The organism is Streptomyces sp. NBC_00667 (genome assembly GCF_036226825.1).
Classification (GTDB): domain Bacteria; phylum Actinomycetota; class Actinomycetes; order Streptomycetales; family Streptomycetaceae; genus Streptomyces.
In genome coordinates this window covers 340,374-394,534 of sequence record NZ_CP109022.1, presented here as the reverse complement: position 1 = coordinate 394,534, position 54,161 = coordinate 340,374, and the positions used below count along the sequence as shown (strand labels likewise).

Sequence of the window (54,161 nt, the reverse complement as noted above, 5' to 3'; positions counted from 1 at the left end):
CGGCCCGGTAGTGGGTGCCGGCGTTGTCGGTGAGGTGGATCTGGTAGTGAGGGGTATCGCTGGATCCCTCCCGGCGCCGGTCTACGGCGCGGGCGGCCAGGACACCGTAGCCTTTTAGCGGCATGGGCCATCCTCTGGATTCCGGTGGGAGCGGCACGGCCGGGGTGCGGACGTGTCGAGGGAACGGACGGGGCGCGGGCCGTCCGGGACGCAGGCCCGGCCGGCCGGTGCCGACGGGGCGTCGACCTCGTGCATCCCGAGGACGTCGCGGGTGGAGCCGGTGGTGGTGCCGGCCGGGTCCTTCGCCGTGTACGTTGCCCGGCCCTCGGGCCCGAAGCAGCCGACGGGCCGGTGATGGTTCGCCCGCTTCCAGGCACCGGTGACCGCCATGTCTCACCCTCGTCGCACGCCGGGGCAGCCCTGCCGGCTGCCGACCCTCCTCGCCGTTATCCCCCGGCCGCGCCCCGAAAGGATGCCGCATCGCCCAATGTTCACCCGCCTTGCCCTGCGCACGGCGCTGACCGCGGGCGCGCGGGGGTGGGGCTCGGGCCCCGGCCGCCGCCGCTCGGGGCGGGCGGGCCGCCTCGCCGGCAGCGCTCGTCCCAGCACTGCGGCGCCCCGTTGACAAGCGTAGATTTGATGGTGCGCCCGGCTGGAGGGAGACGATCCCATGGACACAGCCATCCGCATCGAGGTACTGCCTGCGCGACTGGGCGACTGTTTGCTCGTGGAGTGTGTGCGGGGGAGCGGGCCGCCTTGGCGCATGCTCGTCGACGGCGGCCCTCCGGGCACCTGGCCCCGGCTCGAAAAGAGGCTGGGCCGGCTCGAACCCGACGAGCGGCACATCGATGTAGCCGTGGTGACCCACATCGACAGTGATCACATAGGCGGCATGCTCTCGTTCCTGCGGAGCGAGTATGCCGAAGACGTCGGTGATTACTGGTTCAACGGCCCTCCGCACCTGCCGTCCAGGGGCCGGGTGGAGGGCAGCGTCGCGGAGGGGCAGAGCCTGATAGCGGCGCTGCTCGGGGAGTCCGCCGGTCCCGTGCTGCCGTGGAACCGGGCATTCGGCGGCGGGCCCATCGACACCGGGGACGAGTCCGGGTTCATCGAGGTGCCGGTCCCGGACGGGCCGCAGATCACCGTGCTTTCACCGACCAACGAACGCCTGGTGATGCTGCAGCACGAGTGGGCCGAAGCCGTCGACCAGGCCAGGCGCGGCTGGCAGGGCGTGAGGCCCGAGCCCGACCTCGTGAGGTCCGACGTCCTGGAACCCCTCGGGGATCTGGCCGCCCTTGCCGCTCGCAAGACGGCCGACGACACGACCGCTCCGAACGGGAGCAGCATCGCGCTGCTGATAGAACACCGCGGTGCCCGCGCCGTGCTCGGGGCGGACGCGTTCGGCCCCGTGCTCGGGGCCGGTCTGCGCGGGGTAGCCGCCCACCGCGGCCTGCCGGCCCTGGAGCTGGACGCTTTCAAACTTCCGCACCATGCCAGTCGGCGGAACGTGACCGAGGCCCTGCTCGAAGCCGCCCCCGCCCGGCACTACCTCGTGTCCACCAACGGGGACACCTACCACCACCCCGATGACGAGGCGCTGGCCCGCGTCATCCTGAACGCCCCGGACGGCCTGACGCTGTGGTTCAACTACCGCACGCTGCGCACCGCCCGGTGGGAGGATCCTCAGCTGTACGAGCGATACGGCTACTCCGCGCGCTTCCCCGAGGCACCGGAGACGGGCACGGTCCTCGAACTGCCGGCGACGGCGTGACCCGCACAGGACCCGGGACCTCAATTCCGGGGGCCCGGCGGTATTCCTTCGCCGAAGTCGAACCTTGCCCGCTCCACGCTCGGCTTCGACCACCGGCCCGCCCGCATCCTCCGGCGGCGACATGCGTAATCCGCCGGGCAGAGCCGATTGGTGATCCGGCTGTCTGACGGTGAGGTCCTATGCTACGGAGATGATCAATGCCATTGAACTCGTCATATTCGACTGCGACGGCGTGCTGGTGGACAGCGAGCGCATCGCCGCGCGTGTGCAGGTAGCGCTGGGTGCCGAGTTGGGCTGGCCGCTGACCGAGGACGAGGTCGTGGACCGGTTCATCGGCCGCTCACATGCGGCCATCCGTGCACAGATCGCGGCGCAACTCGGCGAGGACACAGCCACTACCTGGTCGGAGAGGTTCGAGCGACTTCACAGTGAGGCCGTAGACGCCGAGCTCAGCCCGGTCGAAGGCCTGCCCGAAGCCCTCGACGCGCTCACCCTGCCGACCTGCGTCGCCTCCAGCGGCTCCCACGACAAAATGCGGCACACCCTCGGCCGCACCGGACTCTACGAACACTTCACCGGCCGCATCTTCAGCGCCACTGAGGTCGCCCGGGGCAAACCCGCCCCGGACCTGTTCCTGCACGCGGCCCGGCACATGGGCGTCGATCCGGCCGCCTGCGTGGTGGTCGAGGACAGCCGGCCCGGTGTTCGCGCTGCCCGCGCCGCCGGCATGCAGTGTTTCGGCTATGCCGGCGGGCTCACCCCGGCTGAACGACTCGAAGGCCCCGACACCACCGTCTTCCACGACATGCGCGACCTGCCGACGCTCATCGCGGAACGGCAGAACGGTAGCCACCTGCACCGGCCCCTTCACGCGAGTTGACAGGTGCTTCGCTGCGCGAACCGTGGGTCAGCGGCCCGGTGATGTGTGAACGGCGCCGCGACGGCCGATGACACCCCCGCCCGAGCCGCTGGAACCCGCGCGGGGCTACGCCGTCACCGGCTCCAGCCGCAGCTGCCGGATCGGCCAGGGTAGTGGCTCGGCCGGACCGAACCAGACCCGGACGTCCTCCCCGGTCCGCACGGGCAGGCGCGGGTAGTCGTTTTCGACGTGTGCGGTGCGGTGCAGCGCATGGCCCGGATCCAGGTGCCGGGCTGCGTACGCGTCGAAGGCGGCTGCTCCGGACGGCCGGCAGACGGTCGCGATCACCTCGCGGATGCCCGAGTGCGGTGTGAAGCCCGGGCCGTGCAGGAGCAGGACGTCGTCGCTGTCGATCATGGTGGCATTGGCCGCGTCGCGGTTCTCCTGCCAGACCGGGCCGGTGTAGAACGCCTCCAGCGAGCGCCGACGGTGCCGCATGTCGGGGAAGGCGCGCAGCCAGACGAAGCGGTCCGGGTCGTCAAGGTCGCGGAACCTGCCGCCGACCGCGATGCCGACCGCTTCCTGACCGGTCACGAACTCGCGCTCGAACAGCTCGATCAGTGTTTCCCGGGTGCCGGGGCGCAGCGTGTACTGCCGGAGTTCGACGATGCTCATGCGCCGGCCGCCGCGGTGCGCGTGAAGTCCATGATCCAGTTGAGTTCCCAGGTGAGGCCGTCGTCGCCGGAGAACTCCTGCTCCCAGCGGGCGGCGTCCGGGCCGAGGCGGTACCAGGTGAAGTGCACCCGGATCGGGCGGCCGTCGTAGGTGTCCTCGCCGTGGAAGTCGCCGCGGTCACCCGTGAAGCCACCGACCACCGGCGGATCCAGCCGGCCGGTCCGGCTGTCGGACCAGTGGATCGACCAGCGCTCCAGCTCGCGGTCGAACAGTCGTAGGGTCACGCCCTGGCGGGCGAGGGTGGGGAGGCTGAGCTCGTCGATGTTGCCGGCCCCGCCGAACAGCGACCGTACGACGGCATGGCCGGGAAATTCCACCCAGGTGGCCGGGCCTGAGCCGAGAGGTGCGGTGAGACGGCGGTTGGCCACGTCCCAGCAGCCGTGAAGGAAGTCGAAGTCGTCCATGCACCGCAGGCTAGGGACGTTCCCCTGACATCCACTGTCAGTGGATACTGAGCGGCATGCGCGCGAGCCGACTGGTCACCCTGCTGCTGCTCCTCCAGACCCGGGGCCGGATGACGGCCCAGCAGCTGGCCGAGGAACTGGAGGTCTCCGTGCGTACGGTCTACCGGGACGTCGCGGCGCTCGGCGCCGCCGGTATCCCGCTGTACGGCGACGCCGGCCACCTGGGCGGCTACCGGCTGCTGGAGGGCTACCGGACCCGTCTCACCGGACTGACCGCCGACGAGGCGCAGGCCGCGTTCCTCGCCGCGCTCCCGGGCACCGCCGCCGAGCTCGGCCTCGGTGAAGCGCTCGCCACCGCCCAACTCAAGCTGCGGGCAGCCCTTCCGGCGGAGCTGCGCGAGCACGCCGGGCGGATCCAGGAACGCTTCCTGCTCGACGCTCCCGGCTGGTACGGCGGCGCAGACAGTACGCCGCACCTTGCCGCGGTCGCCGCCGCGGTGTGGGCGCGACGGGCGGTGGTCCTGCGGTACCGGCGCTGGCGGGCGCCGGAGGAGATCGAGCGGCGGGTGGAGCCGTACGGGCTCGTACTCAAGGCGGGCCGCTGGTACGTGGTCGCGGGCGGGCCGTTCGGGATCCGTACCTACCGCGTCGACCAGATCGACGAACTACGGCCCCTGGAAGAAGAGTGCGCCGTCCCGGACGGGTTCGACCTGGCCGCGTACTGGAACGGCTATCTGATCGACTTCCAAGACCGGCTCCACACCGGGGAGGCTCTGGTACGGCTCACCCCGGAGGGCGCCCGCCGTCTCGGCGTGACACCCGACGGCCGCGGGTGGACGGAGGCCCGGGTGCCCATCGAATCGATCGACCACGCCCATGGGGAGTTCTTGCGGCTGGGCAGCGACATCGAGGTCATGGCTCCGGCCGAACTCCGCGACCGCGTCGCCGAGACCGTACGGACCTTGGCCGTCCGCTACCAAGGGTGCCCCCTACGGACCGGTTCGTTCGCGCAATAGGCTGGAGGCAGCAAGGTCGGCCGCTGCCCCCACCCCAGGCCGGAAGGAGCCCGTATGGCCCGCACGGACCGGAATCCTGACGGCCTGCGCCGGCAGCCTTCCGCCTCGCCCCCGCCCTGCTCCTGGGCGGTGTCACCCGACGGCGGGCGCCCGCAGGGGCGTACCTGTTCCCATGGGGCGGCGCTGCCCGCCTCCCCGGAGACGCCGCACGACGTCTGCACGCACTGTCGCGCCCTCGGCTGGACCTGGACCGGGCTGAGATGGTGTGCGGCCTGCGGGCACGTCGGATGCTGCGACAGCTCCCGTGGCCGGCACGCCTACGCCCACCATGCGCAGACGGGACACCCCGTGGTCATGTCCTTGGACCCCGACGAGCCCTGGGCCTGGTGTTTCGTCGACGAGGTCTTCCTCGTTCGCCACCACTGACGGGTGGGATCCCTGACGGGTGGGATCCCTGTCGGGCGGGATCCCTGACGGTTTGGGGCGCGTACGCCCCGCTGAGCCAGGGCTGACCGCCACGCGGCCCGCCACGCCTTCGCGTGCTGCATCCGCTCGCGCCGGAAACGGGGAAGGGCAGGTGGAGGTCAAAGCGTGGACGGTCGCTGCTGACGAGCGGCGCGGGCCGCACCGGCGGGTAGGAGAGGTGATCGTGTGTCCACAACTTTGGACGCGACGGACGTGCTGGTCGTCGGGGCCGGCCTGGCCGGGCTCGCGTGCGCCCGGGACCTGCTGGCGGCAGGTGTCGGCGTCCGGGTGGTGGAGGCCGGCGATGCGGTCGGCGGCAGAATGCGTTCCGACCGGGTCGCCGGCTTCGTGGTGGACCGCGGGTTCCAGGTGTTCAACACCTCCTACCCCCAGGTCCGTCGCCGGCTCGTCCTGAAGGATCTCCGGCTGCGGCCCTTCACCCCGGGCGCACTCGTCCACGGTCCCTCCGGCCGGCTCCGCTTCTGTGACCCCACCCGCCGCGCGCGCACGCTGCCCGGCCTGGTCGGGGGCGGCCTCGCCGGTCCCCGCGACCTGGTCGCCCTCGGCCTGCTGTCCGCCCGTGACGCACTCTTGCCCCCCGGCCGGATCAAACGGCTCGCGGACACCACCACCCGCACCGCACTCGCGGACGCCGGCATCTCCGAAGCGTTCGTAGAGGGGTTCTTCCGCCCCTTCCTGTCGGGCGTCTTCCTGGAGGACGAGCTGGTGACCTCCGCACGGATGTTCCACCTGGTCTGGCGGAGCATGATCCGCGGCACGCTGTGCCTGCCCACCGACGGCATCGGGGCGGTCCCGCAGGCCCTCGCGGCCGCCCTCCCCGGCAATACCGTACGGCTGGAGCACGCCGTGGCGGAGCTCACGGACGACGGCGCACTGACCACGGCGGGCCAGGAGATCCCGGCGCGCGCAGTCGTGGTGGCCACCGGCCCCGGGGGCGTGCGGGCGTTGCTGCCCGAGGTCGCCCTGCCCGCCTACCGGATCGTGACGACGTACTACCACGTCGCGCCCCGGTCTCCGCTGGGCGAGCCGACGCTGCTGGTGGACACCCGTCGGCGCTTCCTCAACACATGTGTCCTCAGCGACGTCGTCCCCGCCTACGCCCCGCCCGGCCACGCCCTGATCGCCACATCGGTCCTGGGCCGGGACGTGCCCGGGCGTGAGGGCCGGCTCCGCGCAGCGCTGGGCGAGGCGTACGGAACGGACACGGACGGCTGGGACCTGCTGACCGTCCGCACCATCGAGGACGCGCTGCCCGCGATGACGCCGCCGCAGCCGCTCACCCGGACCACGCGCACGGCGCCTGGCCGGTACGTGTGCGGCGACCACCGCGCCACCGGCTCGGTCCAGGGCGCGCTCGCCTCCGGCGCGCGCGCCGCCCGGGTGGTACTGCGCGACCTGGGGCGCCGGGGCGGGTCGGCGGGAGATCTTCCCCTCCCGGCGTGCCAGGATGCCGGGAGGGGACCGTGAGGACGTAGAGCGGACAGGGGCGAGCCATGATCAACGGTGTACACGTCATCCTCTACAGCCACGACGCCGAGGCGGACCGCGCCTTCATCCGTGACGTCCTCGGCTTCCCCGGTGTCGACGCGGGCGGCGGCTGGCTCATCTTCGAGACGCCCCCGTCCGAAGTGGCCGTGCACCCGACCGAGGGCCCACCTCGGCACGAGTTCTACCTGATGTGCGACGACCTCGAATCCCAGCTCGGTGAGTTCCGGGCCAAGGGCGTGGAGATCACCCGCCCCGTCAACGAACAGCGCTGGGGCAGACTGACCGCGGTCCGTCTTCCCAGTGGCGCCGAACTTGCGCTGTACGAACCGCTGCACCCCGTCGCCCGAGGCTTGTGATCCCGCAGCGCGCGGCTCACGGACACACGGGGCCGACCGATCGGCCCCGCAGGTACGCCAGCCGTCGCGGCGTCGGAATGTCCGAGCAGTGTGGTGCGGGTCTTGCCCGTCGCCGCGTCCCAGAGGCGGACCGTGCACTCGAAACTGCCGGTGGCGACGGTGCGTCCGTCCGGGCTGAGGGCCATGGACGTCACCCGGTCGGTGAACTCACCGGACCGGACTTCGACGGCTTCGGACAGATGGCCGAGGGATTGGCCAAGCTCCGCTTCTCGGCTCAGCGACTGATCGTCGGACTGGGCTTCACCGCCGTCGCAGTCACAGCCAGGTATCAGCTCCCCGTCACCTCTGTGCCCCGGTTGGTGCGATCGTGGCTGTCCCCGGCCACCTCACCCTCAGGTGGCAGCCGGCCCGACCCTTGGCGATTTCGAGCCGTCTCGCCTCAATGACGCCACCAGGCTTCACCGCGGGGTCCCGCCCCGCATCCCGGGTCGGCCGTACGCGTGAGCGCTGTACCTGGCGTGTCCCGCGGCGCGGCTTACCAGGCGCGCGACGCACCGCCGACCACGGGGCCCGGTGGAACCGGCTGCCCGCGCCGGTATGGGGGACGAGGCCGCAGCGGAGGGGGAGGCGTCCGGGTACGAGCCGGTGAGGAGGTCGAGGGCCACTCCGGTGATCCCGCGCTACTCCGCGTTCCCCCTGCGCTCCCGCGTCTGCTGGCCGGTGGGGTGTGGTCTGCGGCGCGGGCCGGGTCGCGATGTCTCCTTCGTCGCGGACCGCCACCGCTGGGCTCGGCGCCACGCCGACCAGCGGGACCACGGTGAACTCCGCGGGCATGCCCCGTCCGAGCGGGGCCAAGCCGACCGCGTCCGGCGCGCAGTCCGACCACGTCGGGTCGGTCAAACCGGTGTCGCGGGCGTGGATGCCGGTGCCGGTGCCGGTGCCGGTGCCGGTGCGGGTTCGGCGGTAGGCGGCGGCCGTTCTGGCCGTTCCCGGGTCGGTGCCGTTGCCCGGGATGCCGACGGTGAGGGTCCGTGCGCCGGTTGCTGCGATCCCGCGTATCCGGACGCGGTCGGCGTGGTCGAGCAGGGTTCGCGCCTCGTAGGGCAGCACCGTGCGCACCGGAGCGAGCCCGCGAGGGGCTGCGCCCTTGGAGCGCGAGGTCGGCGGGCGCGGCAAGCCTGCCCGCTGGGCGTTCCCGGAGCGTGCGTGAGCCCCCCGTAGCCCGCGCTGGAGCGGGTAGGGTCGGCTGCTCAGCCGATCACGGGGGGAACCCATGCTCAACCCATTGCTGCGCCGTGCCGCGGTCGCGGTCCTGGCCGCGGTCTGTGTGTCCTGCACGACGGTCCCGAAGGACGACAAGCCCGCCGGCGCTCCCGGCGCAGCCGTGGCCGGGGCCGGCACGGCCGCACCGCCCTCGGCGTCCTCGGAGGCTTCCGCGGGCCCCGCGTCGTCGGCGGGCCCCGCGCCGTCCGAGGGCCCCGGGACCCCGGGGCCCGAGAAGGTCCGCGACGCGTTCGCCGGGCTCCAGGCGACCCTGGGTGAAGCGTGCACCCCGGGCAACTGCGCCTACTTCCTGGGGCGGGTCCATGACGAACTCCACCGCATGGACCGCGCCATGAAGGCGGACCCGAAGGGCCCCGGCCACTTCCCCGAGCCGGTCGCGCTGATCGAAAAGCTCGACGCGACGCTCGGCGGCGACCGGTCCTTCGACAACCTCAAGAAGCACCAGACCGAGCTGATCGCCACCCGCGACGAGATCAACACCTGGATGCAGGGCCACCCCGACGACTACCGCTGACGCGGCACGCCCCGCCGCCGGCGGCGGGCCGGGTCAGATGTCGATCACCCGGTAGGCGATCGTGTACACGCCGCCGGAACCCTCCAGCGACCGGTACTGCACCTCGCCGTTCGCCTCGCTGCCGGTGACCAGGGTCGCACCCAGCTTGTCGTCCGAGCTGGTCGAGTCGTAGTCCCACAGCGTGAGCGTGCGTGCCTGCTGCTTGCCCAGGACGAGTGCCGCGTTGCCGTTCGCGTCGCTCAGCGACCGCAGGTAATTGGTACCCATGGTCTGGTACTTGGCGCTGCCGGGCCAGACCTTGACCTGGTTGCCGTTCGCGTCGGTGATCTTGATGTACGCCTCGTCGTGGTCGCCCTCGCTCTGCTGGTGGCAGGTCAGCTCCAGCAACTCGATCCGGACGTAATCGATCGGCTCGGCCTGAGCGGTCCCGGCGAAGCCGGCGAGGCTGCCGAGCGCGAGCAGGCCGGCGGCTGCGAAGCGTACGGTGTTGCGGCTCATGGTGTACCCCCGTGTGTCGTGTCACCTTTGCGGTGACCCCGGTGTGCCGGCCCCCCGGCACATCCCCACTGTGCGCCGTCAACCCGCCCCGGATCTACGCGCGTTCCGCTGAGTGGAACGCGTGAGCCGCGGTACGAAGGGGAGGCGCGCCGGCCACGGGGAGGCGCCGGCCGGGCCTGCGGTGTCAGCGCAGCAGGCCCGGCGGGAGAGCGGACGGGCGCTGCGGAGCGCGGGCGAGGCGCCTGGTGATGGCGGCGCCGGCCTGGGCCACGCCCTGCGCCAGGCGGTCCAACGGCTGCCCCGCCGGGGCGGATCCGGCCGGGCCGGGCGCGGGGACCAACGCGGCGAGCGCCGCCACCACCGAGCCGTCGGGGGCCCGCACGGGAAGCGCGGCGCAGCACACCCCTGCCCGGACCTCCTCCCGGTCGAGGACCGGGCCAGGCCGGGAGGGGCCGCGCAGGGCGCGCCCCGCGGCCGTGTCCAGCGGGAAACCGCTGCCGTTGCGCACCGGGAGCACCGGCTCCAGCGCCCCCGGCACCGAACTCACCGTCAGCGCGAGGTCCTCGTGCAGCACGGTGAGCACGACGCTCGCCCCCGTCGCCGCCCGCAGCCGGTGCAACGGGAGACGGGCGGCCTCCCGCAGCCCCGGGTGGGGCTGCCAGGCCTGCCCGATCCGGTACAGCCGGGCCCCCAACCGGTAGCGGGCGCCGTAACGTTCGACGGCGCCCAGGGAGATGAGCTGGTCGAGGAGGCGGTGGACGGAGGCTTTGGGTACCCCGCAGACGAGGGCCAGTTCGGTCACCCCCGCTCCGTCCTCCCGCCGGCGGAGGGCTTCCAGCAGGGCGAAGGCCCCTTCGAGCACGCCGCGCCCCCGGACCGGCCCCGAAGGGCCCACGGCGGAGCCGGCGCCGGACCCGGTTCCCGCTCCGGCGCCGGACCCGGAACCGCTCCCGGCAGCGGCCGCCCCCGCGGCCGTGCCCCCGGAGACCCTTGCGGTGCCGGCCACTGCCGGCTGGTGCGGTGCGTGCGAGCGCGCGGACGCGGACACGGTTCCCCCCGGAACTTCTCCACCCGGCCGTGGTCCCCCGATGGCACGACCCGGGCACCGCCCATGATGACGCGGACGGTGCCCGGGATGAAGCGTTTCGCGGCGTGCCGCCGCTCGCGGTGCCGGGACCAGGCGCGACGGGCCGGACGGAAACGGTGCCGGCAGCTCCTTGGAGGGAGGCGCGAGCAGCCCCGCCGCGCTTCACCCGGCTGCACGCCGGCTCCGCCGCCGAGGGGAACGCACTTGTGCCGCCGCGTACCTTGCCGCCTACGTCAGTCGGGCGTGGCGGCCCGGTGCTCTCGACGGGTCATGCCCGCAGGTACGTGAGGACGGCCAGGACCCTGCGGTGGGTCTTGTCCGTCGGAGGTAGGTCCAGCTTGGTGAGGATGTTGCCTATGTGCTTGCCGATCGCCGCTTCGGAGACCACCAGCTGCTTGGCGATCGCGCCGTTGGACCTGCCTTCGGCGATGAGTGCCAGCACCTCTCGTTCGCGCGGGGTGAGCTGTTCCAACGGGTCGCGGCGGCGGCGCAGCAACTGGCGCACCACTTCGGGGTCGACCACCGTCCCGCCGTCCGCCACCTCGTGCAGCGCTTCGACGAAGTCCTCGACCTGGCCGACCCGGTCCTTGAGCAGGTAGTCGACGCCTGATCCGTCGCCCGAGTCGAGGAGTTCGGCGGCGTACGCCCGATGCACGTACTGACTGAGGACCAGGACCGGGAGTGCGGGGCGCTGCTCGCGCAGCCGCACTGCCGCGTGCAGCCCCTCGTCCTGGAAGCCGGGCGGCATGCGTACATCCGTCACCACGATGTCGGGTGCCTGCTGTTCGACCGCTGCGACCAGTGCTTGCGCGTCCCCGACGGCCGACACCACCTCGTGGCCGCAGCGGCTGAGCAGGCCGATGAGCCCCTCCCGCAGCAGCACGCTGTCTTCGGCGAGAACTACGCGGAGCGGTCGGCCGCCATGGTCAACTCGCAAGGAAACTCCACACGCAACAGAGTAGGTCCACCCGGCGGACTGGTCAGGGCAAGTCTGCCATCCAGGACGGACACCCGGTCCGCGAGACCGGTGAGGCCGCTGCCTGCCGAGGCGTCTGCGCCGCCGCAGCCGTCATCGCGTACCTCAAGGAACAGGCGTCCGGCGCGATGACCTCCGCCCACCTGCGCGCAGTCGGCCCCGCTGTGCTTGGCGACGTTTGCCAGCGCCTCGCGGACCACGAAATACGCTGCGGACTCGACAGCCCGGGGTGGCCGGCCCGACAGTTCGAGGGCGACGTCGACGGGGACCACGCAGCGGTCGGCAGCGTCGGCGACCGCAGCGGGAAGGCCGTAGTCCGTGAGGACCTTGGGATGGATGCCGTGGATGAGCTCGCGCAGTTCGGCGAGCACCTTGCCCGCCTCCTCCTGGGCCCTGGTGAGCTGGTCGGCGAGCGGGCCGGGCGGGGCGTCGAGGCGGGCCAGCCCGAGGGCCATCGTCAGTGCCACGAGGCGCTGTTGGGCGCCGTCGTGCAGATCGCGCTCGATACGGCGCCGCTCGGCCTCGAAGGCTTCGACCAACCGGACGCGGGAGCGACCCAGTTCGACCACCTCGGCGTCGAGCTCGCCCTCGCGGGAGGCGATCAGCAGCCGGGCCAGCTCGGCGCGGGCGCCCGCCGTGACGCCGAGCACGTAAGCGCCCAGACCCGTCAGGAGCAGGCCCAGTACGGCGACGCCGAACGCGGTTGGCCAGGTGGTGACCGTCCACAGCTTGAGCACCTTCGCCTCGTGACCGTCGCCGACCGTGGCCATCAGCAGCGGGGTGGCAACCACGGACAGGGGGAAGAGCAGGGCGACCGTGAGGGCCAGGGCGTCGATCGGCCACAGCAGCCCGGCGAACAGCACGGCGTACCCGAGCTCCCGCCAGGTCCCCGGTTCGCGAATCCGGGTGGTCAGCCAGGCCCACAGTCCCGGTGTGGCGGGCACTTGGTGCCGGCCGGCCACCGGATCGCGGTGGACCAGGCGCAGTCTGCGCCGCTCCACCTCGGCCACCGGGATGCCGATGAGGCAGACCAGGACGAGCAGTGGCAGCCCCACCAAGACGATGGCGAGCGCACCACAGAGCGTGCCCAGCGTCACGATCACCAGCAGGGCGGCGACGCCGGTGATCGCGCCGGTCAGCAGATACGCGGCGGAGCGCCAAGGCCAGGCCGACAGCAGGAAGTTCGGCCGGGACATGGCCTGCCACACATTCCGAGGGTGCATGTGCATGACCGTAAGTGGCCCCACCGGTCCGGTGCCATCGGTCCAGGGTCCCTATCGGGGGTAGGCCTGGCACTACCCCAAGTCTCGTTCGGGCCGTACTGCGCTACCCGGGGCTTCCGCGGTTTCGTGGAGGAAGCAACGAGCCCGGGAGAAGGCACTGGTGGGGAACAGATGACCAAGGAAGCAATCCGAACCAATGACGCGATCCGATTGCACTCGGTAACGCGGCGGTACGGCACGGGCGGTGCGTCCGTCACCGCCCTGAACGAGGTAACGCTGGCCTTCCAGAGGGGGACCTTCACCGCCGTGATGGGCCCGTCGGGGTCCGGCAAGTCGACCCTGCTGCAGTGCGCCGCAGGCCTGGACCGGCCCACGTCGGGCTCGGTCACCTTGGGTGACACCGAGCTGACCAGGCTGAACGAGACCAAGCTGACCCTGCTGCGCCGTGAGCGCATCGGCTTCGTGTTCCAGGCGTTCAACCTGCTGCCCTCGCTGACCGCCGAGCAGAACGTGGCCCTGCCGCTGCGGCTGGCCGGCCGCCGTCCGAAGAAGCGCCAGGTGCGTGAGGTGCTCGAACAGGTCGGACTCGGCGACCGGGCGCGGCACCGGCCGACGGAGATGTCCGGTGGTCAGCAGCAACGGGTCGCTCTGGCCCGCGCCCTGATCACCCGCCCCGAAGTGCTGTTCGGCGACGAGCCGACCGGCGCGCTCGACTCGCAGACCAGCGGTGAGGTGCTGACCCTGCTGCGCGGCATGGTCGACCGGGACGGCCAGACGATCATCATGGTCACCCACGACCCCGTGGCCGCCTCCTACGCCGACCGCGTGGTCTTCCTCGTCGACGGCCGTGTCAACGACGAGTTGATCGGCGTCTCCGCCGAGGACATCGCGGCTCGCATGACCACGCTGGAGGCGGTGTCGTGCTGAGCACCACCCTGCACACCCTACGCACCCGCTGGGTGACCTTCGTGGCCAGTTTCGTTGCTCTTTCCCTGGGCGTGGCGCTGATCGCCGTCATGGGGCTGGCCCTGGCGTCCTCGCTGGACGCTCCCGACCGAGGGCCGGAGCGGTTCGCCGCCGCGCCGGTCGTCGTCAAGGGCCAGGACAGCCTCGAGGTTTCCACCTCGATCGGCGACCGCACCCACAAGCTCGCGCAGCCGCGAGCCGTGCCCGACGACGCCGTCGCGAAGCTGCGCGCCCTCGGGACCGTCGTCGAGGACCGGTCGTTCGCCGTGCGGGCCGAGGGTGGGCCCGCCGATCTGGTGGGCCACCCCTGGTCCACCGCGGCCTTCGCGCCGTACGGGCTCACCGCGGGACGCGGGCCCCGGGCCGCGGACGAGGTCGTCGTCAGCGGTGACTGGGCCCGTCCGGGCGCCCGGGTGCGGACCGACGGCGGCACGCTGCGCGTCGTCGGCACCGCGGCCGGGCTCGGCTTCGAGAACGCCGTGTTCTACACCGATACCCGCGCTGCCGAACTGTCGCCGCGCAGCCTCCAGCTCGTGGTCGACGCCGATGCGGCGGCCGTGCGCGAGGCGGTGCGCGGCAGCGAAGGCGTCCAGGTCCTCACCGGGGGCGCGCGCCGGTATGCCGATGCCGACCCCGACCGGGACAGCGAGGCCCTCACCGCGATGAACGCCATGTTCGGCACGGCCGGCGGCGTCACCGGGTTCGTGTCGGTGTTCGTGGTGTCCTCGACCTTCGCGTTCGCAGTGGCCCAGCGGCGCCGCGAGTTCGGGCTGCTGCGCACCGCCGGGGCGACCCCGGGCCAGATCCGGCGCATGGTCGTCTCCGAGGCGCTCGCGGTCGGTGCGCTCGCCTCGGCCGCCGGCTGTGTGCTCGGTTCCTACGGGGCTCCCGCGCTCGCCGCGTGGGCGGTCCACGAGAGTCTTGCGCCCCGCTGGTTCACCATCGGCGACTACACCTGGCCGTACCACATGGCGTTCTGGACGGGCCTGCTCGTGGCCTTGTGCGGCGTGCTGGCCGCATCCTGGCGGGCGGGGCGCACCGGCCCCGCCGAGTCACTGCGCGAGGCGTCGGTCGACACCCGGCCCATGACACGGGGCCGCTGGCTGTTCGGCGCGGCCCTGCTGATCACCGCCGCGGTGACGCTGGTACTGGCCCTGGTGACGCAACCGGGCGACCTGCTGCAGCGCAAGACCTACGTGAGCCGGCCGATGCTGCTGATCACAGCCGTCGCGCTGCTCGCGCCGGTGCTGGCAGGGCCACTGGCCCGGCTGATCGCCTGGGCCCCCGCCCAACTGCCGGGGGCGACCGGGATGCTGGTACGGGAGAACGCCGCTGCCGGGGTGCGCCGCACCGCAGCCGTCGCGGCGCCGGTGTTGGTCACGGTCGCGCTGGCGGGCTCACTGCTGGGCGCCACCGCGACCCTCAACGAGGCGAAGGCCGCTGAGGTGCGCGAGCGGACTGCCGCCGACTTCGTGGTCACTCCGGCGGGCAGAGCCGGCTTCGACGAGGCGACGCTGCGGCGGCTTCGGGCCGTGTCCGGTGCCGAGGTCTCGGCGAGCTCGTCGAGCGCCGTGTACACCCTGGAGGACGGTGTGTCGCTCATCAGGTCCGAGGCCAGAGCCGTCGAGCCGGAACCGCTCGCGGCAACGGCTCGTCTCCCGCTCGCCGCGGGGAAGGCGGGCGATCTGGACGACGACTCGATCATCGTCAACGAGGAGTGGGAGAAGCACACCGTGGGAGAGCGGGTGGACGTGTGGCTCGGCGACGGCACGAGGAAGTCCCTGAAGATCGCTGCGGTCATGACCATCGGCACCGGCAACAACGGCGTCTACGTCACCCCGCGCAACGCCGCCGAGGCGGTCGTCGACCGGGTCGATGTACGCCTCGCGGACGGCGCCGGTACGGCCACCGTCGCCGCCGGTCTGCGTCAGGCGGTACGTGCCTCGGGCGGGGAAGTGCTCACCAGGGACGCCTGGGTGCGGGCGACGTACCCCGAGACCAACCGGACGACCCGGATGGGCTTCTTCCTGGTCCTCGGGATCGCGCTCTTCTACGCCGGCATCTCGCTGGCCAACACGATGGTCATGGCGACCTCCGACCGGGTCCGCGAGCTGGCCGTGCTGCGGCTGGCCGGCGCCACCCGGTGGCAGGTGCTGTGGCTGGTGGGCGCCGAGGCGCTGATGGTGGTCATCGTCGGCGGTTTGCTGGGAGCGCTGGTCGCCGGGCTCAACTTGATGGGCATGTGGAGCGCCCTGGGCCTGCTCTCGGTGCGGACGCCCATCGAGATCCCGTGGGCGACGCTCGCGGCGGCCCTGGGCGCCTGCGCGGTCCTAGCCGTGATCTCGGCGGTCGCTCCGGCCGGCCTCTTCCTGCGTCACAAGGCGGTGCAGCTGGCCGGAGTGCGCGAGTGACGTCTGCTCCGGCGCCGGCTCGCCCGGATGCACACCTCGTGGATCACAGGCCCAGGGATCCTTCCCGTTGGCGGGAGGGAGCATCGGACCCCGTCCCGACCGGATGATCACGTGACCTCTGACGGATGGCGCTCCTGGTGAGGGCCGGCCTGCGCGGCGCTCGGGTGGGACGGGTTCCAGAGACGGTCGGCTTCGCCACGGACGAGGTGGTCCTCGTAGATCCGCACTTTGTACCGCATCACGTCCAACGCTTCCTGCAACTCCTGGATCTGCGCCTCCACGTGGTTGACGTGCCGGCGCAGCAACTCCAGCCGATCGCGTTCGGTGCCCGGTCCCTGGCGGGCCAGTTCGACGTACTGACGGATCGTCGCCAGCGGCATACCGGAAGAGCGCAGCTTCGTGCAGATCCCCAGCCACTCCACGTCTTTCACCGATGCTCAGGTCCATGAGCGACTCCCCTCGTGCAGTTGATCTAGACCCGACTCTAGGTTCTAACGTCGAGCTGTTGCCCAACCGGGTGATCAGGAAAGGGAGAACATGAGCGTGTGGTTTGTCACCGGTGCATCGCGCGGGCTCGGCGCGGAGATCACCCGCGAGGCGCTGGACCGAGGGCACAGCGTCATCGCCACGGCGAGGGATGTGTCGTCGGTTCTCGATGCGTACCCGAACAAGCCGGCCGGACTGTTGGCCTTGAGCGCGGACGTGACCGACGAGAGCCGGCTGACCGCTGCGGTGCGAGCCGGCCTGGCGGAGTTCGGTCGGATCGACATCGTGGTGAACAACGCCGGTTACGGCCTCGTGGGCGCCGTCGAGGAGGTCTCCGATCAGGCAGCCCGGGCTCTCTTCGACGTCAACGTGTTCGGTGTGCTGAACACGCTGCGCGCCACCCTGCCGACGCTTCGCGCCCAGCGATCCGGACATGTCCTGAACATCGGCTCTGTGGGCGGCTTCGCCACCGCTCCGGGCGTGGGTCTCTACGGCGCGTCGAAATTCGCCCTCGAGGGCATCTCCGAGGCGCTTCACGGCGAGCTCGCACCGCTCGGCGTCCGCGTCACGATCGTGGAGCCGGGCGGCTTTCGTACCGACTTCCTCAACAGCGCGAGCCTGCAGGTCGAACCGGCCTCGATCGCCGACTACGTCACCGGCGCGGGACCGGTGCGCGAGGCCTTGGCCCGGAACGACGGCCGCCAGCCGGGAGATCCGGCGAAGGCAGCGAAGGCCATCGTGGACGTCACCGAGGCCGCGGAGCCGCCGCTGCGCCTGCAGTTGGGCGCGGATGCGGTCGACCGCGTCGAGGCGAAGCTGGACCTCGTGCGACGTGAACTCGACGGATGGCGCCCCGTAGCGCTGTCCACCGGCATCTGAGCCATCGCAGCCGGCGAACCGCATTGCGAGGTGAACGACGTTCACCTACCGTGGTGAACGTCATTCACCTTCAAGGGGGTTTCGCGGTGTCCACTGATTCGCCGTCCCCATCCCCGTCCGCGTCCCCATCCCCGACCGCCGCTCGCCGCGTCATGGCCGTTCTGGCAGCAGGGGGCATCGTCACCACGCTGGTGCAGACCGCCGTCGTGCCGCTGCTGCCGCAGTTGCCCCGCCTGACCGGCGCGGCGCCGGTCGATGTCGGGTGGGTGGTCACGCTCACGTTGCTGACCGGGGCGGTCGCGACGCCGTTGCTGGGCCGGGCCGGGGACATGTACGGCAAGCGGCGGATGTTGTTGGTCGCGCTCGGTGCCCTCGCCGTCGGGTCGCTGGTGTGCTCGTTCGCCTCCACCCTCCCTTGGCTTTTGGCCGGCCGTGGGCTGCAGGGGGTGGGGGCCGCGGTGGTGCCGCTGTCGATCAGCTTCCTGCGGGCCGTGCTGCCGCCGCATCGGACGGGTTCGTCGGTTGCGCTGATGAGTTCGACGGTGGGGATCGGTGCTGCTCTCGGTCTGCCACTGGCCGCGCTGCTGGTGCAGTTCGCGGACTGGCATGCGATGTTCTGGGCGATGACCGTGCTCTCGGCGGCGGTGCTCGTGCCGGCGTGGTGGGTGCTGCGGGAGGAGCCGGTTCGGTCGCCGGGGCGGTTCGACCTGGTCGGGGCGTGCGGGCTGAGTGCGGGGCTGGTGCTTGTGCTGCTGGCGTTGTCCAAGGCGGGTGAGTGGGGGTGGGGCAGTCGGCGGGTTCTGGGTCTGTCGGGGGCGGCGCTGCTGATCCTGGCGGGGTGGACCGTCCAGCAGCGCCGGGTGGCGCGGCCGCTGGTGGACGTGCGGCTCGCGATGCGTCCGGCGGTTCTGCTGCCGCATGTGGCCGCGTTGTTGGCCGGGTTCGCGTTCTACGCCAACTCCCTCGTCACCGCGCAGCTGATCCAGACCCCTCGGGTCACCGGGTACGGTCTGGGTCTCTCGGTGGTGGCGGCGGGTGCGTGCCTGCTGCCCAGCGGTGTGATCATGGTGCTGTGCGCTTCCTTGTCCGCCCGACTGTCCGCCGCCCGTGGGGCCAAGGCCACGCTGACCCTGGGCACGGTGGTCATCGCGGCCGGGTATGGGCTGCGCTTCGCCGACAGTCGGCAGCTGTGGACGGTCATCGCCGGTGCGGCCGTGGTATCGGTCGGCACGGCGCTCGCCTACTCCGCGCTGCCCATGCTGATCATGCGGGCGGTGCCGCTGGAGCAGACCGCCGCGGCGAACGGCCTCAACGTCCTCATGCGCACCATCGGCCAGGCCCTGTGCAGCGCGGTGGTCGCCACCGTGCTGGCGCAGCACACCCGCGTGTTCGCCGGCGCGCCGGGCGTGGCCGTGGCGGCGCCTACCCTGGGCGGGTACCGCGTGGCCTTCGCCGTGGCGGGGGCGGTCGCGTTGCTGGCCTGTGCGGCCGCCCGCCTCATCCCGCGCCAGCCGCGACCCGCGCCGTCCCCCCTCCAGGAGGCTGAACACGATGCCCGGCCCGAGCTCCGCCTCCCGCCGCAGCGGCCGCCCGCGAACGACGTCCAAGAACCCGCCGGCACCGGTGCCGGTGCCGCCGACGCCCGGCCCGGCACCGGACCGGGCGCCACGACCGCGTGACGCCGACGCGCGGCGGGCGGAGATCCTCGCCGCCGCCCGGCGTGCGTTCGCGCGCCATGCCTACGCCGACACGACCATCGCCGCCATCGCCGATGACGCGGGCGTCAGCCCGGCGCTCGTGATGAAGTACTACGGCTCCAAGGAGCAGCTGTTCAACGAGGTCTTCACCTTTGACGCCGACGCCACCGCCCTGTTCGACGCCCCCTTGGACGGCCTCGCCCGGCACATGGTCCTGCACCTGCTCGCCACCCAGCGCGGCCAGACCCGCGACCCGATCCTGCGCATCGCCTTCTCACGTCACCACCTGGAACTCGGCGGACAGGCCCGGGCCAACTTCCGCACGCAGGTCATCGACGCCCTCGCCGCCCGACTCCCCGGGCCGGACGCCGCGCTGCGAGCGGAACTGGCCATCGGCGTGCTGCTCGGCCTCGGGGCCCTGTACGCGACCGTCCAGGCCGACCGGTTGACGAGCCTTGCCCCCGACGAAGTGGCCGATCTGTACGTCCCACTCCTGCAACCCCTGCTCGACGGCGAGGCTCCGGCGCGTCGCTGAGCAGTACTGGTCGAGGTCGACAGCTTCGAACAGGCCGTCGCAGCTCACGCGAGTGAGGCCTACCACCAGGCGCTGCTCGTCCTGTCCGACGGCGTCGAGCGCGACTTCCGCATCGTCGAAGGCGTTGAGGGCGTCGCGGTCTGCCGGCGATGACAACAGACCGCGGTGCGCCCTCGGGCAGTCTCAGTCATCAGCTCCGGCTGCGAGCACGGCTGCTGCGCTGACCTGCCGGTGGCCCTCCTCGCCCCGGAACCAGATCCATGCCTGACGTTCGCGCGGGAACTCCCTGCTCACGCCGGCGAACTCCATGACGGCGACGGCATCGGACATCCGCCAGCTCAGCATGGGGCCTGACGCTTCGGCGACCTCGCCGAGGCCGTCCAGTTGCCGGGCGACAGCGGGGCCGCGGCCGCCGATCGGCCACGGATCCCAGGCAGAGACCTCGTCCATGAGGGCGTGGGACTCGATTCGGTGGATCATGGATGCCTCCGTCTCCTGGAAGACTCCGTCGCCGGCGGTAGTCTCGGCTCCCACGCGCCCGTCGGTGTGGACGAGGTAGCGGACCGGGTGGGCGGCACGCGGTCCGTCCCAGTCGAAGAACCAGCCCCTAACGGGATCGGGCCACACGTGTGCGCCCAGCTCGTGGCTCCACTCAAGGCTGTACTCCGAGCGCCCGCCGTTCGCGTCCGCGAGACTTCGGCGCACGGTGTAGCGCAGTCCTCCGTACCTCTGGGCGAAGCCCTCGCGCCGGATCACCAGGTCCATCGGGGCGGGGATCAGTCGACCCTTGCGGTCGCGGACCCGCAGCAGTTCCGTGGGCAGCCGGGGCTCCGTCGGCTCCTGCCGGGATCCGGTGCGGTGGAGTAGGCATCGGGCGCGCGGCGAGAGGCCCGAGGGGTCTTCCAGGATGTGCATGTACTTCTTTTTTCGACGTGAAGACTGCGACTGCATCGGCATACGCACCGTACTTGGCTCACCCCGGCCGCGTGAAGCCGGCTTCGTCCGCCCGGCCGTGGCGAACAGCGCGGTCCGGTAGCGCAGCACGTCAAGGGCGGTGACGACGGACCGCCCGGCCGGCGGGTCGGGTCGACCCCGAGCTGACCGGGCCGTCCGTCGCCCCACGTGACCGAGAGGCCCGCGGCAGTGTCACCGAGACCGGGCCGAGCCGGGCTCACGCCCGCGGCCGGGCCGTTCTCAGGAGTGCGAAGCGACCTGCGCCGGCGCAAGCCGGGACGGGACGGTCTCCGCGGCGGAGGGCGGCCCGGGCGGGGTGCCGTCGCCGAAGGGACGCCCGCCCAGGGCGGCGCGGCCGTGCGGTGCGAGCCAGCCCGACGGGTCGGGGCCGAGGGGAACGAGCCCGGACGGGTTGATGTGGCTGTGGACGAGGTAGAAGTGCTGCTTGATGTGGTCGAAGTGGACCGTGTCCCCGAAGCCGGGCGTCTGGAACAGGTCCCTCATGTACGCCCAGAGCACCGGCATCTCCGAAAGCTTCTGCCGGTTGCACTTGAAGTGGCCGTGATAGACGGCGTCGAAGCGGACAAGTGTGGTGAACAGCCGTATGTCCGCTTCGGTGATGGTGTCGCCGACGAGGTAGCGGGAGCGCTCCAGCCGCTCGGAAAGCAGGTCGAGGCGGGTGAAGAGACGCCCGTACGCCTCGTCGTACGCCTCCTGGGAGCCGGCGAAACCGGTGCGGTAGACGCCGTTGTTGACGTCGGTGTAGACCTCCTCGTTCACCGCGTCGATCTCCGCTCGCAGATGGGGCGGGTAGAGCGCGGGCGCCCCGGCCCGGTGGTGGGCGGTCCACTCCAAAGACATGTCGAGGGTCATCTGCGCGTAGTCGTTGGTCACCACCTCGCCGGTCGGCACGTCCACGATCGCGGGCACGGTGATGCCCTTGTCGTAGCCGGGGTCGCGGGCGAAGTAGGCCTCCTGGAGGCGCTCGATGCCGAGGACCGGGTCCCGGCCGCCGGGGTCGAGGTCGAAGGTCCAGCTACGGACGTCGTGCGTGGGACCGGCGACGGCCATGGGCAGGGCCTCCTCCAGTCCGAGGAGCCGTCGTACGATCACCGCGCGGTGGGCCCAGGGGCAGGCCAGGCTCACCACGAGACGGTAGCGGCCGGGCTCCACCGGGAACCCGTCGCGCCCGTCGGCGGTGATCCGTGTGGTGATGTAACGGCTGTCGCGGGAGTACCCCTTGCCGGGGTTCACAGAGCTCATCCCGGAGCCCTACCCAGGAACCGCCGACCCGAGCAGCCGCTCCAGCCCGGCTCTGCCGCCCCTCGTCCCGGCCTCCACTTTCCGGACCGGGGCACCGGTCGGTTGCGGTGAACCGGACTACACCCCTCCGCCCCCGACACGGAACCGGACGGCCCGGGCGGCCGGCCGTACACGGGTAGGCGCCCGCGGTCAGGCCGCCACGCTCGCGTTGCCGGCCCTTCACTCGGAGGGGGAGACTGAACCCGGAGGTGGCGACCGAAGAGGAACCGAAGAGGAACAGCGGCACGAGGGAGGCCTGGGTCATGGGCGCATACGTCCCGCTACCGGGCGTGCAGACGTGGTACGAGGTGGAAGGCGACGGCGAACCCCTGCTCCTGCTCCACGGCGGCCTGTGCACGAACGAGACCTGGGGCGGCCAGCGGGCCGATCTGGCGGCGCGGTACCGCGTGTTCCTGCCGGAGCGTCGTGGACACGGGCACACGCCCGACGTCGAGGGGCCGCTTTCGTATCAGGACATGGCCGACGACACCGTCTCCTTCCTCGAAAAGACCGTCGGCGGCTCCGCCCATCTCGTGGGGTGGAGCGACGGCGGAATCGTCGCCCTGCTCGTCGCCATCGCCCGTCCCGACCTGGTCCGGAAGGTCGTGGCCATAGGAGCCAACTTCCTCCCCTGCCCGCAGAGCATCGCGGAACCGAGCTCGCTGGACCACATGTCGGCCGACGCTCCCGACATGGCGCTGTTCCGCGAGCTGTACGAGGCCACCTCGCCGGACGGAGCCGCCCATTGGCCGGTCGTGGTGGGCAAGGTGATCGAGATGATCCGCACCCAGCCCGACATCCCCACCGAGGACCTCGCTCGTATCAGCGCGCCCACCCTGGTCGTCGTCGGCGACGACGACCTGGTGACGCTCGAGCACACGATCGCCCTCTACCGCGCCGTCCCAGACTCCCAACTGGCCGTCGTCCCGGGAGCCTCGCACGCCGTTCCGGTGGAGAAGCCGGAAGCAGTCAACCGGCTCATCCTCGACTTCCTCACCATGGACCCGAGCCCGACCATCTTTCCCATCCGGCGCGCCACGGCGCCACCTGCGGGCAGTGCCCAGGCCTGACCTCTTGCACGCGCCCGCTGCCCGGCGTCTCACCGCCCGGCGTCTCGCTGCCGGCACGGCGGGGGAGGGGCGCGGCCGGTCGGTGGACGGAACGGGTCCCCGTGCCTGCTACCCGGGGAGGCGGAAGCCGTTGAAGAGGTCGTCCATGCCGCGCAGGGCCAGGCGGGCGGGGGTGGCACGGACCGCGAGGTCACGGGCGACCACCGCGAGCGGGTTGCGGAGGGCACCCAGGCGGCCGACCCGGCGGGCGCGGACGCGCACGGCGTCGGTGCGGTCGCGGCGTGCGGCGGTGTAGGCGGCGAGGGCGGCCGCGACGGAGCCGGTGCTGTCCCCGCTGTCCTGGCTGTCTCCGGCGGGGAGCAGCTGGGCGAGGATCACCGCGTCCTCGATGGCCTGGCAGCCGCCTTGGCCGAGGTTCGGGGCCATGGCGTGCGCGGCGTCGCCGACCCAGGCGATGCGGCCGCGGTGCAGGCTGGGCAGCGGAGCGGCCAGGTCGTAGAGGTCGTTCTGGAGGACCTGGTCCGGGTCGAGGCGCTCGACGCGGTCCAGCAGGGCCGGAATCGGGTGGTGCCACGAGCCGAAGCGGTGCCGCAGTTCGGCGCGGGGGTCGGACGACCGGGTGCCGGCCGGGACGATCGCGGTGGCGTACAGGTAGAAGCGACCGTCGGAGAGCGGGGTCACGCCGAAGCGCTCGCCCCGCCCCCAGGTCTCGCTCATCGCCGGTATCCGCAGGTCCGGCGCGTGCACGATGGTCCGCCAGGCCGTCTCGCCGATGTAGTGGAGGCCGGGGTGGGCGGGGAAGTGCGTGCGGCGCAGCGGGCTGTGGATGCCGTCGGCGGCAACCACCAGATCGGCGGGAAGGTCAGGGCCGGCTGCCGTACGTACGGTTGGACGGCCCCCGGCGTCCTCGACGGCGGTCACGGTGGTGCCGTAGCGAAGGGACTCCGGCGGGAGTTCGGCGGCCAGGGCCGCGGTGAAGGCCGGGCGCGGGACGGCGATCGGGGGCGTGCCGTAGCGCGCCGCCATGTCCGCGGTCGCGGTCCGGGTGAGCCACCGGCCGTCGGAGCGGCGCACACCCATCACCGTGGGTACGGCGCTCCCGGCGGCGCGGGCGGCGTCCGTGCCGATGGCGTCGAGTGCGCGCAATGCGTTGGGAGCCAGGCCGATGCCGGCGCCGGTGCAGGGGAGTTCGGGCGCGCGCTCGCAGACGGTGACGCGCCAGCCGCGGCGGTGGAGTGCGAGAGCGGCCGTGAGGCCTCCGATACCGGCCCCGGCCACCACCGCATGACGTTTCGGCATGGAACACATCTCCGTTCGGTTCGGGCGTTCATGCACCCTCTACAGATGTAGAGCCCTCACTCTACAGCTGTAGAGTGAGGGTATGTCCAGCCCCGACCGCCGCACCCTCATCGCGGACACAGCGATCGCCACCGTGGCCACGGCCGGCCTGCGCGGGCTCACGCACCGCGCGATCGATACCGCGGCGGAGCTGCCCGCGGGCAGTACCTCCTACTACTTCCGTACGCGTACGGCGCTGATCAGCGCCTGCTATGCGCGCATCGCGGAACTGGACCTGGACGACTTCGACTCGGGGCAGCCGGTTCCCTCCGACGCCGGGCGGTCGGTTTCGCGGGAGGAAGCCGCCGCCGCGATCGGGGCGCTGCTGCACCGCTGGTTGACCACGGGCCGCGAGCGGCAGCTGGCGCGCTACGAGCTCAGCCTGGAGGCCGCCCGCACCCCGGAACTGGGGGCGGCCCTTCACCAGGCGGGCCTGGCCGCTCGCGCCCGTGCAGCCGCCGCTCTTGCGGCACTGGGCGCCGCCCGGCCTGAGGAGGCCGCCGAGTTGCTGGTCGCCTGGACCGAAGGGGTGCTCTTCGACGGTCTCGTGGGTGCGATGGCCCGCACCCGGCCCGCGCCCGACCGGGCGGAGCTCACGGCAGTCGCTCGCCGGATGCTCGACGCTGCGCTGGCCGGTGACTCGCCAGGGGGATAGGTGCGGGCGAGGATGGGAGACGAACCCCGGCGCGGGCCGCCGCCACTTTGGCGGCGGCCCGCGCTGTCGTGTGTCCCGGACGGTCCGCAGTCGCGCAGGGGGATTTTCGTCCTCGCATCCGCGTACGCGTAAGCGGCTCGTGCGGAGTCTGCCGATGTTCGCTCTTTAGCGGCACCTGCGTTTGCGCTCCACGCTTGCGCGCCAAGATCAGCCCGACGGCACGAGCCGTCAGGACCCCCTGAGGTGGACATGAGCGATCGACAGACCGGAACCGTGAAGTGGTTCAACGACGAGAAGGGCTTCGGCTTCATCACGCCGGAGAGTGGCGATGACCTCTTCGTGCACTTCAAGTCCATCCAGTCGAACGGATTCAAGTCCCTGAAGGAGGGCCAGCAGGTCACGTTCATCGTTACCAGCGGGCAGAAAGGCATGCAGGCGGAGGACGTGCAGGTCATCTGACGACCCACGTGAAGCGTGACATGTTACTGAGCGCGCCAATCGGCCGAACCGGCCAACTGGCGCGCTCAGTCACAGTCGGACGCATGGCGGTTGAGGTGCTGGTGTCCGTACCGGATCGGACACCGCCTCCGGCGGGTCAGCGGGAGCGGTGGACTGCCTGGAGGGCCGCCCACTCCGGGGCGGGAAACTCGTGGCCCCAGCGCCTCCGGTACCCATCCGTCCCGTGCTCGGAGAGAAGCTGCTCGATCATGGCCATGAAGGCTCCTACGAACGCCTCTGCCGGTACCCGGCCTGCCCAGACCAGTCTCGCGTCCGACCACCAGGACGACGGCTCGTTCAAGTCCGCGAACTCCACGATCTGAACGAAGACCTCCTTTTCCGCTCGGTTGAAGAAGACTCTCGTCCCGCTCGGCTCGTTGAAGAACGTCACGAAGGTCGCACTGCACTCAAGCAGCAGATCCCGGACGGCGTTCATGAAGCAGGCCAGGACCTCGGGTCCTACGTAGGAGGCGCGCACCGTCTGTTCCGCAGCGTCCACCGACCACGACCAGGTGGCCGATCCGAACCCACCGAGCTTCCAGTGCATGCGCTGGCCATGGGTCGAAGAAACGTCGAATGGGCTGTGAACCATGCCTTCCCCCTGCGCCAGGTGGTGCTGGCCCTGGAAATCGCCGAGTCAACCGGGACTCGCTCACGAGCACGACGATGCCACAGACGGGATCTCAGAGGCAGGCTGCAGCAGCCGCATCATCGATGTATAGAAATCTTGACATCGTGTCGGGATTATTTGACACTCCATGGTGTCGGGTCCTATTCGCATGGGGAGCCCTTGTGGCATTCGAAGAGAAACGGGCCTGGATCCTGGCCCTGGTCACGATCACGTCGTACGCGGCGTACCTGGCGGTCGTCCTCGGTCAGGGCGGACATGCGCCCCTCGCACACACGCCTTACGTGGCAGCGCTGTTGTGGACGGTCGGCGCCTCCATCGCCGCGTCCATCGTGCTGCACGTCATCGTGTCCACGGTGTCGCGCGAGGGGGCGAACCTCAAGGACCAGCGCGACGGGGAGATCCACCGCTTCGGCTCGTACGTCGGCCAGTCGTTCCTGGTCATCGGCGGCGTAGCCGGGCTCGTCCTGGCCATGGCCCGCGTCGACCAGTTCTGGATCGCCAATGCGATCTACCTGGCGTTCGTCCTGTCCGCGCTCCTCGCATCGGGGGCGAAGATCGTGGCCTACCGGTTCGGCCTCCACCCGTGGTGAGGCCGACCAGGGTCACCAACGCGATCCGGGCCTTGCGGTTCGCCCACGGCGAGATGACCCAGGCCGAACTCGCCCGCCGCATCGGGGTGACCCGCCAGACCGTCATCGCCATCGAGCAGGGCCGCTACTCGCCCTCGCTGGAGATGGCCTTCCAGATCGCCCGGGTGTTCGCCGTTCCGCTCCAAGACGTCTTCCAGTACCCCGAATCCGAGGTAGAGGCTCCATGAAGGCAGTCGTCCACAACAGCTACGGACCACCCGAGGTCCTGCGCCTCGAGGAGGTCGCCGAGCCGGCGAAGCCGGGCAGCGGCGAGGTGCTGCTGCGCGTCCACGCCTCCGCGGTCGATCCGGGAGTGTGGCACGTCACGGCCGGGCTGCCGTACCTGATCCGCGCCACGCCCTACGGCCTGCGCGGGTCGAAGCCCCGCGTGCGGGGCATGGACGTGGCAGGTGTCGTCGAGGCCGTCGGCCCGGGGGTGAGCCGCTTCCGGCCCGGCGACGAGGTGTACGGCACCTGCGACGGAGCATTCGCCGAGTACGCGTGCGCCAAGCAGGACCGGCTCGCGCCGAAGCCGTCCGGCCTGGACTTCGCGGCGGTGGCTGCCATACCCGTGTCCGGATGTACCGCCCTGCAGGCCCTGCGGGACGCCGGACGCGTGCGGGCCGAGCAGCGCGTCCTCGTCATCGGCGCGTCCGGCGGGGTGGGCGGCTTCGCCGTCCAGCTCGCCAAGGCCTTCGGCGCGCACGTCACCGGCGTCTGCAGTGCGGCCGGTGCGGACCTGGTTCGCTCCCTCGGCGCGGACGAGGTCATCGACTACACCCGCGAGGACCCGACGGACGGCACCCGCCGCTACGACCTCGTCCTCGATATCGCCGGAAACCGGCCGCTGCACCGGCTCCGCCGCGCCCTCACCCCGCGTGGAACCCTCGTCATCGTCGGCGGGGAGGGCGGTGGCAGGTGGACCGGCGGCATGGGCCGCACACTGCGGGCACTGATGCTGTCGCCGTTCGTCGGCCAACGGCTCGTAGGGCTGGTCTCCTCACAGAAGCACGACGATCTCCGGCTTCTCGCGGACCTGGTCGAGGCCGGCACCGTGAAACCCGTCGTCCACCGGACGTACCCGCTGGCCGAGGTCCCCGAAGCCATTCGGTACCTGAGAGGCAATCAGACCCTCGGCAAGATCACCATCCGCCTGCGAAGGTCCGGCGGGCCCGGCGCGGCGGCGATCGGACGGCCGCCTGATCTCGAAACCCTGTGCCTGCGGCACGCCGAACCGCCACACCGCGACGCGCCCGCCGGACCTTCGCAGGGGTCCGGCCGTCTGCTCTCCGCGTTGCGATCAACCGGGTGGCAAGGCGGCTATTGCTCCTCGGCGGAGGTCCGTCGTACCTCGAAGTGGAAGCATCCGTATTCCAGTGCCCTGACGTGCACGAGCACCACGTCCGGGTCGTCGAACGCATCGTCGAAGGCCGCATCGAAGCCGGCGGTGGCGTCGGCCGGAATCTCCAGAAGGCGGCCACCTGCGATGTGACCCCGGGCGTCGTAGCGGCGCACGGTACGCAGAGCGCCCGGTCGAGCGAAGGGGTAGTGCTCGCCAGGGGTGAACCCGCCGCAGTCATCGGCGTGGATGAAGACGGGGCCCTGTTCGTCGTAAGCGCCCGGATCTGCCCCCGTCGCGGCGGCCCAGCGGCGCAACGGGGCGTAGGAAACAAGGGCGATCCGCTCGCCGAGCGTGATGGGGAGCAGGCAGCAGCGCAGGGGGGAGCCCGCGTCGACGCGGGTCGCGTGGTAGGGGGCGCAGGGACGGCCCGCGTCGTCGGCGACTCGAAGTTCCTTGAGGGCGGCTGTGTCCACAGGGAACACGGTGTATTTGGTCATGCGCCCATGCTGGATCGGTGCACGGTTATGCGCTGGCAGGAAACCGACGTCGCGTGGGTGCGTGCACACCGGAAGGCTCACCGGAAACGCCACTCCCGCTGAGCCGGAGGATCAGCGAGAAGGCGGAGGGTCCGGACCGGGTCGTCGAGCTGTCGGTCAGGTGGTGGCGGTGAACGCGGGCAGGTGCTCGCGAAGGAAGGCGTGGAGCGTCCTGGCGGGGCGGCCGAGGAGGGTCTCGATGGTGTCGTTGGGGGATTCCGGACGCTCCGTGGCCAGTCGCTGGATCTCGACGACGTGGCTCGCGAGCCAGGGTGGCATGTGTGCGGTCGACAGCAGATGGCTGTGGAACTCGTGTGGTGGCAGGTCGATGTGACGGACGGGGCGACCGGTCAGCTCGCCGAGTAGGCGGGCGAGTTCGGAATGGCTGAAGGCCTGCGGGCCGGTCAGGGTGTACGTGGCACCGGCGAGGCCGGGAACGAGAAGGGTCTCGGCGGCCACGTCGGCGATGTCCCGGACGTCGACGTAGTTGCAGGGCGCGTCGCGCATCGCCCCGATGAGCACGCCCTGGGCGACCGACGGGGCGTTCAGGAGCAGCTTGTGCATGAAGGCGTACGGTCGGAGCAACGTAGCCGTCATGCCGGTCGCCGCCAGGTGTTCCTCAACTCGCACGTGTCCGCGCGAGATGGCCACTGGTGAGGCGGGCTCGGCAGCCGGAGCGGAGAGTTTGACTACGTGCTGTACCCCGCACAGGGCCGCGGCGTCCACGGCGTTGGTCTCCAGCTCGACTTGACGCGGGCTGTTGGCCATGGCGAGGAACAGCTGCGTGGATCCTTGGAGGGCGGCGCGGAGCGTACGGGGATCTGCGGCGTCCGCCCCGACGATCTCGACCGAGGTTCTTGCGCCAGTGGCGTCGCGCAGTGCGTCGGGAGTACGGCTGATGGCCCGGCAGGGGACGTCGAGTTCGGTCAGCCGGCGGAGCAGCGCGCCGCCGGTGGCGCCGGTTGCGCCCATGATGGTGATCACAGTGAGCCCTTCACGGTCGAGAGGTCTGTCGGACGGGTGGGGAGGGCCGGGTCACGTCTGTTGCCGGGAGGTCGCACCGTGCCACCGCCAGGTGACGATGGTGGCGGCCAGTGCGGCCGAGAGCGGCAGGTCGATCCGCAAGCGCTCCAGCCATCCGGCGTCGGGCACCGGCGTGTGCGACGGCAGCCACTGGGAAGTGAACCACCCGAGCAGGCCGGCGACTGCGGCCGCCGCAACGGCGAGTCCGAGGGCGAGCGCCAGTCGCGGTGCCGAGGTCGTCCAGCGGCGTGGCCGGCCACGCCGGTGCAGCCACGCGCCGACGACGCACGCCACGAGGGCGGACGTGGCCCCGATGGAGGTGACGGCGGCCATGGTGAGTTCGGGCTGCCCGGTGAGGACTCCGCCGAGCCCGGCGGTGAGGGCGGGGGCCAGGTAGGCGGCTGCGACTTCCTTCCGGAGGGCGAAGGGGCGCGTGGCGGAACCAGGTACAGAGATTCCATGGGGAGGGCTCACAAGTCTCCTCGAGATAATTAGGTGGCTAACTATTTGGGTGCGGCTGAGTGCGTCACTTGGCCACGGCGACTGTTTCTTGCGGAAAGCCGGGGTCCTAGTCGGCGGTCAGTGCACCGATCCGCCGGGTAATCCGCTCCAGGAGGTCCAGGAACAGCCCCCGCTCGTCGACGCTCAATCCGTCGACCAGTGCCTCAAGTCGAGCGAAGTGGTCCGCGGCCATGTCGCGCAGCCGCTGGGCGCCGCGCGCGGTGAGGACCACCACCGCGCCCCGCCCGTCCTCGGTGGAGGCGCGCCGAGCCACCAGGCCCTCGCGCTCCAGTCCGCTGACAAGGCCGGTCACCGTAGCGCGCGAGACGCCAAGGCTCCTCGCGAGGTGCGACGGCGACTTCTCTCCGTCGTTGTCCTCCAGGTCCACCAGCAGGCGGTAGCGCCCGGTCGACAGCCCGGAACGTGAGAAGTGCACTTCTGACGCCCGGTCCAGGCGCGCCCCGGCCGCCATCAGGCGCACGGCGACGAGTACCGCCTGCGGATCGGCGTCCAGCCCGTACCGCGCGATCTGCTTCCGTGCCTGATCGAGCGTGGGTGTAGCGCCGGCCGTCGCGTCCTCGTCACTCATGAGATTTAATATGGCAGCTAACTATTGGCCGGTCAAGATGCACTGGGCAGATCCTCGCCCTCCGGCTCAGGCCGTGGCGGCTACTCGGCTGGGGGCGTCGGGTGGGGGCAGGGTCTTGAGGGGGTCCTCGGCGAGGTGGGCGACGTGCGTGAGCGCGTTCTCGTAGACGGGTCGGGGGAAGGCGAACGGCCCGATGGCGAGTTCTCCCCAGGCCGGGCGGTGGGGTTGGTGGAATGCGGACCACGTGACGGTCTCGGGCGTGGCGGTGATGCGGGTGAACAGGGGCCAGCAGTCCCAGATACCGCAGGGACAGCCCAGCACCGCGGTGGCGTCCGTCGGTGCGTGGCGGAGCCCCGGGGTGGCGTTGCCGAGGAAGTGGGATGCGGCGTCACCCAGGTCGGACTCTGCCAATCCGGCGTACTGGCGGAGCAGGAAGTCCTCCGCGTCCTCGGGCGTCCTCCTGTAGGCGCTCTTCTCCTACAGCCACAGTGGCCGCGTGGCATCGGCGGCGTGGACGCGGAGGTCGGAGCCGTCGATGCGGATGCCCCACAGGCGGGCGGAGGTGTAGGTGAAGAACTCGATGTGCTGCACGGAGTCATTGTCCGGGGTCAGGGCCGGCCGCTGATGCGCCGGCCGGACAGACGGATCCGTGCCCCCGGATCCCTGCCAACGCGGCTTTCGCTCCGTTCGGCGCCCCAACGGGCGGCCTCGTGGTCACCCCTGCCCCGTGGAGGTCCGCGACCGTACTGACGGTGATCGACCGGACGGCTCCGCTCCACCCTGTGGGCGCCCACCGGGCGAACAGCGACGTACTGGGGAGTGCGCCATGGCCGTCGTCCATTGGCGTATCAGGTGACGGACGCTCAGTGATGGCTGAGCCCGTCGGTCAGTCGATGCCTTCGATGATGCGGAAGTCGCGCTCGACGGCGTCGGAGAGGACAACCAGCGCCTTCTGGTATGCCTCGCTCTCGTATGCCGCGACGGCCTGTTCGAAGCTGTCGAACTCGATCAGAATGACGCGGTGCGTGTTTCCGGCCTCGTGGGCGACGACTCGACTGCCACGGGACAGGAGCCGCCCGCCCCCAGCCCGGACGGCCGGACCGGCCAGCTTGTCGTAGGCAGTCAGCCTCTCAGGGTCGGATATGGCGCGGTAGACACTGACCCAGTAGCTCTTGGCCATGGAAACCTCCTGTGTTCGGCCGGACACGTCCGACTTCGAAATTTTGTATGGGCAGGCCGGGTAGGGCGAGTCATCGAGGGCGGGGCGGGAAGTCGGCGAAGCGTGGTGCGCCGGGCTCGTGCGGTATGCGAGCGGCGCGGGCGGCGAAGCTGACGGCGTGATACCACCCGCACAGCAGGAACAGGTCGAGCAGTTGGGGCTCGTCGAAGACCGAGGCAAGCCGTGCCCACAATGCGTCGTCGACGTCGGAACGCTCATGCAGCATGTCGACAGCGAGAATGAGCAGCCGTTCCGGCTCGGATGTCCAGCACTCGTCGGCGGGACCGCCGTGCACCAGCGAAGTCGCCTGCTCGTGGGTGAGGCCGACGCGCTCGGCGAACGTCGACATGTGCACGCCCCACTCGTACTCGCAGCCGCACAGCGCGCACGTCCGGTCGATGACGATCTCGCGTTCCCGCATGGTCAGCGTCAGCTGCCGACTCAACTCGTAGCGACCCCACCCGTGCATGGCGCCGGCCATCGGGAGGTTTCTGGCGAACATCCGGAACAACCCGATGGGTGGGGCCTCTCCGGGCATCATGCGCGCGAGCAGTGCGCCGACCTGGTCGGTGTACGGCGGTTCCACCAGGGCTATCCGCGGCATCGCCTCTCCCGTCGAGTTCGTTTCGAAAATAGAAACGCTGGAGGGGATGTTAGTGTTTCGAATAGCGAAACACAAGGAGGCGTATGTCAACGCCGCGTCCAGGCACGCCAGTTCGTGGATCGACGACCGGCCGTCCGATCATGGCCGCGATGGACCTGTTCGGCCGCCGGTGGGCGCTGCGAATTCTCTGGGAGCTCCGTTCGGGCCCGCTCGGCGCCCGCGCGCTGCTGGCACGGTGCGAAGGCCTGTCGTCAAGCGTCCTCTACCAGCGGCTACGCGAACTCGTATCGAGCGGGATCATCGCTCCTTCGGCCGACGGCTACGAGCTCACTCGACTGGGGACAGCGCTCGGTCACGCCCTCCGTCCGCTCGACGAATGGGCGGCCATCTGGGCGCAGGAGCAAGAACAGCCCGATCAGGAGCCCACGGATACCTGAAGGTGACGGCCACCAGGTCGGCGTGATGTGACAGCCCCCGACTGGGGGACACATGGGCTCGCGCGGCCTGCGAAAAGTTGTCGGAGCCCACGCGTAGCCGGGGCAGCAGCAGCGCGATGGAGAAGTGCCGGTCGGCGCTCAGGGACAGTTAGTGCCCCTGGCGCCGGGCCGCCGGGGCGCCGCCCTGGTCCCGCTCAGCCGTACATCGCCAGGCGGTAGAGGTGGGCGAGCGCCTCGTCGATGGGGTGGGGCTCTGGCCTGCCGGAGGAGTCCAGCCCGTTCCACCTCTGCAGGTTCACCGCGACCGCCATCTGGCGTGTGCCGTCGGCGCGGGTCATGGCGAGCGTTCCGCCGCCCCAGACCGTGCCGCCGTGCCCCCAGAAGGTGCCCTGGCCCGGAGCTGTCATGGGGTGCAGCCCGAGGCCGTAGTCGATCGTCTTGCCCTCCTGTGAGACGACCGGGACGGTGCGTTGCATCTCGACCAAGGACGACGGACTGACGATCTGCCCGGCCAGGAGCATGCCGTAGAAGCGGTTCAGGTCGGAGGCGGTGGATATCAGGGAGGCTGAGGGGCCCACCCATGACATGTCGTAGACGCTGTAGTCGCGAGGTGGGTCGATCATGCCGAACCATGCCTCGTAGAGCCGTGAATGCGGCCCGTTCACGTACGGTCCGGAAGGCAGTTCGGTTTCGCGGAGACCGGCGCGTTCGATGACGCAGCGGGTGATGTACCGCTCGGCCGTGCTGCCGGTCACCTCCTCCAAGAGCCGGACGAGGAGGAGGTAGTTGGTGTTGGAGTACACCCCGGGTGTTGTGCCGGGGGCACCGACGGCAGGGGCGTTGACTCCCTTCTCGATCAGTTCGATGGGGTCGAACCGCGTGAACCGGTGCTCGTCCAGGCTGCTGGGGCCGGTTTCGGAGAGGACGGGGTACCCCTTGAGGGAGGGGTAGGCGTAGGGGAGGTACTCCGCGAGGCCGCTCGTGTGGTTGAGCAGCATCCGGACCGTGATCGCCTCCCCCCTTCCCCCGGCGGGAGCGTGCTCCGGTAGGTACCGGCCGATCGGCGCGTCGAGTGCGATCCGACGGCTCTCGACCTGCTGGAGCACGGCGGCGGCGGTGAAGGTCTTGGTGATGCTGCCGACGCGGTGGCGCATGTCGGGGGTGACGGGGCTGCCGGTGGCGAGGTCGGCGAACCCGGCGGCGCCTCGCCACACTTGGTCCCCGTCCCGCACCTCGGCGAAAAGTCCCGGCATTCCCGCGTGGTGGACGTCTTGGACGGCCCGTTCCAGCGCCGCGTGGTCAAGTGCGTTCTTCACGGCATGCGTCCTTTCGGGATTCCCCGGTGTGAGCGTTCTGCGGTCGCTCGTCCGGGATGACAGGGCACGGGGTGGCGGGTCGGCACGCCTCGTGCCCGGCCCGTCGACACCCCCATGCCTCATTATGCACGCGGTGCGTGCAACACCAAGTGCATCGGTATGCTGGTCTCCGGCGAGAGGAGAAAAATGGCAGGCCGAAGGCGTTGGTCCACCGAAGAGATCCTTGATGCGGCGGCGGAGCTGCTGCGCACGGGCGATGCGGATTCGTTCAGCGTGCGCAAACTGGCCGCGACCCTGGGGACCGATTCCTCCAGCCTCTACCGGCACTTCCGCACCAAGACCGAACTGCTGCGCGCGGTTGCCGACCGCATCCTCCTGGCCGCCATGGACGGCTACCGTGCCGAAGGTGACTGGAAGCAGCGCATCACCGCCCTGGCCCTGCGCATGAGGGGCGCCTTCGGGCAGCAGCCCCAACTCGCCGCGGTCTGGGGGCGGTACGCGTCGAGCGGTACGGGATCCAGGCTGGTCATGGAAGAGGTGCTCCAAGCGCTGCGCGCGTCCGGTCTCCCCGAGGAGGAGATCCCGGTCGGCTACCACCGGATCGCCGTCCTCATCGCCGCACTGATCGCGTCGGAGGCCGGTGCCGGCACGGTTACCCCCGAGGAGCACGAACAAGGCATGGAGCTGTTCCGCGTGGCGGTGCTGGGGGCCGATCCCGAACGATTCCCCGCCCTGGCTTCCTTCGCCCGGGACATCCGCCCCCTCGGAGCAGAGCGCCGAGAGGCGTTCCTAGACCTCCTCGCCGCGCAACTGGCCCACATCGAGGCGGCGATCCCCCCGGGCTAGTCCGTCTCTTTCGGATCGTGCCGGTCGAGCCCTCGGCGTCCGTCACCTCGTCGCCCCGGGTCCGCTGCACGCGAATGGCCTCGCTCTCGGACACCACGCCACCCTCGTCAAGGCGCTCGCCTGGGAGAAGATCTGAGGGTGAACTCCTCGTTGGCGGAGGCTGTCTCCGTCGTTCTGCTCCTGCTGGTGCTGGCCTGCGCCGTCATCCGCCCGTTCGGCTGGCCGGAGGCGGTCGTCGCCGTCCCTGCCGCGGGCGTGGTCATCGCCACCCGGGCGATCTCCCTGGACCACGCCCGTGACGAGGCAGTGCGACTCGGGCCGGTGATCGGCTTCCTCGCGGCGGTCCTGGTCCTGGCCCACTTGTGCGACCAAGAGGGCCTGTTCCAGGCGTGCGGAGCGTGGATGGCCCGCAGCGCGGCAGGCCGTCCGCACCGGCTCCTGCTCCACGTGTTCGCCGCCGCGTCGGTGATCACCGCGGTACTCAGTCTGGATGCCACCATCGTGCTGCTCACGCCGGTGGTGTTCGCCACCGCCGCCCGGCTCGGCGCCAGGCCCAAACCGCACGTCTACGCCTGCACCCACTTGTCGAACACCGCCTCGCTGCTGTTGCCGGTCTCCAATCTGACGAACCTGCTGGCGTTCGCGGCCAGCGGGCTGAGCTTCACGCGGTTCGCCGCCTTGATGGCCCTGCCGTGGCTGGTGGCGATCGCGGTCGAGTACGGGGTCTTCCGCCGGTTCTTCGCCGCCGACCTGGACGCCGGGGCCCAGGCTCCCGCCGTTGCCCAGCCGCCCGAGCCGCCGGTGTTCGCCCTGGTCACCGTCGCGTGCACGCTCGCCGGATTCGTCCTGACCTCCGCGCTGGGAGTCGACCCGGCCTGGGCGGCCTTCGCCGGCGCCGCCGTGCTCGCCGTGCGGGCGCTGGCCCAGCGCCGCACCACACCCGCCGCGATCCTGCACGCCGCTTCCGTGCCGTTCCTCGCCTTCGTCCTGGCGCTGGGCATCGTGGTGCGCGCGGTCGTCGACCACGGGCTAGCCGCCGGACTGGGCCACCTGATCCCGGGCGGCACCGGGCTCGCTGCCCTGATCGGTATCGCCGCATCGGCCGCCGTGCTGGCCAACATCATCAACAATCTGCCCGCCGTACTGGTGCTCTTGCCGCTGACCGCGCCGTCCGGGCCGGCCGCAGTGCTGGCCGTGTTGTTGGGGGTGAACATCGGCCCCAACCTCACCTACGCCGGCTCCCTGGCCACCCTCCTGTGGCGGCGCATCGTCCACGAGCACGACAGCGAGGTCGAACTGGGCGAGTTCACCCGACTCGGCGTGTTCACCGTGCCCATCGCGCTCTTGTTGTCCGTCCTGGCACTGTGGACCTCGATGGCCCTGATCGGAGGCTGACCGCCATGAACGTCATCATCTGGATCACCGAGGGCACCTGGCCCGCCGGCATCGATGCCGCCCGCACCCACGCACCCGGGGACGCGGACGTCGTGCTGCTCCACGTCACCCCGGCCGATGTTCCGGGCGCTGCGCACGGTGCCTTTGCGGGCCTATTGGGCCGTGGCCACCTCGAACGCGACCCCGGCACACAGGTGGAGAAGCTGGCGGCAGCCTCCGCCGACCGGCTCCTCGCCCAAGCGGCGCAACGTCTGGGCCGCCCGTGCACCCGCACCGAGCGCACCGGCCGCCCTGAACGGGAGGTCGTCGCCGCCGCCGAGGGCGCCGATCTGCTGGTCCTGGTCCGCGACGGTGACCGCAGTCACCTCGGGCCACGCAGCCTGGGGCCGGCCAGCCGCTTCATCGTCGACCACGCCCCATGTCCCGTCCTGCTGGTGTGGCCGGAAACGGCACCCGGCATCGCCACCCTCGCGCCTCCACCGCCCCACCCACCGCATCACCGATAGCGGCATAACGCCGTCCTCGGTTCCGATCCGCACCTTCCGACGGCGCCGTCAGCCGAGGATGAGCGGGAGCCGTGCGCAGAGATCACCCAGAGCGGCTTTCTCGGCGTCGGACGGCGCATGACGGCCGGTGCCGATCAGCAGGGCGTCCTTGTCGGTGAACGAGGCGGGGAACGGGTTCCCGGCGATCTCTTCCAGCAACACGCGGGCCGCGGTGAGGGTCTCACCCGGTGGTTCGGCCGCCGACGGCAGATGCGCGATCAGATCGAGGTGGTGCAAGGTCCATTCGAGCACGTACGCGGACAGGTAGTCGCCGACGGTCAGCACCTTGTCCTGGGTGCTGACGCGAAGGGCGGGATCGGCGAGTTGGGCAGCCCGGCCCGCGGCGGAACCCACGTCGTCGAGGTGGAACTTGAGCCACCGCGGCTCGCCGTATGCGGCGGCCAGGCGGGGGACCAGCGCATCGAGGGGGTCCTCGCCGGTCGGTGGTCCGTCGAGCAGGTCCCAGTAGGTGACCGCGTCCGCGGTCGGTACGGTTTCGGCGGGCGTGACCAGGGTGATCAGGACGTCCTGGGCGTCGATGACCAGGTGGCAGACCAGGTCCCGCACGAGCCAGCCGGCGCAGCCGGACCGCCGCTCGAAGTCCTCGTCCGGCAATGCGGCCACCGCTGTGCGCAACGCCGTCCAAGAACGTGAGAAGAGCTCCATTACGGCACGGTAGGCCGGACTCGGAACGACGGACAAGCGGGCTTGTGGATGGTCCCCCGCATGTGCTCGGCACGGCACGGCATGTGAGACTCCTGCCACGGGCGCCGACCCCGACGGGGACGGGCGGCATCGTAACGGGGCAGGGGCTTAGATGAGCGGGACCGGGAACACGATTGCACCACAGCCGGATGCTGCGGCCGTTGCACCGCAATCCGATGCTGCGGCGGAGAACGGGCGCGGTGCCGAGGGCGGTGCCGGTGCCGAGGCCGAGAACGGTGCCGCGAACAGAAAGAGGCTAAAGAGGCTGAAGGCGGCCGCCGTCGTGGTCGCCGGACTGGGATTCATCGTGGGCGGTTCACTGCTGGCTCCCGACCCCCGACCGTCCGGATGGGTGGCGGAGCCGGCCTCGACGGAGCCGCCCCTCTACTCCGGACCGGGGCCCACGAGCGAGCAGGTCACGGCGGACTTGGACGCCGCGACCGCCACTGCCGGGCTCGGGCCGGCCGCCCCACCACGAGCGTTCGCCCTACCCGGGTGCCTGGTCCCCTGGGAATCCTACGAGGCGGGGAGCGACGCCCGGTTGACCGCGCTCGCCGACGGTCTCACCCACCAGCAGTGGCAGCTCACCGCACGCCGTCAGAGCACCTTCACCAGCTCGGTGTCGTGGACCAAAGGCACGTGGCAGCTCATGGTCGTGCACGACAGGAGGCCCGGGGCGCGCGAACGTCTCACGCTCCTGGCCACGAACGACACACCCGCCTGCGAGGAGGCGTTCCAACAGGCGGAGGCTGCCGGAAACCAAGCCGTCTAGAACCCGGCTCCGCCGGATCGTGCAGCGACCGAGCTGCCTGAACTCCCTGCGTGACAGCGCGCCGAAGGAGAATCCAGAGTGCAACGGCAGACCCGACGCCACGTCGATGGGGCGGTGCGGATCGCAATCGCCGCGTGCGCAGCGACGTCCCTCACCGGCTGCTCCACCATGGGCAGGGATCCCCAGGAGCGCAAGCCCGGTACGGCAGCCGGGGAGGTCACCGTGGTACGCGGGGACCGCATGTACCCCCTCACCATCAGGATCACGGACTGGCAGGTCAGGCCGCATCCACAGGTCCCGGAGCGGGGAAACGCGGTGCACTTCGGGTACCGCAAGACCGCCACGAGCGACTTGCCCGAGGTCAACGTGGAAGTCGGAGTGTGCGCAGTGGACGCAGCGGACATCGTGTTGCTGTGCGACGTCGTAGGCGCGCGACAGGCAGAGCCCCGGATCGAGGACGGCGACTCCTGGATCGGCCCGGCCGACCTGCCCCGCAGCCTGTCCGACACGGCCCGTGTCGTCCTCCTGCCCGACCAACTGCTCCCGGGCCTGCACGCCGGAGACCCCAAGGACGGCGACGGCTACGTGCCCCCCGGCCTCCCGCTGCCGGGCGAGGAACTCCGTACCGCCTGAGTCGAAGAGCAATGAGCGGGAGGACCCTCAGCGAAAGCCTTTCTGCGACGGTCCCGTGGTGGGGATGCCGCCGGGCTTATCGGGGCACACGGCCGGACATGGCACCGAAGACCGAACACTTGATGTCCCTGCGGGCCGTACGGCAGCTGCGCCGGGTCCGGACCGTCTACACCGCCGGGTTCCTGCTGTGGGCGGTTGCCGCAGCCTGGACGGGATGGACCCATCCCTGGAGCCGGCAGATGTGGGCCTGCGTGCTCCTCCTGGCAGTTTTCACCGGTCTGCTCGGCACGGCCTCACTGTGGTTGAGGCGCCTGCAAGCCACCCCGGGGCACAAGCCGGCCCATCACGCCGCGCCCCGGCGTGCCGTCACCCCGCGCCAGGTGAACGCCTGAACCGGTGTGCGGGTCCGCGCCGGGTTTTCCGCGATGCGGCGGGCCCAAAGGGCCGGGGGCAGATGTGAGTCGGCGATCGCGGCGGCCCCTTCCCGACGCGATGGCCCCCGTCCTGTAAGCAGTGGCATGGGCCAGTGGGGGCCTCGGCCTGCTGCGCGAACTGGAGAGAGCCGCGCGGGTCAAGAGCTACACGCCCGAGCAGTGGCGGACCTTGGGGGTCTCCGTGCACGGCGCCGCGCCCTACACCAGGCTGTGGTGGTCGGTGGAACGGTGGCGGGAAACGGCTGTTTCCGGAGGGCAGCGCTACCAGCGGGACAGGCGTGACCTGGAGCCGCGCAGGACAGCGGATGAGGAGAGCCCGGTCACGGCGAACCTACGGCGGGTCGCGGAACGGTTCCGGGAGCAGTACCGCTCCCGGAACCGTTCCGAAGGGCCGGGCGGCGGCTGACGGCGCCCCCGTGCCGGGCGGCGTCCCCCGTGCCGGGCGGTGCCGGGCGACGGTGAAAGCGCCCGCCGGCCGCTCCGGGGTCGGAGGCCGGAGGTTCAGCCCCGCTGGGCGCGAGCGGAGACAGGGCGGGGAAGGAGCAACATCAGGGCCCACATGGCCGGGAAGCCGCCGATCACGTACGGGAGTGTGGAGCTGAAGGCGTCGACGACGTCGGTGCCGCGGGCGGTCGCGCTCTGGTCGTGGGAGAAGAAGACCACGCCGGTGCAGACGACTCCGAGGGCGATGCCGAGGTGGATGGCGGTGTTGAACAGCCCGGAGGCCGATCCGGCGTCCGCGTCCTCCACAGAGCCCATGGTCAGGTCGGTGAGGGGAGCGCCGATCATGCCCAGACCGAGACCCAGTGCCAGGACGGGCAGGGCCATGGCGGTCATCGACAGGCCGGTGCCGTAAGTGGTGGCCAGCAGGCGGAAGGCGACCAGCGCCAGTGCGGCGATCAGCGCGCCACACTGGGGGACGTGACGCTGCCGACGGGCGATGACGGCCATGGCCAGCCAGGCCCCTGCGATCTCGGCGAGGGAGAGAAGGAGGAAGCCGATCGCCGCCCGCGACGGGCTCATGCCCAGGCCCTGTTGCATGAAGAGTGTCCAGCACATGAAGAACAGGCCGGACAACACGCCGAAGACAAACTGGGCGGCGATCCCTCCGGAGAACGGCCGACCCGAGAAGAGGGCCGGCACCACCAGCGGAGAGCCGCCCTCACGGCTCTCGGCCCGCTGCCGGACGACCAGGCCCACCAGCACGGCTGCACCCGTGGCCATGGCCGTGAACGCCCACCACGGCCAACCGTGGGCACCTCCCGTGCTGAGGGGATAGGCGACCAGCAACAAGCCGAGCGCGGAGAGCGCCGTGCGCAGCGGGTCCGGGTGCCGGCCCCGCCGGTCGCGGGACTCGTCGACGTACCTGCGGCCGAGCAGGAACGTGGCGATGCCGAGCGGGACGTTGATCAGGAAGATGGAGCGCCAGCTCGAGCCGAAGACGTCGGCCTGGGTGAGGACGCCGCCCAGAACGGGCCCCAGGACGCTGCCGACGGAGATGACGGTCCCGTACAAGCCGAACGCCCTGGCGCGTGCGCTGCCGGAAAAAGTGACGTGCAACGACGCCAGGACCTGGGGGATCATCACCGCCGCGCCGGCGCCCTGCACGGCGCGTGACGCGATCAGAGAGGCCGGACCGGTGGCCAGGGCGCACAGGAGGGAGGCCGCGGTGAAGGCCAAGACGCCCAGCAGAAACGTCCGTTTGCGGCCGTAGAGATCACCGAGGCGGCCACCGGTGATCAGCCCGACACCGAGGACGAGCGCGTAGGCGGCATGGATCCACTGGAGGCCGGCTGCCGAGGCACCGATGTCCGCTTGGATGGTGGGCAGGGCAGTGTCGACCACTGACGCGTCCAGCACCGCCATCAGTTCGCCGGCCAGCAACACGGCCAGCTTGATCCGGCTGCCGCGCCGCGAAGGCGGTCCGGCGGAGGCGGCGCCCGAGCGGGGGGAAGCGTTACGGGTGTCACGTGACACGGAGAAGGGGTTCCTGTTCAGCGCAGTAGGGAGAGAACGGGCAGGCCAAGGCCCGTGTACGCCTACTGCGCACAGGAGAATGTCACGGAGCCCAGGCCATCGGGAACACCGTCTTCACAGCGGACAGCACGAACCGCCTGTCTGCACAGGCGGGGGTCCGCGGGCAGAGCCCGGGAAGAACGGCTACTGGGCCTGGGATATACGTCATCACCTCGAAGGACATGCACGCCCACAGGGGGCGGTAAGGATTCCTGCCAGCGTAGGTGACCGCCCCAAGGGAGGGGAAACGCTTTTCGGTCCACCCGCGATGACCCGGTGACCGCCACGAGCTGCCCCGCTCGGCCCGACCGTCCGCTCGGTGGTGTGCGTCGGCTGGCTGGCAACGGCGCAGAACGCCTTCCGGCTCCCGCCCGAACTGACCGCCCCCGAGAACCGGGCGAGCCGGGCCCGCATGAACCCGGCCGGAGTGAGTGGGCTAGCGCGTGTCTCTTTGGACGGTAAGTCAGTTGATCGGATATGTCTGTCCGATTAGTGATCACTGATGCGATGTGGGACCGGATCGAGCCGCTGATGCCGGCCGATCCAGTCCGTGGCCGGCGGTGGGCCGACCACCGCCGAACACTCGAGGCCATCGCGTGGAAGTACCGCACCAACTCGCCCTGGCGGGATCTCCCCGGCGAGCTCGGCCCGTTCCAGACAGCCCACAAACGGCTGATCAGGTGGGCCGTCGACGGCACTTGGGAGATGATCCTCGTCGCCGTCCTGGCGGCGGCGGACGCCGACGACGACATCGACTGGACGGTGTCGGTGGACTCCACGGTCGTCCGCGCCCACCAGCACGCCGCCGGGGCACGTAAAAGGGGGCGGCTCGCTCCGGTGAGCCCGCCGATCACGCTCTCGGACGCTCCCGTGGCGGGCTGAGCACGAAGGTCCACCTGGCCGCGGACGGTGGGGCACGGCCTCTGGCTTTCACCATCACCGCAGGTCAGGCTGGTGACGCACCCGCCTTCAAGACCGTGATGTCCCGCATCCGCGTGCCCCGCACCGGCCCTGGAAGGCCACGAACCCGGCCTCTCGCTGTGCTGGCCGACCGGGCGTACTCCTCCCGCGCCATCCGCAGTCACCTCCGGCGCCGGGGAATCCGGGCGGTGATCCCGCAACCTTCCGACCAGATCGGCCACCGCCTGCGGCGGGGCCGACAAGGCGGCCGCCCACCGGGCTTCGACCGTGAGGTCTACAAGCAGCGGAACACCGTCGAGCGGTGCATCAACCGGCTCAAGCAGTGGCGCGGCCTGGCCACACGAACCGACAAACTCGCCATCGCCTACCAGGCCGCACTCCACCTCGCCGGCATCCTCATCTGGACCCGACGCTGACCAAAGAGACAGAACCTAGCGGACCTGGATGCCCGCTCCGTACGGCTTGCCACCGCTGTAGCAGATGGCGGTGCTGGTGGCGCCGACCCGACGCCACGTGGGGTCGTACACGGTGTAGTCCTGCGCCCAGGGCCGGTCGCACCTGGTGTACACGCGGAACTCGCCGGTACCGCTGACGCACGTACCGGCAGCGGTCGTGGAGGATTTGTACCAGGTGCGGCAGTCGTACGCGTCAGCTGCCGCGGGGCCCGCCCCGGCAACCAGCAGGCCGGCGCCCAGGGCCAGCGAGGTCAATAAGGATCCGACGCGCTTCATCCGTGGCTCCTGACCGCAGGTTTCACTCTGGGCCACGAGTCGCTCGCGGCTGCGACAAGGCCCCGGGTCCTTCACTATCCGCGTACCGCCCGTGCGTGACAACCCCGCGCGAGCGATGCGGTGTTGCGCTCCCCGGCGCGTGCGCGGGCGGTCCGAGCGCCGCCGAGACCGCCGGGCCGGCAGGCGGGCCGGAACCGCGGTGTTGGCGGGGGAGAGGGTGCGGCGGGCTCGGGCAAGGCACCGTAGGCGGACTCCGGGCGGAACCTCGCCGAGCGGGGTCATGCGGCGAGTGCGGCGGGTTCGGCGAGCTGCGAGGCCGCCGTCCGCCACGCGTCGGTCACGGCGGTGCGGGCCAGCGCCGTACGCACGGTGCGGTCGCCGGTCAGAGCGATCGGGGCGCCGACGTGGACGTGCAGCCCGGGTCGGCGCAGCGGCGCTGTCGCCAGGCCCGCAATCTGTTTGACCGTGCTGCCTGAGGTGACGCGGCGGGCGCCGGCCTGGCCGACGGGCACGACAGGGGCGCCAGTGCGCTCGGCGAGGCGGACCAGGCCGGTGCGGAAGTCGCCCGGGGCCGCTTCCGCGGCGTCCTTGCGACGGGGCAGGCCGCCCTCCGCGTAGATGAGGAGGTGCCTGCCCTGCTCCAGGGCCCGGGCGGCCAGGTCGAGCGAGGCCGAGGCCCGTCGCTCACCGCGGTGTATGGGGACGTGGCCCTCGCGGTCGAGGGACCGGCCGAGGAGGGGAACGTGCCAGAGGCCGGCGGTGGCCATGATGACCGGTTCGACGCCGAGGCGGTGCAGGGCGGCGATCACGATGGCGGGGTCGGCGAGCGAGGTGTGGTTGGCGGCGATGATGCTGCCCGGCGCCAGATCGGCGCCCGGGTCGGTGGTCACCGACAGACGGCCGAAGACGGGCACCAGGACGTGGGCGATGCGGCTGAGCATGATGCGGTCTCCAGGTCTCGACGATGTCGGTCTTCATCGTGCGAGGTGGAGCATCGGCACCGCCTGAGTCACCGTACTCATCTTCCCCCTAACCGATGCTCACTCCTGGGCCGCCCGCACCACGGGTTCGCGTTCTCACCGACCCTGCCGGCGCCGGCGCCGACGCCGGCTCCGCCAGAGGCAACCGCAACGGAGGCGTGTGGGGGAGCGGTGCCCGCGGGGTCCGGCGCCCTCACCGCTGACACCGCCAGCGGCTGCTGGAGCACGGTCTCGACCTCGGCGGGCGATTGTGCATGCCGATGACCAGGCCGGTCACCTCGTCGGCTACCGGCGCGCCGCTGAAGCCGGTGGCCAGGTCGTGCGCCGGTCATGAGGACGTCTTCGGCGACCAGGAAGCCGGCACCGGCCGCTTGGCCGTCCGCCCCGAGGACCTGGGCCACGGCCCGGATCAGTCCTGCGGTGGGGACTCCTGGTCGCTGCCCTCGCCGTGCGGGAGCGGGACGGAGGCGCCCACGCGATCAATCCTCTTGTCGGACCGACGGGGGGCGGCTCTGCTTCTCCCAGGCCATGGACACGCGCAGGTGGCCACTGGCGCTGCTCTTCGTGATCACCGCCCCGGCCGCGAACGAGAGGTCGACGCCGAACTCCACGGTGATCCCGTCAGGGCTTGCCTTGCGCAGTTGGTCGAGCATGGCGCTCGCCGCGTCCGTCACCGAGCCCAGCGCCGCTTCCAGGCTGGCGGGGAGCTCGTGGATCGCGTCGCCGAAGCGACCCGCCTTCACCGGCCCTTCCAAGCTCGCCGGAGCCTCGACCAGCAGGGAGCCGCCGTCCGCCAGGGAAATCCGAGCCAGATGGGTCACAGCTCCTCCTCGTCCGCCTCCCCTCGATGTGATCGTCGTCGCAGCAGACCGTCGCCGCACCCTGGGTGAGCCGCACGCATGACGACGACCGGCACGCCCCCGGGTATCCGGCCGCCGTAAGTGTCATCGCGAGCGCTGCAGACAACCGCTTGGTTTCCTAGAAGGGTTCGGCCGCCTGCAGGAGATCTTGCGGCAGGTAGGGGGAGTCCACGCGGATGGCCCAGCCGCGGCGGCGGGCGTGGCAGGCCAGGGCGAGGACGTCCAGGTTGACGGAAGCGTCCGGGTCGTCGGCGCGGTCGGCGACCTGGTAGTAGGCGCGGTGGGCTTCGAGGGCGTCGGCCAGGGCGAGGTTGAAGCTTTCCTCGTCGCCCTCCACGAGCTGTGACAGCAGCACGGCCGGCGGCATCGCGAAGCCCCAGTCCTTCGCCTTCTCTGCCTCCTGTAGTGCCCGCTGCGCGGCCTCTTCGGGCTCGGCGCCCTTCAGGTAGGCGTGGAGGGCCTCGCGGTACGCGGCGAAGGCGGAGCCGTCCGGGCGGACGAAGGTGGGACCGGTGAGGACCAGCGGGGCGAGGTCCTCGCGTACGCCGGCGATCAGGGCGAAGGCGACGGCCGTCTGCCAGTTCCCGGCCCCGATCGCTTCGCCGCGCTCGGCCGGGTAGCGCAGTGTGCGCCCGGCAACGGTCACCTCGACCTCGGTGCCCGGCTCCGCCAGCGCGATGCGGAACAGCGCCGCCCCCATCTGAGAGGCCAGCCGAAGAGTTGCGAACTGGGCATCCGTCACCTCGCCGGGGTTCCCCGCCCGCCACTTGAACAGGCGTGCCTGATCGCCCAGGGTGCTGCCCAGACGCCAGACAGCAAGGGGCTTTCCGTCGACGGCGGTAAATGCCTTCCGGAGATGTTCCTCGTACATGGCCTCGACCTGCGGGATCCCATCCCGCTCGCAGGCCGGCCGTTCCACCACCAGCGGGCCCGCGGCAAGCGCGGCGACTGCGTCCGGCCGCCGATCCAGGCCGAACCCTCCCACCCGGGGCCCCCGGGCCTCGAAGCCGGTGATCAGCGCGTGCGGGAGGTAACCGGTGTGGACGGCCGGCGCCCATCCCAGGGTCCGGTACGCGAGCGCGGTGAGGGCGAGGGGGACGAGCGGGAGCAGAGTACTCGGCGAGGCCGCGGGCCCCTGCAGGGCGGCGTGCCGGGCCAGAAGATCGGCGAGTGCGGCATCGAAAGCCTGCCGGTCCTCGAGGACCAGGGCGCGCAACGCGTGGAGGGCCGCGCTGTCCGGCCGGTCCAGGAGCGGCTCGCCGGTTTCCTCAGCGCGGGAACGGATGCGGTCCAGGGCGGCGTCGACGGCGGCGAGCTTGGCCCGCGTGCTCGGCGGGTACTCCTCGTCGTCGCCGGTGTCGTCCAGGACCACGGCCATCAGTGCGGTGGCGAGCTCGCCGGAGGGCGTGCCCTCGGCGTGTGCGGCGAACTTGTCCCGGGCGAAGTGGAAGGCCTCGCCGTGCCACTGCACCTTGTCGCGCAGCAGTACCAGACACAGCGCGTCGGTCCACTCTCCCGGCGTGACGCTCTCCGCGGGGGCATCCTCACCCGGGTCATAGCTCATGCCGAAGTTCACGTAATCCAGGAAGACCTGGAAGCTGCAGTGTGGGTGGTAGGCGGCGTAGGCGACGGCGCCGGCCGCGGCCTCGCAGGCGTCCTTGAGGGCGGCCTTGGCCTCCGGGGTGTTGAGGTCGGGCGTCTCGACGGAGAGGGCGCCCAAGTAGTCGAGGAACTCCTCGGCGATGGACTGCCATTCACAGGTGGTCATCCGGCCCGCCCGCGACATGGACCGCACTTGGCCGCCGATCCGGTTCGTGAAGTCCTCCCGGGCAGCCGACACCGCGGCCTGGCCGACGTGATGACGCTCTATCTGCACAGCCTTGCTCCCTGATCAAATGTTGTGAACAGCCTAGATGTCGGGTCTGACAGGCAGTCGGGGGGCCTGGGCGCGCCTCCCGGCCCAATGTCCTCGGCCGGATGGCGGGTGGTTGCGGGTCTTCGGCAGCCCCGCGCGGGGAGCGGCGCACGGGGTGCCGGGGCTGGCTCGGGCCAAGCGGTTCCCCGACGATATCGCTCCAAGGGCACTGAACGGCGATCAGGGCCTGTCCTCGTTCCCGCCCCTGTGGTCCGCCGAGGCGCGCCAGGACATCTCTGCGGTCAGCCGGCGCGCCGTTCCCATGGCGGAGGTGCTCGGTCTCGCCCGGGACTCATGCCACCAGTTCGACGGGGTTGATCCGGGCTTGCTCGGTGCCGTGTGAACCGGTCGCCCGGTCCGGACGGCGGGAGCGGATCAGAGCGGCGGCGATCCCGGCAGAGGCCCTCATACAGAGGCCCTCACACAGAGCCGGGGCCACGCTGCGGCAAGCAGCGGTGAGGACGGGGTGGAGGACGTGCCCCTACATGACCGCCCGGACCTCGCTGCTCAGCTCTTGCGGGCCAACGGTTGTCCGGCGAAGCTCACCCCTGCCAGGCCGTGGGCCATGAGGTTGCGGATGTTGCCGTGATCGGTGCCGTTCGGCGTCGCCAGCACACTGCGGTAGTGCTCACCGAACGCCAGCAGCGCCTCTTGGTCGCTCAGCCCTTCCAGCAGGGCCAGTCCCAGCGTCTTGCAGGAACCCTCGTTCTCGCCCGCGGCATTTTCCAGTTCCCCGTTGCGGAACGCTTGCGGCTGGTACTCGTAGTGCGCGGCGATGAAGGCCAAGGTATCGGCGAACTCGTGCTCGCCTGACGAGAGGCTTGCACGCAGCGAGTCGAGATCAGTCATGTCGCTTTCCTCGGGTTGAACGGACGATCCGGTTGCCGTCCGTGACCGGACGACACTACCCGCCGGGAGGCCGGCCGGTAGAAGTCGTGTCAGATATCGGAACGGGCCGGTACCTCCGCGATCAAAGCCAACGGTGTGTGACCGCGCGACCCTCCCCGCCGTGGGCCGGTTCGGTCCGGGCGATCGCTCCCTGAGGTCAGTGCCGCCCGGCAGGCGGCTGCCGGCCGCGCACTACGGCAACGGGACCACACCGATCGGTGAGGACGAGAACAACAGGCTGCGGCGCACCATCGTGGCCTACGAGGCGACCGCGGCCGGGGTCCGCGGCGGTGGTGTCAGTGGGCCGGGCTATTCTTCCCGGCACCGCAAACCGACCGTGAGGACCACCCGAAGTGACCGGCCTGTCCGCCTTCCCGCTGCCCTTCCAAAGCTCCAGCTCCCCGGCGTTCGCGACGCCCCGGACGCTGCGGGAACTGCAGATGATGCAGTGCAGCGCGCAGCTGCGCGCGAAGCCCGCGTGGTTCGACAAGATGAACGACGCCGAAATCGCCGCCAGGTGGACGCGGGAGGCGGTGGCGCAGGGCCTGACCGAAGCGCAAGTGCGGTACGTGCTCGCCGAGTTGGGGTACTACGCCGCGCTCCGGGACGGGCGGACCGGCATCGAGGTGTCCGCGGTGGACGGGGTCTGGCAGTCGGACTCCCTCGTCGACGAGCAGCTCAGGACCCGGCTGCGCGAGGCGGTCCGGGTCCTGGAAGAGGTCCCCGAAGCGGAGCGGGACTGGCATCCCGGATCCGCCGGCAAGGTGCTGGACCTCGTGCATCCCTCACTGTTCTGCCTGGTGAGGGACGTGAGCGGAGGCCCCGAGCGAGCCTGGCAGAACCCGACGAAGCACTATGCGAAGTACGAGTTCTCGGAGAGGTTCCAGTGGCTGCCCACCGACGTCGACGTCAGTGACGACGGCGCCGTCACCTTCCGCTCGTACGTCAACAACGTCCACCCCGAGACGCATCACGCACTGGCCACCGTCCTTCCCGACGTGTTCGCGCGCCTGCGCCCGCTGTTCGAGAACGTGCTCACCGATCTGCGGCACCCCCGGCCCCCGCGGATCGAGGCCGATCCCTACGGCTGGTACGACTCGGAGCCGGAGTATCCGGTCCATTCGTCCTTCAGTGACAAGGCGGCCTACACGGACGCCCGCGCCGCATGGGAAGAGGCCTATGAGGCCTGGTTCGAGGACCGCCGCCCGATCGTCCCGGACGCCCCGGACTTCACCCCGCCCGCACTGCCCGACGCGTCCGCCCGGGTCGACCTCCGCGGCCGCCGGCTCCAGGTCATCGTCAAGCTGGCCACCGTCCACCTCACCCCGGACGAGCCCGAGTACCCCGGCGGTTCCTGGCACGTCGAGGGCATGCTGAACGAGCGGATCGTCTCGACCGGCATCTACTACTGGGACAGCGAGAACATCACCGAGAGCCGGCTGGGGTTCCGGGCCGCACTCGACGACCCGCACTACGAACAGAACGACGACACCGGGGTGCGCGAGGTCTACGGCCTGGAGGACGAAGCCGCGCTGAACCAGGTGCTGGGCTCGGTAGCGACCCCGGCGGGCCGCTGCCTGGCGTTCCCCAACGTCCTGCAGCACCGCGTGGACGGGTTCCGCCTCGCGGACCCCGCCCGCCCGGGGCACCGGAAGATCCTCGCGTTCTTCCTGGTCGACCCGGCGGAACAGATCGTCTCGACCTCCGACGTGCCGCCGCAGCAACCCTGGTCCGACACCTCGACCATGACGCTCGAACAGGCCAAGGCGTACCGCGAAGAACTCATGCAGGAAAGGAAGTTCTTCGTCGACGAACACAACGAGCAGCTCTACGAACGGGAATTCTCCCTCTGCGAGCACTGAACCGCCGGTACGGGGCCCTGATCGGGGGCCCCGTACCGGGCACCGCCGCGAAAGCCGGAACCAAACGTCGGCCCGGCGCCTCAGAGGCTGGTGGCCGCGTGGACCCGGTTGAGGAGGATCAGGATGTCGTACGCCGGGCTCATCGCGGGGGTGTGCAGCGGGTCCTTCTCGAAGGACGAGCCGGCACACCGGATCGGGGCGTCCCCGACCAGTCCAGCACGCAGTCCGCACGTCCCTCACGCGTATTGCGTACTCGTCGGTGCTGAGCGCCATCAACGGGTGGGCCAAGCCCAGCGGGAGCTGGAAGGCCACGTCACCGGCGATGTTGGTCTGAGACCTGTGCACAGGCCGGCTGACCGGCGGCGGCCGCCACTGTCCAAGGGGGGGGCGACCAGACAGCCGTACAGCACGCACTGCGGCTGACCAGCGACGGTCCGCAACGCACCTTGACGGAGCCGCTTGGGAGCGGCCATGGGGTGTGGCGACCGGGTCGGCTTGGCGCGCAGGGGTCGGCCCCGCTCCGCAAGTTGTCGCGCACCGGACACGCTGTTGATCGTGGTGAGATCGCCGTACATAGGGTGGGAGGGGCGTGGATCCGCACAAGGTGTCCAACGCCGTCGGCGGTGCCGCCGCCTGACGGAAGGAGGGCTCTGAATGCCCGCGACACTGCCCGTGCCGGTCGAAATGCGCCTGCCGGAGGACTGGCTTCCGGCCAAGTCGAACGCTGATGTCGCAGACGAAGTGGCCTTCGCCGCTGGCGAATCAGTGGAGAGACTGCGGCACATCGCCGATTCGGTGGAGGTGATCGACCGCCGAGAGGCTGGCCCGGCGAACACACCGGCCCTGACCCAGCACGTGTCTCTCAGGGCGGGGGTGTGACCATGAGCCGCTTCACGGACAGGTGGACCGGCACCACATATCCGCGCCCCGGTGTCGCAGCACGGTCGGCCCAGGAGGTCCGGGCCGCACTCCTCTCCGTCAGCGACCGTGACGGCAGGTTCGTCGTGCGTGAGGGAAGCCCGAAGGAAGGCGCCGACGTGGTAGCAGAGTTCGAGTACCCGGCGCTGGACGTCACCCTCAGAATCCGGATGCGTCTGAGACCTGCGACGCACGAGGTCCGCGTCCTCGAAGAGTGTTGGGAGCCGACGGCTGACGCAGCCCGTAGGCAGTACGGCCGTGGACCGGCCGACAAGGTGTACCGGCAGTGGGAGATCAAGTCAGGGGTGGATGGCCGCCGCCACAAGACCGAGACGTTCCGCTTCAGTACGCAGGACATGAGGAACCCCCTGCAACGAGCGGTCCTTGACGCGGGATGGATCTGGCGCGGCGTGCTCTTCAAGCTATGACCGGGGCCCGGGGGGCGCCGATCGGGTTATGTGACACGGAGGGTTTGCGCGCTCCGCTAGGGTGCGCCGCATGGGCGACAGCACTTCATGGCAGCAGCACTCAACGGCGACGCAGACCTTGTACTTCCATCGTGACTATCTCGATGCGGTACGCGCCGAACGGAAGACGACCACGATACGTTTCCGTGACCCGGTGGAGACGGGCTCGGTGAGCCTGGTGTTCGAGTTGGACGACGAGGTGGCACTATCGGGTGTCGTCACGCAGGTCACTGCTATGACAGTTGCCGAGCTGAGCGAGTCGGACGCCCGGGCGGACGGTTTCCGTGATCTCGCCGAGCTGCACGACAAACTGCGGTTTCACTACCCTCAGATCCAGCCGACCGACACCATCGCCATCGTGCACTTCCAATTGGTGAAATGAGTGAGTGACCCCGGGCATCGACTGGAGTGCCTCCCCGCATGATCACGGCGCTTCGGGACGCGGGCGCCCCCAGCGCTGCTGACGCCGCTGCGCATGCGGGGCACGTTCAGCCGCGCTGGGCCGGCCAGACCTTAAGGGTGGCGGGCATTGCTGTCGCGCCAACTCGTCGAGGCGGCCCGAACGCATCGAAGTCGAAGGTGCGTTGGTGGGAGACCGTGGCACGATGTACGGCATGACGACGAGTGGGCAACGTGCACTGGTACTGCTGCGGTAATCCCCTCGAAGCCCGTGCGCTCCTCGATACCGCGATGCAGGCCATGCGGCCTCGAACGGCTCGCGAACTCCGACAGGCCGTCGGCCGGTTCGACGCCGTCCGGAACCAACCGTCACCGTCGTACGATCTGGGCGAAGGCTGAAGAAGGGCTCGTGTGGAACGCCGTCCCCGGCGTGTGATGCTGGTGTCATGACTGATCACCGTGGGGTTGTCATCGTCCGCTGGCCGGACCAGGCCCCTGCGATCGAGGACGACCTGGCCGCGCTGCTGGCGGCCTACCACGTGCGGACGCAGGCCGAGAAGGGCGAATCCGTGGCCGATGTGGACGGGCTGCCGGACCGCTACGGGGCGGAGATCTCTGACCCGCGGTCTGCATTTGCCGGTGATGTCGTGCTGGTGGCCCTCTTGGGGGAATCCGCTGCGGGCTGCCTGGTGGTGACCGCCCCCTCCAATGGTCGGTCGGAGATCAAGAGGCTCTGGACGAACCCTGAGTTCCGTGGTCGGGGCATCGCATCCGCCCTGCTCGGCGCCGCCCTTGCGCATGCCGTGGGAAACGGCGTGGACACCGTGCGGCTCTCGGTGTGGGAGTGGCGGACCGGAGCCATCGCCCTGTACGAACGGTTCGGCTTCACCGTTACCGGGTCATGGGACGAGAGGGCTCAGCTGGTGTGCATGCAGCGGGCTGCCTGAGTGGTCACATCCATTCGTTGATGGCCGCGACGACGACGGCCGACGCGCGGACCGGGATTCTTGCGGGAGGCGTAGGCCTTGTCGGTGACGCGTACCCGCCTCGGCCGGGTACGCGGCCTGCACGGCCCCAGACGGGAACCCGGATGCGGCCCAGGGCTCCTCGCGGGGTCCCCTATGCTCGCGAGACGGTCGGTAGGAACAGCTCATTTGGGGGGCGCGGAGCCGCATGGCTGACGAGATCAAGTACGAGTACAAGACCGTGCAGACAGTTCGCGGCACCGACAACTTGGTGATCTCGAAGATGCAGAAGGAGGACTGGGAGCTCGTGGAGCAGGCCCAGGGCAGGCTGCGCTCCACCCTCACCTTCCGTCGGCCGAAGAAGCCGCAGCCGTGGCTCCTGATCGGCGCGGTGGCCGCCGTCCTGGTGATCCTCGCCATCGTCATCGGCGTTGGCACTGCACTGAGTGACGGAGGCGGGAAGAAGGACGGGGCCGGCAAGCCGACGACCGCTGCGAGCGCGAAGCCTTCGTCTGCGACGACTCCGACTGCGGCCGAGTCGGCTGCCAGCGAGGTGATCACGCCTCAGAACGACCCGGAGTTCGCGGCGCTGCTGAAGGCGGACTCATGCGACGAGGCGAACTCGGGCTTCGCGACCAGACACAAGGGCCAGACGGTCGCGTTCGACGGCTCGATCGTCAATATGGCGCGCCACGGTGACTACGACACGCGCTACGACTTCCTCCTGGGCCCGGGCGACAAGGGGCCGAAGACGGAACTCGGGCCGGCCTTCAAGTACGAGGACGTCAACATCGGCGACCTGAAACTGACCGGCAAGGCGATCCCCGCCACCGTGGGCGCAGGCGATAAGTTCCGCTTCGTAGCCGAGGTGCGCGAATTCAACGCGGACCAGTGCCTCTTCTTCCTCGACCCCGTGTCGACAGAAACCCGGTAGTCAGGATGGGCAGCCGAGTCATCGCGGACCAGAGGGGCCGCCACATGCTGATCATCCCGGCTTTCGTGGGTCACTCGGCCTCCCGTAGACCTGCGCCGTGGGCGGCCTGCGGGCAGCGGGATCCCTGGACGGTCGGTTCGCGAGGCAGACGGACCCGTCGCCGGCTGATGCATCCTTGCCGGCCGGCTAACTCACGCGACCGCCGTCGGCAGTGATGCGAGACTCGCTCCCATGAAGCCCAATGATCCTAAAGACGACCTGCACCGCTACCTCAAAGCAGCTCGCGAAGCCGTCATGTGGAAGCTGGACGGATTGTCCGAATACGACATCCGCCGCCCCCTGACGCCGACTGGAACCAACCTCCTCGGCCTCGTCAAACACCTCGCCAGCGTCGAGCTCGGGTACTTCGGCCCGACCTTCGGCCGCCCCCACAACGAGGACCTCCCCTGGCACGAGGAGGGCGCCGAGCCGAACTCGGACATGTGGGCGCCCGCCGAGGAGTCGCGCGAGGATGTTCTCGGCCTCTACCGCCGCGCCTGGGCGCACGCGGACGCGACGATCGAGGCGCTACCGCTCGACGCGATGGGCCGCGTCGCGTGGTGGGGCGACAGCGGAGACGTGACGCTTCAGCGGATCATGCTGCACATGACGGCCGAGACG

At 70.7% G+C, this 54,161-nt stretch carries 60 protein-coding genes and 3 pseudogenes (2 of these 63 cut by a window edge); 35 read left to right on the top strand and 28 right to left on the bottom strand.

Annotation, left to right across the window (positions count from 1 at the left end; genetic code table 11):
* On the bottom strand, positions 1–124 hold the 5' end (the start) of the coding sequence (locus OHA81_RS01915) for a DUF2278 family protein (RefSeq protein ID WP_329192075.1). The gene continues 878 nt to the left of window position 1, outside the view; only the first 124 of its 1,002 coding nucleotides appear in the window; the start codon lies at positions 122–124; its stop codon lies beyond the left edge, outside the window.
* A 546-nt stretch (positions 125–670) separates the two neighbouring features.
* On the opposite strand from OHA81_RS01915, the gene OHA81_RS01910 reads away from it, so the two are divergent.
* Together OHA81_RS01910 and OHA81_RS01905 are read left to right on the top strand one after the other, a co-directional pair.
* Entirely contained in the window at positions 671–1,771 is a 1,101-nt protein-coding gene (locus tag OHA81_RS01910; RefSeq protein ID WP_329192073.1) for an MBL fold metallo-hydrolase, read from the top strand.
* A 190-nt stretch (positions 1,772–1,961) separates the two neighbouring features.
* Positions 1,962–2,651: an HAD family hydrolase gene (locus OHA81_RS01905; protein ID WP_329192071.1), complete on the top strand. Its 690-nt coding sequence runs from the start codon at positions 1,962–1,964 to the stop codon at positions 2,649–2,651.
* 105 nt (positions 2,652–2,756) lie between these two features.
* On the opposite strand, the gene OHA81_RS01900 is transcribed toward OHA81_RS01905, so the two are convergent.
* Positions 2,757–3,305 carry an NIPSNAP family protein gene (locus tag OHA81_RS01900; protein WP_329192069.1) on the bottom strand — a complete coding sequence of 183 codons (549 nt, stop codon included), beginning with the start codon at positions 3,303–3,305 and terminating at the stop codon, positions 2,757–2,759.
* Positions 3,302–3,769 (bottom strand): hypothetical protein, encoded by a 468-nt coding sequence (locus OHA81_RS01895; protein WP_329192067.1) that lies wholly within the window; start codon positions 3,767–3,769, stop codon positions 3,302–3,304. The genes OHA81_RS01900 and OHA81_RS01895 overlap by 4 nt, the downstream gene beginning before the upstream one ends.
* Positions 3,770–3,825: 56 nt before the next feature.
* Here OHA81_RS01895 and OHA81_RS01890 point away from each other — a divergent pair, with 56 nt between their 5' ends.
* From OHA81_RS01890 to OHA81_RS01875, 4 genes are all read left to right on the top strand, one after another.
* Positions 3,826–4,785 (top strand): helix-turn-helix transcriptional regulator, encoded by a 960-nt coding sequence (locus tag OHA81_RS01890; RefSeq protein WP_329192065.1) that lies wholly within the window; start codon positions 3,826–3,828, stop codon positions 4,783–4,785.
* Between the two features lie 54 nt (positions 4,786–4,839).
* Positions 4,840–5,211: a UBP-type zinc finger domain-containing protein gene (locus tag OHA81_RS01885; RefSeq protein ID WP_329192063.1), complete on the top strand. Its 372-nt coding sequence runs from the start codon at positions 4,840–4,842 to the stop codon at positions 5,209–5,211.
* Positions 5,212–5,436: 225 nt separating this feature from the next.
* Positions 5,437–6,738 (top strand): NAD(P)/FAD-dependent oxidoreductase, encoded by a 1,302-nt coding sequence (locus OHA81_RS01880; RefSeq protein WP_329192062.1) that lies wholly within the window; start codon positions 5,437–5,439, stop codon positions 6,736–6,738.
* Between the two features lie 26 nt (positions 6,739–6,764).
* Complete coding sequence (locus OHA81_RS01875; RefSeq protein WP_329192060.1) at positions 6,765–7,115, top strand: VOC family protein; 351 nt, start codon at positions 6,765–6,767, stop codon at positions 7,113–7,115.
* Between the two features lie 128 nt (positions 7,116–7,243).
* Here OHA81_RS01875 and OHA81_RS01870 read toward each other — a convergent pair.
* Positions 7,244–7,354, bottom strand: a pseudogene (locus OHA81_RS01870) (hypothetical protein); the annotation flags it as partial.
* 1,034 nt (positions 7,355–8,388) lie between these two features.
* Between OHA81_RS01870 and OHA81_RS01865 the strand changes: the two are divergent.
* On the top strand, positions 8,389–8,913 hold the full coding sequence (locus tag OHA81_RS01865; RefSeq protein ID WP_329192058.1) for a hypothetical protein: 525 nt from the start codon (positions 8,389–8,391) through the stop codon (positions 8,911–8,913).
* 33 nt (positions 8,914–8,946) lie between these two features.
* On the opposite strand, the gene OHA81_RS01860 is transcribed toward OHA81_RS01865, so the two are convergent.
* From OHA81_RS01860 to OHA81_RS01845, 4 genes are all read right to left on the bottom strand, one after another.
* A complete protein-coding gene (locus OHA81_RS01860) occupies positions 8,947–9,411 on the bottom strand; it encodes a hypothetical protein (RefSeq protein ID WP_329192056.1) in 465 nt (154 codons plus the stop codon).
* 184 nt (positions 9,412–9,595) lie between these two features.
* Positions 9,596–10,273: a helix-turn-helix domain-containing protein gene (locus OHA81_RS01855; protein ID WP_329192055.1), complete on the bottom strand. Its 678-nt coding sequence runs from the start codon at positions 10,271–10,273 to the stop codon at positions 9,596–9,598.
* 493 nt (positions 10,274–10,766) lie between these two features.
* On the bottom strand, positions 10,767–11,435 hold the full coding sequence (locus tag OHA81_RS01850) for a response regulator transcription factor (RefSeq protein WP_329192053.1): 669 nt from the start codon (positions 11,433–11,435) through the stop codon (positions 10,767–10,769).
* Complete coding sequence (locus tag OHA81_RS01845) at positions 11,399–12,670, bottom strand: sensor histidine kinase (protein WP_329201946.1); 1,272 nt, start codon at positions 12,668–12,670, stop codon at positions 11,399–11,401. Before OHA81_RS01845 ends, OHA81_RS01850 begins: the two co-directional genes overlap by 37 nt.
* A 198-nt stretch (positions 12,671–12,868) precedes the next feature.
* Between OHA81_RS01845 and OHA81_RS01840 the strand changes: the two genes are divergently transcribed.
* Positions 12,869–13,624: an ABC transporter ATP-binding protein gene (locus OHA81_RS01840; protein ID WP_329192051.1), complete on the top strand. Its 756-nt coding sequence runs from the start codon at positions 12,869–12,871 to the stop codon at positions 13,622–13,624.
* Complete coding sequence (locus OHA81_RS01835) at positions 13,618–16,074, top strand: FtsX-like permease family protein (RefSeq protein WP_329192049.1); 2,457 nt, start codon at positions 13,618–13,620, stop codon at positions 16,072–16,074. The genes OHA81_RS01840 and OHA81_RS01835 overlap by 7 nt, the downstream gene beginning before the upstream one ends.
* A gap of 107 nt (positions 16,075–16,181) precedes the next feature.
* Here the strand turns inward: OHA81_RS01835 and OHA81_RS01830 are convergent, their stop codons facing one another.
* Positions 16,182–16,505, bottom strand: a complete 324-nt coding sequence (locus tag OHA81_RS01830; RefSeq protein WP_329192047.1) for a MerR family DNA-binding protein — start codon at positions 16,503–16,505, stop codon at positions 16,182–16,184.
* A gap of 106 nt (positions 16,506–16,611) precedes the next feature.
* Here OHA81_RS01830 and OHA81_RS01825 point away from each other — a divergent pair, with 106 nt between their 5' ends.
* The 4 genes and pseudogenes from OHA81_RS01825 to OHA81_RS01810 all read left to right on the top strand — a co-directional run.
* Complete coding sequence (locus tag OHA81_RS01825; RefSeq protein ID WP_329192045.1) at positions 16,612–17,439, top strand: oxidoreductase; 828 nt, start codon at positions 16,612–16,614, stop codon at positions 17,437–17,439.
* A 152-nt stretch (positions 17,440–17,591) separates the two neighbouring features.
* On the top strand, positions 17,592–19,118 hold the full coding sequence (locus OHA81_RS01820) for an MFS transporter (protein ID WP_329192043.1): 1,527 nt from the start codon (positions 17,592–17,594) through the stop codon (positions 19,116–19,118).
* On the top strand, positions 19,069–19,671 hold the full coding sequence (locus tag OHA81_RS01815) for a TetR/AcrR family transcriptional regulator (protein ID WP_329192041.1): 603 nt from the start codon (positions 19,069–19,071) through the stop codon (positions 19,669–19,671). Before OHA81_RS01820 ends, OHA81_RS01815 begins: the two co-directional genes overlap by 50 nt.
* A gap of 3 nt (positions 19,672–19,674) precedes the next feature.
* Positions 19,675–19,824: pseudogene (locus OHA81_RS01810) on the top strand (DUF1330 domain-containing protein); the annotation flags it as partial.
* Positions 19,825–19,854: 30 nt separating this feature from the next.
* Here OHA81_RS01810 and OHA81_RS01805 read toward each other — a convergent pair.
* Both OHA81_RS01805 and OHA81_RS01800 read right to left on the bottom strand, forming a co-directional pair.
* Complete coding sequence (locus tag OHA81_RS01805; RefSeq protein WP_329192039.1) at positions 19,855–20,586, bottom strand: hypothetical protein; 732 nt, start codon at positions 20,584–20,586, stop codon at positions 19,855–19,857.
* Between the two features lie 279 nt (positions 20,587–20,865).
* Positions 20,866–21,888: a glutathione S-transferase family protein gene (locus OHA81_RS01800; protein ID WP_329192037.1), complete on the bottom strand. Its 1,023-nt coding sequence runs from the start codon at positions 21,886–21,888 to the stop codon at positions 20,866–20,868.
* A 302-nt stretch (positions 21,889–22,190) separates the two neighbouring features.
* On the opposite strand from OHA81_RS01800, the gene OHA81_RS01795 reads away from it, so the two are divergent.
* Entirely contained in the window at positions 22,191–22,997 is an 807-nt protein-coding gene (locus OHA81_RS01795) for an alpha/beta fold hydrolase (protein WP_329192035.1), read from the top strand.
* A 108-nt stretch (positions 22,998–23,105) separates the two neighbouring features.
* On the opposite strand, the gene OHA81_RS01790 is transcribed toward OHA81_RS01795, so the two are convergent.
* Positions 23,106–24,296 (bottom strand): FAD-dependent monooxygenase, encoded by a 1,191-nt coding sequence (locus tag OHA81_RS01790; protein WP_329192033.1) that lies wholly within the window; start codon positions 24,294–24,296, stop codon positions 23,106–23,108.
* Positions 24,297–24,378: 82 nt separating this feature from the next.
* Here OHA81_RS01790 and OHA81_RS01785 point away from each other — a divergent pair, with 82 nt between their 5' ends.
* Together OHA81_RS01785 and OHA81_RS01780 are read left to right on the top strand one after the other, a co-directional pair.
* The gene (locus OHA81_RS01785) at positions 24,379–24,990 is read left to right on the top strand and encodes a TetR/AcrR family transcriptional regulator (RefSeq protein ID WP_329192031.1); all 612 of its coding nucleotides are present in this window, start codon (positions 24,379–24,381) and stop codon (positions 24,988–24,990) included.
* Between the two features lie 249 nt (positions 24,991–25,239).
* Positions 25,240–25,449 (top strand): cold-shock protein, encoded by a 210-nt coding sequence (locus OHA81_RS01780; protein WP_329192029.1) that lies wholly within the window; start codon positions 25,240–25,242, stop codon positions 25,447–25,449.
* Positions 25,450–25,585: 136 nt separating this feature from the next.
* On the opposite strand, the gene OHA81_RS01775 is transcribed toward OHA81_RS01780, so the two are convergent.
* Positions 25,586–26,080, bottom strand: coding sequence for a hypothetical protein (locus OHA81_RS01775; protein WP_329192027.1), 495 nt, complete (start codon positions 26,078–26,080; stop codon positions 25,586–25,588).
* A gap of 200 nt (positions 26,081–26,280) precedes the next feature.
* Here OHA81_RS01775 and OHA81_RS01770 point away from each other — a divergent pair, with 200 nt between their 5' ends.
* From OHA81_RS01770 to OHA81_RS01760, 3 genes and pseudogenes are all read left to right on the top strand, one after another.
* The gene (locus OHA81_RS01770) at positions 26,281–26,709 is read left to right on the top strand and encodes a hypothetical protein (RefSeq protein WP_329192025.1); all 429 of its coding nucleotides are present in this window, start codon (positions 26,281–26,283) and stop codon (positions 26,707–26,709) included.
* Entirely contained in the window at positions 26,703–26,936 is a 234-nt protein-coding gene (locus OHA81_RS01765; RefSeq protein ID WP_136216746.1) for a helix-turn-helix transcriptional regulator, read from the top strand. The genes OHA81_RS01770 and OHA81_RS01765 overlap by 7 nt, the downstream gene beginning before the upstream one ends.
* Positions 26,933–27,880 (top strand): annotated as a pseudogene (locus tag OHA81_RS01760) (NAD(P)-dependent alcohol dehydrogenase); the annotation flags it as partial. The gene OHA81_RS01765 and the pseudogene OHA81_RS01760, both read left to right, overlap by 4 nt.
* Before the next feature lie 188 nt (positions 27,881–28,068).
* Here the strand turns inward: OHA81_RS01760 and OHA81_RS01755 are convergent.
* From OHA81_RS01755 to OHA81_RS01725, 7 genes are all read right to left on the bottom strand, one after another.
* A complete protein-coding gene (locus OHA81_RS01755; RefSeq protein ID WP_329192023.1) occupies positions 28,069–28,587 on the bottom strand; it encodes a DUF1203 domain-containing protein in 519 nt (172 codons plus the stop codon).
* Between the two features lie 156 nt (positions 28,588–28,743).
* A complete protein-coding gene (locus OHA81_RS01750) occupies positions 28,744–29,598 on the bottom strand; it encodes an NmrA family NAD(P)-binding protein (RefSeq protein ID WP_329192022.1) in 855 nt (284 codons plus the stop codon).
* A gap of 63 nt (positions 29,599–29,661) precedes the next feature.
* Positions 29,662–30,123 (bottom strand): hypothetical protein, encoded by a 462-nt coding sequence (locus OHA81_RS01745; RefSeq protein ID WP_329192020.1) that lies wholly within the window; start codon positions 30,121–30,123, stop codon positions 29,662–29,664.
* 94 nt (positions 30,124–30,217) lie between these two features.
* Positions 30,218–30,739 carry a MarR family winged helix-turn-helix transcriptional regulator gene (locus OHA81_RS01740; RefSeq protein WP_329192019.1) on the bottom strand — a complete coding sequence of 174 codons (522 nt, stop codon included), beginning with the start codon at positions 30,737–30,739 and terminating at the stop codon, positions 30,218–30,220.
* A 66-nt stretch (positions 30,740–30,805) separates the two neighbouring features.
* Positions 30,806–31,150 carry a hypothetical protein gene (locus OHA81_RS01735; protein WP_329192017.1) on the bottom strand — a complete coding sequence of 115 codons (345 nt, stop codon included), beginning with the start codon at positions 31,148–31,150 and terminating at the stop codon, positions 30,806–30,808.
* 475 nt (positions 31,151–31,625) lie between these two features.
* On the bottom strand, positions 31,626–31,919 hold the full coding sequence (locus OHA81_RS01730) for a DUF1330 domain-containing protein (protein ID WP_329192015.1): 294 nt from the start codon (positions 31,917–31,919) through the stop codon (positions 31,626–31,628).
* Positions 31,920–31,989: 70 nt separating this feature from the next.
* A complete protein-coding gene (locus tag OHA81_RS01725) occupies positions 31,990–32,562 on the bottom strand; it encodes a carboxymuconolactone decarboxylase family protein (RefSeq protein WP_329192014.1) in 573 nt (190 codons plus the stop codon).
* Between the two features lie 140 nt (positions 32,563–32,702).
* Between OHA81_RS01725 and OHA81_RS01720 the strand changes: the two genes are divergently transcribed.
* Positions 32,703–32,999, top strand: a complete 297-nt coding sequence (locus OHA81_RS01720; RefSeq protein ID WP_329192013.1) for a winged helix-turn-helix transcriptional regulator — start codon at positions 32,703–32,705, stop codon at positions 32,997–32,999.
* A gap of 194 nt (positions 33,000–33,193) precedes the next feature.
* On the opposite strand, the gene OHA81_RS01715 is transcribed toward OHA81_RS01720, so the two are convergent.
* Positions 33,194–34,315: a serine hydrolase domain-containing protein gene (locus tag OHA81_RS01715; protein ID WP_329192011.1), complete on the bottom strand. Its 1,122-nt coding sequence runs from the start codon at positions 34,313–34,315 to the stop codon at positions 33,194–33,196.
* A gap of 186 nt (positions 34,316–34,501) precedes the next feature.
* On the opposite strand from OHA81_RS01715, the gene OHA81_RS01710 reads away from it, so the two are divergent.
* The 3 genes from OHA81_RS01710 (at position 34,502) to OHA81_RS01700 (ending at position 37,062) form a co-directional block, all read left to right on the top strand.
* The gene (locus tag OHA81_RS01710) at positions 34,502–35,161 is read left to right on the top strand and encodes a TetR/AcrR family transcriptional regulator (RefSeq protein ID WP_329192009.1); all 660 of its coding nucleotides are present in this window, start codon (positions 34,502–34,504) and stop codon (positions 35,159–35,161) included.
* Between the two features lie 138 nt (positions 35,162–35,299).
* On the top strand, positions 35,300–36,556 hold the full coding sequence (locus OHA81_RS01705; RefSeq protein WP_329192007.1) for an SLC13 family permease: 1,257 nt from the start codon (positions 35,300–35,302) through the stop codon (positions 36,554–36,556).
* 5 nt (positions 36,557–36,561) lie between these two features.
* Positions 36,562–37,062 (top strand): universal stress protein, encoded by a 501-nt coding sequence (locus tag OHA81_RS01700; RefSeq protein WP_329192005.1) that lies wholly within the window; start codon positions 36,562–36,564, stop codon positions 37,060–37,062.
* Positions 37,063–37,110: 48 nt separating this feature from the next.
* Here OHA81_RS01700 and OHA81_RS01695 read toward each other — a convergent pair whose 3' ends face one another.
* The gene (locus OHA81_RS01695; protein WP_329192003.1) at positions 37,111–37,767 is read right to left on the bottom strand and encodes a maleylpyruvate isomerase N-terminal domain-containing protein; all 657 of its coding nucleotides are present in this window, start codon (positions 37,765–37,767) and stop codon (positions 37,111–37,113) included.
* A 322-nt stretch (positions 37,768–38,089) separates the two neighbouring features.
* On the opposite strand from OHA81_RS01695, the gene OHA81_RS01690 reads away from it, so the two are divergent.
* The 4 genes from OHA81_RS01690 to OHA81_RS01675 all read left to right on the top strand — a co-directional run bounded on the left by OHA81_RS01690 (position 38,090) and on the right by OHA81_RS01675 (position 40,051).
* Positions 38,090–38,578 carry a hypothetical protein gene (locus OHA81_RS01690; protein ID WP_329192001.1) on the top strand — a complete coding sequence of 163 codons (489 nt, stop codon included), beginning with the start codon at positions 38,090–38,092 and terminating at the stop codon, positions 38,576–38,578.
* Positions 38,579–38,692: 114 nt separating this feature from the next.
* Entirely contained in the window at positions 38,693–39,211 is a 519-nt protein-coding gene (locus OHA81_RS01685; protein WP_329191998.1) for a hypothetical protein, read from the top strand.
* Positions 39,212–39,309: 98 nt separating this feature from the next.
* Complete coding sequence (locus OHA81_RS01680; protein WP_329191996.1) at positions 39,310–39,603, top strand: hypothetical protein; 294 nt, start codon at positions 39,310–39,312, stop codon at positions 39,601–39,603.
* Positions 39,604–39,724: 121 nt separating this feature from the next.
* Positions 39,725–40,051 carry a hypothetical protein gene (locus OHA81_RS01675; RefSeq protein WP_329191994.1) on the top strand — a complete coding sequence of 109 codons (327 nt, stop codon included), beginning with the start codon at positions 39,725–39,727 and terminating at the stop codon, positions 40,049–40,051.
* Positions 40,052–40,146: 95 nt separating this feature from the next.
* Here the strand turns inward: OHA81_RS01675 and OHA81_RS01670 are convergent, their stop codons facing one another.
* Positions 40,147–41,622, bottom strand: coding sequence for an MFS transporter (locus OHA81_RS01670; protein WP_329191992.1), 1,476 nt, complete (start codon positions 41,620–41,622; stop codon positions 40,147–40,149).
* Between the two features lie 516 nt (positions 41,623–42,138).
* Between OHA81_RS01670 and OHA81_RS01665 the strand changes: the two genes are divergently transcribed.
* Positions 42,139–42,998 (top strand): IS5 family transposase gene (locus OHA81_RS01665; protein WP_329192145.1). Its coding sequence is split into 2 segments (ribosomal slippage): positions 42,139–42,499 and positions 42,499–42,998, totalling 861 coding nucleotides; the frame shifts between segments, so codons are not numbered across the junction.
* 15 nt (positions 42,999–43,013) lie between these two features.
* Here the strand turns inward: OHA81_RS01665 and OHA81_RS01660 are convergent.
* The 5 genes from OHA81_RS01660 to OHA81_RS01640 all read right to left on the bottom strand — a co-directional run bounded on the left by OHA81_RS01660 (position 43,014) and on the right by OHA81_RS01640 (position 47,917).
* Entirely contained in the window at positions 43,014–43,292 is a 279-nt protein-coding gene (locus OHA81_RS01660) for a hypothetical protein (protein WP_329191988.1), read from the bottom strand.
* A 299-nt stretch (positions 43,293–43,591) separates the two neighbouring features.
* Positions 43,592–44,254 carry a lysophospholipid acyltransferase family protein gene (locus OHA81_RS01655; protein ID WP_329191986.1) on the bottom strand — a complete coding sequence of 221 codons (663 nt, stop codon included), beginning with the start codon at positions 44,252–44,254 and terminating at the stop codon, positions 43,592–43,594.
* A gap of 518 nt (positions 44,255–44,772) precedes the next feature.
* Entirely contained in the window at positions 44,773–45,114 is a 342-nt protein-coding gene (locus tag OHA81_RS01650; protein WP_329191984.1) for a CU044_2847 family protein, read from the bottom strand.
* Between the two features lie 157 nt (positions 45,115–45,271).
* Entirely contained in the window at positions 45,272–47,029 is a 1,758-nt protein-coding gene (locus OHA81_RS01645) for an immunity 49 family protein (protein WP_329191982.1), read from the bottom strand.
* A gap of 546 nt (positions 47,030–47,575) precedes the next feature.
* Positions 47,576–47,917: a HopJ type III effector protein gene (locus tag OHA81_RS01640; RefSeq protein ID WP_329191980.1), complete on the bottom strand. Its 342-nt coding sequence runs from the start codon at positions 47,915–47,917 to the stop codon at positions 47,576–47,578.
* A 392-nt stretch (positions 47,918–48,309) separates the two neighbouring features.
* Here OHA81_RS01640 and OHA81_RS01635 point away from each other — a divergent pair, with 392 nt between their 5' ends.
* The 7 genes from OHA81_RS01635 to OHA81_RS01605 all read left to right on the top strand — a co-directional run.
* A complete protein-coding gene (locus OHA81_RS01635) occupies positions 48,310–49,818 on the top strand; it encodes a DUF4246 domain-containing protein (protein WP_329191977.1) in 1,509 nt (502 codons plus the stop codon).
* Between the two features lie 654 nt (positions 49,819–50,472).
* Positions 50,473–50,697: a hypothetical protein gene (locus OHA81_RS01630; protein WP_329191975.1), complete on the top strand. Its 225-nt coding sequence runs from the start codon at positions 50,473–50,475 to the stop codon at positions 50,695–50,697.
* Between the two features lie 2 nt (positions 50,698–50,699).
* Positions 50,700–51,164, top strand: a complete 465-nt coding sequence (locus OHA81_RS01625; protein ID WP_329191973.1) for a hypothetical protein — start codon at positions 50,700–50,702, stop codon at positions 51,162–51,164.
* A gap of 70 nt (positions 51,165–51,234) precedes the next feature.
* Positions 51,235–51,585, top strand: coding sequence for an ASCH domain-containing protein (locus OHA81_RS01620; protein WP_329191972.1), 351 nt, complete (start codon positions 51,235–51,237; stop codon positions 51,583–51,585).
* A 463-nt stretch (positions 51,586–52,048) separates the two neighbouring features.
* Positions 52,049–52,549 carry a GNAT family N-acetyltransferase gene (locus OHA81_RS01615; RefSeq protein WP_329191971.1) on the top strand — a complete coding sequence of 167 codons (501 nt, stop codon included), beginning with the start codon at positions 52,049–52,051 and terminating at the stop codon, positions 52,547–52,549.
* Between the two features lie 226 nt (positions 52,550–52,775).
* Positions 52,776–53,501 carry a DUF4839 domain-containing protein gene (locus tag OHA81_RS01610; RefSeq protein WP_329191969.1) on the top strand — a complete coding sequence of 242 codons (726 nt, stop codon included), beginning with the start codon at positions 52,776–52,778 and terminating at the stop codon, positions 53,499–53,501.
* Positions 53,502–53,732: 231 nt separating this feature from the next.
* Positions 53,733–54,161, top strand: partial view of a DinB family protein gene (locus OHA81_RS01605; protein WP_329191968.1) — the 5' portion only. Its footprint extends 165 nt past the window's final position; 429 of the gene's 594 nt are visible here — the first part of the coding sequence; its start codon is at positions 53,733–53,735; the stop codon falls past the right edge of the window.

Excerpts from the sequence above, each read along its gene's own strand:
- OHA81_RS01910 (WP_329192073.1), top strand. The coding sequence starts at position 671 with ATGGACACAGCCATCCGCATCGAGGTACTGCCTGCGCGACTGGGCGAC.
- OHA81_RS01905 (WP_329192071.1), top strand. The coding sequence starts at position 1,962 with ATGATCAATGCCATTGAACTCGTCATATTCGACTGCGACGGCGTGCTG.
- OHA81_RS01900 (WP_329192069.1), bottom strand. The coding sequence starts at position 3,305 with ATGAGCATCGTCGAACTCCGGCAGTACACGCTGCGCCCCGGCACCCGG.
- OHA81_RS01895 (WP_329192067.1), bottom strand. The coding sequence starts at position 3,769 with ATGGACGACTTCGACTTCCTTCACGGCTGCTGGGACGTGGCCAACCGC.
- OHA81_RS01890 (WP_329192065.1), top strand. The coding sequence starts at position 3,826 with ATGCGCGCGAGCCGACTGGTCACCCTGCTGCTGCTCCTCCAGACCCGG.
- OHA81_RS01885 (WP_329192063.1), top strand. The coding sequence starts at position 4,840 with ATGGCCCGCACGGACCGGAATCCTGACGGCCTGCGCCGGCAGCCTTCC.
- OHA81_RS01875 (WP_329192060.1), top strand. The coding sequence starts at position 6,765 with ATGATCAACGGTGTACACGTCATCCTCTACAGCCACGACGCCGAGGCG.
- OHA81_RS01865 (WP_329192058.1), top strand. The coding sequence starts at position 8,389 with ATGCTCAACCCATTGCTGCGCCGTGCCGCGGTCGCGGTCCTGGCCGCG.
- OHA81_RS01860 (WP_329192056.1), bottom strand. The coding sequence starts at position 9,411 with ATGAGCCGCAACACCGTACGCTTCGCAGCCGCCGGCCTGCTCGCGCTC.
- OHA81_RS01845 (WP_329201946.1), bottom strand. The coding sequence starts at position 12,670 with ATGTCCCGGCCGAACTTCCTGCTGTCGGCCTGGCCTTGGCGCTCCGCC.
- OHA81_RS01840 (WP_329192051.1), top strand. The coding sequence starts at position 12,869 with ATGACCAAGGAAGCAATCCGAACCAATGACGCGATCCGATTGCACTCG.
- OHA81_RS01825 (WP_329192045.1), top strand. The coding sequence starts at position 16,612 with ATGAGCGTGTGGTTTGTCACCGGTGCATCGCGCGGGCTCGGCGCGGAG.
- OHA81_RS01820 (WP_329192043.1), top strand. The coding sequence starts at position 17,592 with ATGGCCGTTCTGGCAGCAGGGGGCATCGTCACCACGCTGGTGCAGACC.
- OHA81_RS01805 (WP_329192039.1), bottom strand. The coding sequence starts at position 20,586 with ATGCACATCCTGGAAGACCCCTCGGGCCTCTCGCCGCGCGCCCGATGC.
- OHA81_RS01800 (WP_329192037.1), bottom strand. The coding sequence starts at position 21,888 with ATGAGCTCTGTGAACCCCGGCAAGGGGTACTCCCGCGACAGCCGTTAC.
- OHA81_RS01795 (WP_329192035.1), top strand. The coding sequence starts at position 22,191 with ATGGGCGCATACGTCCCGCTACCGGGCGTGCAGACGTGGTACGAGGTG.
- OHA81_RS01790 (WP_329192033.1), bottom strand. The coding sequence starts at position 24,296 with ATGCCGAAACGTCATGCGGTGGTGGCCGGGGCCGGTATCGGAGGCCTC.
- OHA81_RS01785 (WP_329192031.1), top strand. The coding sequence starts at position 24,379 with ATGTCCAGCCCCGACCGCCGCACCCTCATCGCGGACACAGCGATCGCC.
- OHA81_RS01780 (WP_329192029.1), top strand. The coding sequence starts at position 25,240 with ATGAGCGATCGACAGACCGGAACCGTGAAGTGGTTCAACGACGAGAAG.
- OHA81_RS01775 (WP_329192027.1), bottom strand. The coding sequence starts at position 26,080 with ATGGTTCACAGCCCATTCGACGTTTCTTCGACCCATGGCCAGCGCATG.
- OHA81_RS01755 (WP_329192023.1), bottom strand. The coding sequence starts at position 28,587 with ATGACCAAATACACCGTGTTCCCTGTGGACACAGCCGCCCTCAAGGAA.
- OHA81_RS01750 (WP_329192022.1), bottom strand. The coding sequence starts at position 29,598 with ATGGGCGCAACCGGCGCCACCGGCGGCGCGCTGCTCCGCCGGCTGACC.
- OHA81_RS01740 (WP_329192019.1), bottom strand. The coding sequence starts at position 30,739 with ATGAGTGACGAGGACGCGACGGCCGGCGCTACACCCACGCTCGATCAG.
- OHA81_RS01730 (WP_329192015.1), bottom strand. The coding sequence starts at position 31,919 with ATGGCCAAGAGCTACTGGGTCAGTGTCTACCGCGCCATATCCGACCCT.
- OHA81_RS01725 (WP_329192014.1), bottom strand. The coding sequence starts at position 32,562 with ATGCCGCGGATAGCCCTGGTGGAACCGCCGTACACCGACCAGGTCGGC.
- OHA81_RS01720 (WP_329192013.1), top strand. The coding sequence starts at position 32,703 with ATGGCCGCGATGGACCTGTTCGGCCGCCGGTGGGCGCTGCGAATTCTC.
- OHA81_RS01710 (WP_329192009.1), top strand. The coding sequence starts at position 34,502 with ATGGCAGGCCGAAGGCGTTGGTCCACCGAAGAGATCCTTGATGCGGCG.
- OHA81_RS01700 (WP_329192005.1), top strand. The coding sequence starts at position 36,562 with ATGAACGTCATCATCTGGATCACCGAGGGCACCTGGCCCGCCGGCATC.
- OHA81_RS01695 (WP_329192003.1), bottom strand. The coding sequence starts at position 37,767 with ATGGAGCTCTTCTCACGTTCTTGGACGGCGTTGCGCACAGCGGTGGCC.
- OHA81_RS01680 (WP_329191996.1), top strand. The coding sequence starts at position 39,310 with ATGGCACCGAAGACCGAACACTTGATGTCCCTGCGGGCCGTACGGCAG.
- OHA81_RS01655 (WP_329191986.1), bottom strand. The coding sequence starts at position 44,254 with ATGCTCAGCCGCATCGCCCACGTCCTGGTGCCCGTCTTCGGCCGTCTG.
- OHA81_RS01640 (WP_329191980.1), bottom strand. The coding sequence starts at position 47,917 with ATGACTGATCTCGACTCGCTGCGTGCAAGCCTCTCGTCAGGCGAGCAC.
- OHA81_RS01630 (WP_329191975.1), top strand. The coding sequence starts at position 50,473 with ATGCCCGCGACACTGCCCGTGCCGGTCGAAATGCGCCTGCCGGAGGAC.
- OHA81_RS01625 (WP_329191973.1), top strand. The coding sequence starts at position 50,700 with ATGAGCCGCTTCACGGACAGGTGGACCGGCACCACATATCCGCGCCCC.
- OHA81_RS01620 (WP_329191972.1), top strand. The coding sequence starts at position 51,235 with ATGGGCGACAGCACTTCATGGCAGCAGCACTCAACGGCGACGCAGACC.
- OHA81_RS01615 (WP_329191971.1), top strand. The coding sequence starts at position 52,049 with ATGACTGATCACCGTGGGGTTGTCATCGTCCGCTGGCCGGACCAGGCC.
- OHA81_RS01610 (WP_329191969.1), top strand. The coding sequence starts at position 52,776 with ATGGCTGACGAGATCAAGTACGAGTACAAGACCGTGCAGACAGTTCGC.